We start from the raw sequence: 52,843 nt of genomic DNA, 5'->3' as shown, positions 1-52,843 counted from the left end.
GTGCCGCCGGGAGCGGTGCCGCCGGGAGCGGTGCCGCCGGGAGCGGTGCCGCCGGGAGCGGTGCCGCCGGGATCGCCGGCGCCTCGGCCGACGGCAGCGGGTCGCCCAGCGGGTCGCTCAACGGATCGGGCCGCTCACCGGGCCCGGAGGCGTCGCGGGCGTCCCGGCGCGCGGCGTACGCCGCGAGGTCCTCGGGCTTGTACAGCCGGTCGCTGGTGTTGTCGTCGTCGTGTCGCGAGCCGCCCGAGCTCCACGCTTCCTGCGACATCGATGCCCCCTTCGAGATGGCAGGACCGTCCTGCACGCACGTCCTTCCCCGAAATCGCTCGGGTCACACGCGTCAGTCGCGCAGGTGTCGGGCGCGGGCCAGCGTGAACAGCCCGAAGCAGGCCAGGCCGAGCCCGATCGCGGTCAGCAGCACCGGGCCGAAGGGCTGGGCGAGGACCTTGTAGAGCGCCTGGTCGAGACCACCTGACTTCTTCGCGTCGTGGGTGATCGCGGCGTAGACGAACAGCCCGCCGACGATCGCGAAGGCCACGCCGCGGGCCGCGCAGCCGATCTTCCCGAACCAGAGGTACGCCGTGCCGCTCGCCCCGCGGCGACCCTCCTGGGTGAGCATCTCCGCGTACTTGTCCGTCCAGGCCCGGTAGAGCTCGTAGATCCCGAACGCGATGATCGCCAGGCCGACCAGCCCGACCAGGACCTGGCCGGCGGGCACGTTCATCAGCTTCGCGGTCCAGGTGTCCTCGCCCTTGCCGGACGAGCCGGCTCCGACCGCGACCTTCACCCCGCTGAACCCGATCGCGACGTAGACGACCGCCTTGCCGGCGGCCGCCAGCCGCTTGCCGGCGCCGTCGTCGCCCAGCACGGCCTCCGCGGCCATCCAGAGCGCGAGCAGGAACATGCCCAGCGAGACCGCCCAGACCAGCACCTCGCCGAGCGGCTGCTGGGCGAGCTCGCGCAGCGCGCCGGTGCTCGACGGGTTGCCCGCCCGGTCGCCGAACGCCAGCTGGACCGCCAGCCAGGCGATCATCAGGTAGACGACGGCGTAGGCGACCAGCCCCGCGCGCCCGAGGTACTTCAGGCGGTCGTCACGAGAGGTCGGCGAGTGCCGACTCGATCGCTCGGTGGAAAGTGGGGTACGCATAGATCATCGACCTCAGGGTGGCGACGGGGACCTCCGCGTGGACGGCGAGGGCCAGGAGACCGAGGATCTCGCCGCCCGCGGGCCCCATGGCTGTCGCTCCGACCAGCACGCCGCGGTCGGCGTCCTCGACGACCTTGACCAGTCCGTGCCCGCCCGGGCCGTGCGTGAAACCGCGCGAGGACCTCGCCAGGTCCGTGGACCCGGTGCGCACCGACAGACCGGCGTCGCGCGCCTGCTGCTCGGTCATCCCGACCCCGCCGACCTCCGGGTCGGTGAACGTGACGTGCGGGACCGCGTGGTAGCGCGCCGGCTCCCCGCCCTGCCCCAGGATGTCGCGCAGGGCCACCGCCTGCTGGTACATCGACACGTGGGTGAACGCGCCGTGGCCGGTGACGTCGCCGATCGCCCAGAGCCTCTCGCCGGCGCGCAGCCACTCGTCGACCTCGAGGGTGCGCGCGTGCGGGTCGAGCCCCACCGTCTCCAGGCCGAGGTCGTCGAGGTTCGGGACCCGCCCGGCCGCGACCAGCACCTTGTCGGCGGTCAGCCGCTCGCCCGAGGCGAGCTCGAGGGTGAACGCGCCGTCGGCGTACGCCGCGTGCCGGAGCTCGGCATCGGTCAGGACCCGGATGCCCTCCTCGACGAACACCCGCTCCAGCAGCTCGCCGGCCTCGGGCTCGTTGACCGTCAGCAGCCGCGGGCCGTTCTGCACGACCGTGACCCGGACGCCGAACCGCGCGAAGACCTGCGCCAGCTCGACCCCGATCGGCCCGCCGCCGATGACCACCAGCGAGCCCGGCAGCTCGGTGAGGCGCACCGCGTCGCGGTTGGTCCAGTACGGCGTGTCCGCGAGCCCCTCGACCGGCGGCACGGCCGGACGGGTGCCGGGGTTGAGCACGACGCCGCGACGGGCGGCGTACTCGAGCGTCTCCCCCGCGGCGGTCTCGACGACCACCCGGCCGACCCCCGCCAGGCGGGCGACGCCGTGGTGGACGGTCGCCCCGGCCTTCTGGAGCCGCTCGACCGCGATGGTGTCGTCCCAGTGGGTCGTGGCGTCCTCGTCGATGCGGCGGGCGACCACCGACCACGCCGGGGTGATCGTGGCCTCGCCGGCGACCTGCGGCGCCCGGCGTACCTCCGCGACGGCGTCGCTGCCGCGCACCATCATCTTGGTCGGGATGCAGCCGTAGTACGGGCACTCGCCGCCGACGAGGTGCTTCTCGACGACCACGACCTCCAGCCCGGCGGAGGCGGCGCCGCTCGCGAGGGCCTCACCGCCGGGGCCGGTGCCGATGACGACGAGATCGACCTCGTGAGCGCTCATGCACCCACGATAGGGGTCAGACCAGCGAGGCCTTGTTGCGCACGATCGCGCCGAGGACGCCGTTCACGAAGTGCGGCGACTCGTCCGTGGAGAGCTCCTGGACCAGCGCCATCGCCTCGGAGACCGCCACCGCGTCCGGCACGTCGCCGGACCAGAGCAGCTCCCAGACGCCCAGCCGCAGCACGTTGCGGTCGACGGCGGGCATCCGCTCGAGGGTCCAGCCCTCGGAGTACGACGCGAGGACCTCGTCGATCCGCGCCCGGTGCTCCTCGACGCCGCGCACGAGCACGGTGGTGTACTCGTTGGTCGGGCCCTCGCCCTCGGCGACCGCGCGCTCGAGGGCGTCGACCGGCGACTCCCCGCGCAGCTCGGACGCGTAGAGGACGTCCAGCGCCCGCTTGCGGGCCTTGGAGCGGGCCGCCACTAGGACTTGACCCGGCCCAGGTAGGACGAGTCGCGGGTGTCGACCTTGACCTTCTCGCCCTGGTTGATGAACAGCGGGACCTGGATCTCGTGGCCGGTCTCCAGCGTGGCCGGCTTGGTGCGGCCGGTCGCGGAGTCGCCGGCCAGGCCCGGCTCGGTGAAGGTGATCACGAGCTCGACCGACGCCGGGAGCTCGATGAAGAGCACGCGCCCCTCGTTGGTCGCGATGATGACGTCCTGGTTCTCCAGGAGGAAGTTCTTCGCGTTGCCGACGATCTCCGGCGGGACCTCGAGCTGCTCGTAGCTCTGCACGTCCATGAAGACGTACGACGTGCCGTCGTTGTAGAGGTACTGCATCGTGCGGCGGTCGACGGTCGCGGTCTCGACCTTGGTGCCGGCGTTGAAGGTCTTGTCGACGGTCTTGTTGGACTCGACGTTCTTCAGCTTGGTCCGCACGAAGGCGGGGCCCTTGCCCGGCTTGACGTGCTGGAACTCGACGACGGACCAGAGCTGGCCGTCGAGGTTGAGAACCATGCCGTTCTTGAGGTCGTTCGTGGATGCCATGCGCGCGTGTCAGCCTTCGTACGTCGGGGTGGGGACCAGCGCACGAGTCTATCGGCCGGGGCCGCGCTGGACCGAATCAGGCGAGCTCCCACACCATCCGCACGGTCACCGCGGTGCGCTCCTTCCCGGCGCGGATCGGCACCCCCTTGAGTGCGGCGTCGTACATCATCCCGCGGGCCAGGTGCACCGCGGGCGTGGTCGGCAGTGGCTTGACGTGCACCTCGCGCAGCGTCAGCACGTCCCCGAGGGCCTGACCGGACGCGTCGGCGTACTGCTCCGCCTTCGCCCGCGCCTCGGCGACCGCGGCGTCGCGCGCCCTCGCGGTGGCGGCGTCCGGGTCGCCGACGAGCAGGCGGAGGTTCGAGACCCGGACGTCGTTGCCGCCCGCGGCGACCGCGGCGGCCACTGCCCGGCCGCCGGCCTTCAGGTCCTTGACCAGCACGCTCGCCCGCTGCGTGACGCGGTAGCCGCGGATCGTCGGCGGATCGTACGGGTGGTAGTCGTAGACCGGCGTCATGGACAGGCCCGTGGTCTGCACGTCGGACTTCGCCACGCCGTACTTCGCCACGGCCACCAGGACCCGGCCCATGGTCGCGCTCGCGGCGTCGAGGGCGTCCCCGAGGTCGGTGCGGGTCACGGTCACGCCGAGGCCGAACGACAGCTCGTCGGGCACGGCGGACGCGTCGCCGGTGCCGGTCATGGTCAGCACCCGCCGGGCTGTGGTGTCGCCCTGGTCGTCGGCGGCCCGCGCCGGCGTCCCGGGTCCCCCGCCGCTCCCGAGCAGGTAGGCGACCACCAGGGCCAGGGCGACCAGCGTCGCCAGCAGGATGCTCCGCACGCTCACCGTCACGTTCGCGTTCATGCCGGTCCGACGGCGGCATGGTCCGATCGGTTCCCCCTGCACCCCCTCTCCGGGTCATGTCGGTGGTCGTCCCGGCTCCGTACCGTCGGCAGATGGACACCCTCAAGCGCCAGTGGATCGGCATCACCCTCGGCCTGCTCGCCCTCTTCGTCGCGCTCGACGGGCCGGCCGTGGCCGCCGACTCCGCCCGGCAGGCCGCGAAGCTGATCACGAGCAAGCAGATCAAGGACGGCACGATCCAGACCAGGGACATCTCCCAGACCGCGCGCGACGCGCTGCGCGGCCAGCAGGGCCCCCAGGGCCCCCAGGGGCCGCAGGGCCCGCAGGGCCCGGCCGGCGCCCAGGGCGACACCGGCCCCGCCGGCCCCCCGGGGCCCCAGGGCGACCCCGGACCCGCCGGCTCGATCGCCGGCGCCCCCGCCGGTGGCGACCTGACCGGGAGCTACCCGGACCCGGACATCGGGCCGCGCGCGGTCGGCATCCCCGAGATCGCGATCGTCCCGGCGGTCCGGATCACCGGGTCGGCCACGTCGGTCTCGAACGACACCATCACCACGGTCAACTGGGGCTCCGGCCAGCAGTACGAGACCGTCGCGTCGATGTTCGACCCGGCCGAGGGCACCAGGCTGGTCGCCCCGGTGAGCGGGCTCTACCTCGCCGCCGCCTCCCTGGGCTTCAACCCCAACGCGACGGGCGTACGGACCGTCGCGATCGCGACCAACGGCAGCAACTCGAACCCGGCCTGCTTCGACCGCCGCGCCGCGGCGAGCGCCACGCTGGCGACGTTCGTGAACGCCACCTGCGTCGTAAAGCTCAACGCCGGCGAGTTCATCACCGCGACGGTCACCCAGACCTCCGGCGGCCCGCTCGGCTTCAGCGGGTTCGAGTCGGCGTCCCTGACCTGGCTCGGCAGCCTGTCCTGAGTCGAGTCAACCTCGCGCGAGGAGCTCCAGGGCGAGGCGGTAGCCGTCGACGCCGTGGCCGGCGACGACCTCGACGGCGAACGGGGTGACGACCGAGGTGTGGCGGAACTCCTCGGGGCGCTGCCGGGGGTCGGAGATGTGCACCTCCACCAGCGGCGCGGTGAGCTGGGCACAGGCGTCGTGGATCGCATACGAGTAGTGCGTCCACGCCGCGGCGTTGAGCACCACCGGGTTGCCGTCGTCGGCGGCGGCGTTCAGCCAGTCGAGCATCTCGCCCTCGTGGTTGGTCTGCCGCACCTCGACGTCCAGACCGAGTGCCTGCCCCCACTCGACGCACTGGTGCGCGAGCTCGGCATGGGTGGTGTGCCCGTAGATCTCCGGCTGGCGCCGCCCGAGCCGGCCCAGGTTCGGGCCGTTGAGGACCAGGACGCGGGTCACCGGCGACCGCCGATCGCGGCGTACGCGTCACGCAGGTCGGCGACCGACGGACCGGCCAGCACCGTGGGCACCGCGAGGTCGGCGAGCACCACGAAGCGCAGCTGCGAACCCCGCGACTTCTTGTCGACCTTCATCGCCCGGAGCAGGTCGTCGAACGCCGCCTTCGAGTACGTCGTCGGGAGCCCCACGCTCGCGAACGCCGACCGGTGCCGGTCGACGAGGTCGGGTGCGAGCGTGCCGGCGCGGGCGGCGAGCTCGGCGACGTACACGCACCCGATCGCGACCGCCTCGCCGTGCCGGATCCGGTAGTTCTCGGTGCGCTCGATGGCGTGCCCCATCGTGTGGCCGTAGTTCAGGACCTCCCGCCCCGGGTGGCTGCCGGTGCCGCCGGTCTCGCGGAGGTCGGCGGTCACGACGTCGACCTTCACGCCGACCGCGCGCTCCACCAGCTCGCGCAGCACCGGCGAGTCCGCGGTGAGGGTGTCCACGTCGTGGTCCTCCACCAGGTCGAGGATGACCGGGTCGGCGATGAACCCGCACTTGACGACCTCGCCGAGGCCGGCGACCAGCTCGGGGCGCGGCAGGGAGCGCAGCAGCGACAGGTCGCAGAGCACGCCGGCCGGCTCGTGGAAGGCGCCGACCAGGTTCTTGCCGCTGCGCGTGTTGATGCCGGTCTTGCCGCCCACCGCCGCGTCGACCATGGCGAGCAGGGTGGTCGGCACGTGCACGACCCGCACGCCGCGCAGCCAGGTGGCGGCCACGAACCCGCCCAGGTCGGTGGTCGCACCGCCGCCGAACGTGACGATCGCGTCGGAGCGGGTGAAGCCGGCGTCGCCGAGGGCCTCCCAGCACGACGCCGCGACGGCGGCCTTCTTCGCGCGCTCGCCGTCCGGGATCGGCAGCACCATGACGTCGTACGCCGCAGCGAGGGAGTCCAGCACCGGCCGGACCAGCTCGGCGAGCGCGTCCGAGAACACCACCGCGACCCGCTGCACGCTGACCCCGAGCATCTGCGGGAGCCGCTCGGAGAGGTCGTGGCCGACCACGACGTCGTACGGCGACTCGCCCTCGACCCGCAGCACGGTGTCCCGCACCCTTCTCGGCGTCACGAGGGCTCCCTCCTGGTCAGCGCTGCGACGATCTCCCCGGCGACATCCTCCGGGGTGCGCCCGTCGGTGTCCACGACCAGCGTCGCGACCGACTCGTAGACCGGCGTGCGCTCGTCGAGCAGGGTCTTGATCCGGCCGCGGACGTTACCGAGCAGCAGCGGCCGGCCGGTACCCAGCCCCACCCGCTTCACCGCGTCCGCCAGGCCGACGCGGAGGAACACCACGTCGTGGCCGGCGAGCAGCTCGCGCGTCCCGGGGTCGAGGACCGCCCCGCCGCCGAGCGTCAGGACGCCGTCGTGGCTCGCCAGCGCGTCCGCCACCGCGGCGCGCTCCAGGGCGCGGAACGCCTCCTCGCCGTCCTCGACGAAGATGTCCGAGATCGGTCGGCCGGCGGTCGCCTCGACGTCGTGGTCGGTGTCGCGCACGGCCGATCCCAGCCGTGCCGCCACCAGGCGGCCGACCGTCGTCTTGCCCGCGCCCATCGGGCCGATGAGCACGATCATCGGTAGCGCAGCGAGTCCAGGTAGGCCTGCGCGTTGCGGTGGGTCTCGGCCACCGAGTCGCCCCCGAACTTCTCCAGGACGGCGTCCGCGAGCACCAGCGCGACCATCGCCTCCGCGACGATGCCGGCGGCCGGTACGGCGCACACGTCGGACCGCTGGTGGTGCGCGACCGCCTCCTCGCCGGTGGTGACGTCCACGGTGCGCAGCGCACGGGGCACGGTGGCGATCGGCTTCATCGCGGCGCGCACGCGCAGGATCTCGCCGGTCGTCATGCCGCCCTCGGTGCCGCCGGACCGGCCGCTGACCCGGCGGATGCCGTCGGCGGTGGGGACGATCTCGTCGTGGGCCTGCGAGCCGGGGGTCGCGGCGAGCTCGAAGCCGTCGCCGACCTCGACCCCCTTGATGGCCTGGATGCCCATCAGAGCGCCGGCGAGCCGGGCGTCGAGCCGGCGGTCCCAGTGCACGTGCGAGCCGAGGCCCGGGGGCAGGCCGTGCACGACCACCTCGACGACGCCGCCGAGCGTGTCGCCGTCCTTGTGGGCCTGGTCGATGCGCGCGACCATCTGCGCGCTGGTGTCGGGGTCGAGGCAGCGGACCTCGTCCGCGTCGAGGCGGGCGACGTCGTCGGGATCGGGCCACAGGCCGCCGGGGGCGCGCACGCCACCGAGCTCGATCACGTGCGAGACGATCCGCGCGCCGACCGCCTGCTCGAGGAAGTTCGAGGCCACCCGTCCGAGCGCGACGCGCGCCGCGGTCTCGCGGGCGGACGCGCGCTCGAGGATCGGCCGGGCCTCCTCGAAGTCGTACTTCTGCATACCGACCAGGTCGGCGTGGCCGGGCCGGGGCCGGGTGAGCGGCGCGTTGCGGGCCAGGGCGTCCAGCTCGGCCCGGTCGACCGGGTCGGCGGACATCACCTTCTCCCACTTGGGCCACTCGGTGTTGCCGACCTCGATGGCGACCGGCCCGCCGATCGTCTCGCCGTGCCGGACGCCGCCGACCAGGGTGACCGCGTCCTGCTCGAACTTCATCCGGGCGCCGCGGCCGTAGCCGAGCCGCCGGCGCGCCAGCGCGTCCGCGATGTCGGCGGAGGTCACCCGGACGTGGGCGGGCAGCCCCTCGAGGATCGCGACCAGGGAGGGGCCGTGGGACTCGCCCGCGGTCAGCCAGCGCAGCATGGGCCCAGTCTTTCACGACCGGTCCGGTGCGGATTCACCCCGACCCCGGCACGAGACCGGACCAGAGGGGCTCGCCGAGCACCACCCCGGCGAGCGCGCCGGCGAGCAGGAACGGTCCGAACGGGTACGCCGCCTTGAGCACTCCCCGGTCGCGGCGGAACACCGCGAGCAGCAGGCCGGGGACCGCGAAGGCCAGGAACGCGCCGTACACCCCGACCAGCACCTCCGGCCAGCCCAGGTACGCCAGCGAGAACCCCAGCACCGCCGAGAGCCGGACGTCGCCGAACCCCATGCCGGGCGGGTGGATCCACCACAGCGCGTAGAAGAACGCGAAGACGGCGGCGGCGCCGATCCACGCGCGCACGAGCGCGTCCGGGTCCCGCTCGAGCCAGGCGCTCAGGCAGCCGAGCGCGGCGACCACGCCGAACGTCGGCCACACGACGGCGGTGGGCAGCAGGCGGGTGCGGAGGTCCACGACCGCGAGCGCCACCCCGACGGGCACCAGCGGCAGCAGGAAGAGCAGCGGCCACGCCAGGCCGACGCCGAGGCCGACCAGCCCGCCGGCGACCAGGCAGGTCCCCGCCGCGACGGTCGGCAGGGTGCGCCCCGCGGCGATCGCGGCGTACGTCGTCTTGCCGGGATCGGGCTCCGCGGGCTCGGGGATCCGGCGGACCAGCGCCGGCACCAGCAGCCCCGCCGCACTGCAGCCGACCGCGCCGAGCGCGACCGCCGCCGGCTCGACGCTCACCCCGCGGCCCGCCGGGCGGCGAGCTCCCGCTCCCCGGCCGCGCGCATCGCCGCGAGCGGTCCGGGCCGGCCGGTGAACAGCTCGAACTGCAGCACCGCCTGGTGCACGAGCAGGTCGAGGCCACGCACGAGAACGCGGTCGCCGGTGACCGACGCGGCCAGCGGGGTCGGCCACGGGTCGTAGACCACCTCGAACACCACCGGCGCCGCCGCGCAGCGGGCGACCAGGCCGGCGTCCTGCGCCGACGCGGGCACCGTCGAGACGACGACCTCGCCGACCACCTCGCCCCCGGCCAGCGGCCGCACCTCGACGTGCGGGCCCGAGGGGTGCGCGGCGATGGCCGCGGCGGTCTCGGCCGCGCGCTCCGGCGACCGGGCGAGCAGCCGCACCGACGTGGCGCCGAGCTCGCACAGCGCGAGCCCGGTCGACGCCGCCGTCGCGCCCCCGCCGAGCACGGTGCCGGTGGCGACCGGGCCGTCGTACCGCTCGCGCACCGCTGCGACCGCCCCCGGCAGGTCGGTGTTGTCGGCGAGCGCGACCGTGCCGCCGTCGAGGACGAGCGTGTTGACGGCGCCCGACAGCCGGGCCCGGTCGGTGACCTGCGGGGCGACCTCGAGCGCGCGCCGCTTGAGCGGCATCGTCAGGGACAGGCCGCGCCACTGCGCGTCGAGCCCGGCGAGGAACGGCGCGAGGTCGTCCTCGCCCACCCGGACCGCGTCATAGGTCCAGTCGAGCCCGACGGCGGCGTACCCGGCGCGGTGCAGCACCGGCGACAGCGAGTGGGCGATCGGGTCCCCCAGGACCGCACACCTCAACAGGCGCCGCCCGACTCGTTCGCGCAGTAGTCGGCCAGCTCCTGCTTGTACCGGAGGAACTCGTCGTACGTCTCCGCGAACTTCGTCTCACCGGTCTTCAGGTTGACGGTCACGTAGTAGTACCAGCCGCCGTCCGCCGGGTGCGTGGCCGCCGCGATCGCGTCGTCGCCGGGCGCCTCGATCGGGGTCGGCGGCAGCCCGGTGTTCTTGTAGGTGTTGTACGGCGAGTCCAGCTCGAGGTCCGCGGTCGTCGGGACCGCGCCGAGCTTGTTGCCGGCGGCGTAGTTCACGGTGGAGTCGATCTGGAGGAGCCCGTTGGTCTCGGTGCCCTCGAGCCGGTTGTAGATGACCCGGGCGATCTTCGGCATGTCGTCGCCGCGGCCCTCGGACTGCACGAGGCTGGCGATCGTCATCAGCTCCGCGGGCGAGTAGCCGAGCTCGGCGGCCCGGCCCTCGAGGTCGGCGTCGTCCGCCGCCTGCTGCCAGCGGGTCACCATCGCGGCGAGCATCGACTTCGGCGTCGCGTCGGGCCCGAAGTCGTAGGTCGCCGGGAAGAGGTACCCCTCCGGGTTGCCGCCCGCGTAGTCGGGCAGGCCGAGCTGGTCCGGCTTCTGGAGGACCTTCTCGAAGTCCGACTTCTTGTAGTCGGTCTCCTTGGCGAGGATCGCGACGATGTCGACGACCCGGAGGCCCTCCGGGACCGTGACGGTGCTCTTCACCATGTTCGCGGGGTCGACGAGCACCGCGACGGCGTCCTCGGCCGCCATCTCCTTCTTCAGCGGGAAGTAGCCCGCCTGGAGGTTCGACCAGTCCGGGCTGCCGTTCGCGGCCTCGATGAAGGCGTCGACGGAGGCGACCACGCCCTGCTCCTTCAGGCGGCGCCCGATCGACGCGGCGGAGTCGCCGCTGACGACCTGGAAGGTGACCTTGCCGTGCCCGGGGCCGTCGTAGTCGGCGGCCGACGAGAACTGCTCACCGACCTTGTCGATGCCCCAGGTGACCACGAAGTAGAAGCCGCCGACGATCACGGCCAGCGCCACCAGGACGGCCAGGCAGCCCGGCACGCTGCGCCGCTTCCTCGCCCCGCGGCGGGCGCCGCCCGGAGCGTGCGACTCCTCGGTCTCGGTCGCGGCCGGGCCGAGCACGCCGTCGTACTCGGTGTCGTGCTCGTCGGTCATCAGGTCTCCTCGACCATCTCGCCGGGCGGGTTTCCGGTGCCGCGTTCGGTGTCGAGCGCATGCTGGAGGATGAGCACGGCCGCGGCCTGGTCGACCACGGCGCGCCGCTTCCCCCCTGTGCGGCCCTGGTCGCGCAGCATAGCCTCCGCGGACACGGTGGTCATCCGCTCGTCGACCAGCCGCACCGGGATCGGCGCGACCCGGCGGGCCAGCGCGGAGGCGAACTCGCGCACCTTCGCGGCCGCCGGACCCTCCCGTCCCGAGAGCGAGCGCGGCAGCCCGACGACGACCTCGACGGCCTCCTCCTCGGCGGCGATGGCCGCGATCCGGGCCAGGTCGCCCTTGCCGCGCCGCACGGTCTCGACCGGCGTGGCGAGGAACCCGGACGGGTCGCTCCGCGCGACCCCGATCCGGGCGTCCCCGGGGTCGATGCCGAGCCGTACGCCGTGGCGCATCACCCGGCGGCGACCCGCCCGACCTCGGCGGCGACGAGCGCCAGCGCCTCGTCGATGCGGGACGTGTCCGTGCCGCCGCCCTGGGCGACGTCGTCCTTGCCGCCGCCCTTGCCGCCCACGAACGGGCCGATCGCGCGGACCAGCGCGTTCGCGCTCAGGCCGCGGGCGCGCGCCTCGTCGTTCAGCGCGGCGACCACCGACACCTTGCCGTCGGCGGCACCGATGACCACCACCACGCCCGGCTCGCCCTGGGGCAGCCGCCCGCGGACGTCGAGCGCGAGCGTGCGGACGTCCCCGCCGCCCGCGCCGTCGACGCGGTGCGCGACCAGGTTGACCGGGCCGACCTTCGCGGCGCCGGCCGCGAGCTCGCCGCCGGCCGCGAGCAGCTGCTGGAGCCGGACCTTCTCGATCTCCTTCTCGGCCGCCCGGAGCTTCTCGACGATGTCGTTGACGCGCTCGGGGAGCTGCTCGGGGCGCACCTTGAGCGTGTCGGACAGCTGGTTGACGAGCACGTGCTCGCGGGCGAGGAACCGGTAGGCGTCGCTGCCGACGAGCGCCTCGACGCGGCGCACCCCGGAGCCGATCGACGACTCGCCCAGCAGCTTGATCACGCCCAGCTTGCCCGAGCTGCCCGCGTGCGTGCCGCCGCACAGCTCGCGGGCCCACTCGCCGACCGACACGACCCGGACCCGGTCGCCGTACTTCTCGCCGAACAGCGCCATCGCGCCGGAGGCCACGGCCTCCTTCTGGGTCATGATCTCGGCGTGCACGGCGAGGTCGTCGAGCACCACGTCGTTCACCCGCGCCTCGACGTCGGCCATCACCGACGCGGGTACGGACCCGGTCGCCGAGAAGTCGAACCGGAACCGGCCGGGCGAGTTCTCCGAGCCGGCCTGGGTCGCGGTCTCGCCGAGCGCCTCGCGGAACGCCTTGTGCACCATGTGCGTCGCGGTGTGCGAGCGGGAGATCGAACGGCGCCGCTCGACGTCGACCAGGGCGTGCGCGGACAGGCCGGGCGTCACCTCGCCCTCCAGCACGCGGACGTGGTGGGCGATCACGCCGGTGACCGGGGACTGCACGTCGAGCACCTCGAGGCGCGCACCGTTCTCGAGCTCGATGACGCCCTGGTCGGCGAGCTGACCGCCGCCCTCGGCGTAGAACGGCGTCCGGTCCAGGACGACCTCCACCAGCTCGCCGGGCCCGGCCGCCCGGACCACGCCGCCCGCGGCGACGATGCCGCGCACGGCGCCCTCGTCGGTCACGGTGTCGTAGCCGGTGAACTCCACCGGACGGCCCATCGCGTCCGCGACCTCGCGGTACGCCGAGGCGTCGCGGTGCTGGCCCTTCTTCGCCTTCGCGTCGTCCTTGGCCCGCTGCCGCTGCTCGTTCATCAGCCGGCGGAACCCGGCCTCGTCGACGCTGAGACCCTGCTCGTTCGCCATCTCGAGCGTGAGATCGATCGGGAAGCCGTAGGTGTCGTGCAGCGCGAACGCCTGGTCGCCGGCCAGCTGGGTGCCGCCGGTCTTCTTCACCGCCGCGGTCGCCTGGTCGAAGATCGTGGTGCCGGCGCGCAGGGTCTGGCGGAAGGCGTGCTCCTCAGCGAACGCGACGGTCGAGATCCGCTCCCAGTCCTGGTGCAGCTGGGTGTAGGTCTCCCCCATCTTGTCGCGGCTGACCGGGAGCAGCTCGGGCAGCGCCGGGTCGTCGTACCCGAGCAGCCGCATCGAGCGGACCGCGCGGCGCAGCAGGCGGCGCAGGACGTAGCCGCGGCCCTCGTTGCCGGGCGTGACACCGTCCGCGATCAGCATCATCGAGCTGCGGACGTGGTCGGCGATGACGCGGAACCGGACGTCGTCGTCGTGGGTGGCGCCGTACCGGCGGCCGGTCAGGTCCTGGGCCTTCTCGATGACCGGGAACATCACGTCGATCTCGTACATGTTGGGCTTGTCCTGGAGCAGGAACGCGACCCGCTCGAGGCCCATGCCGGTGTCGATGTTCTTCTTCGGCAGCGGGCCGGCGATGTCGAAGTCCTCCTTGGACCGCACCGCGGACAGCTCGTCCTGCATGAAGACGAGGTTCCAGATCTCGAGGAGCCGGTCCTCGAGCTGGACCGGCATGTCCGGACCGAGCCTGCTCGGGTCGAAGTCCGGGCCGTAGGCGGGACCACGGTCGACGAGGATCTCCGAGCACGGTCCCCCGGGTCCGGGCACGCCCATCGACCAGTAGTTCTCCTTCCGGCCGAGCCGGAGGATGCGCTCGTCGGGCAGGCCGGTGACCTTCCGCCACAGGGCGAGCGCCTCGTCGTCACCGTCGAGGATCGAGGGGTAGAGAAGGCTCTCGTCCAGGCCGAAGCCGCCGTCGGCGATCGGCTTGGTGACCAGCTCCCAGGCGTACTCGATCGCGCCTTCCTTGAAGTAGTCGCCGAACGAGAAGTTGCCGCACATCTCGAAGAACGTGCCGTGCCGGGTGGTCTTGCCGACGTCCTCGATGTCGGGCGTGCGCACGCACTTCTGCACGCTGGTCGCGCGACGGTACGGCGGGGTCTCCTGGCCGAGGAAGTAGGGCTTGAACGGCACCATGCCGGCGTTGACGAACAGCAGGTTCGGGTCGTCGAGCAGCAGCGAGGCGGACGGCACCGGCGTGTGGCCGTGCGACTCGAAGTGAGCCACGAACCTCCGGCGAATCTCCGCGGTGTCCATCAGTTGCTGCCTTCCTGCGTTGTCGGGGGCGGGACCGCCTTGTGGCGGCCACCCGTGAGCTCGGGGGTTCCATGAGGCACGAGCCCCAGCCGCTCGCGCAACTCCGATTCCTTCTCGGCCCGGCCCTGCGCGACCTCGTCGCGGACCATCCGCGCGCCCAGCCCGAGCGCGCCGACGCGGTCCTTGAGCCCGTCGACCGTGAGCGCCTCGGCCGCGCGCCGGCCCCGGGCCATCACGTAGACGGCGGTACCGGCCCCGGCGACGAACCAGAGCCCGCGCCTCATGCGGCCGAGCCTTCTCCGTCGAGCGTGGCGCGGCGGCGCGCCTCCCACTCCCGGCGCGCCTCCCGGGTGTCCGCCCTGCGCTGCTTGCGCGCCCGCTTGACCTCGCGCCGCATCTCGAAGCGAATCCGGTTGCGCGTCTCCGGGTCGAGCGCCCGGCGTACGCCGTGGGCCAGCGAGGCCGCCTTGACCACGGTCTCGCGCAGCACCAGGTCGGCGAACAGGGCACCGCCGACCCGCGGCGCGGGCTCGGGCGCGGCGGGCTCGGGGTCGCCCAGGTTGGTGATGACGAACTCGGTGGCGGCCGCCGTCCGCGGCGGCGGGAGCACCACCCGGCGCTCCAGCTCCTCGAGCTGGGCCCTGAGCGAGGCGGTCTCGGCCCGGGACGCCGCGAGCTCGTGGTCGGTGCGGGCCCGGGCGCGCAGCAGCGCGCTCCCGAGTCCCAGCGCGACCAGCGCCAGCACCCCGGTCGCCGCGGGCACGATCCAGTCCTGCATGGTCACCGACCCTATCGCGGGGGCGTTGGTCGGGCCTGTCGAGACCCCGGAGGCGTGCGCTCGACCGACTCCGGGTCGGCGCTCACGTCACTGGGTCTCGACACGCCGGTCGCGGCGTCGTTCCTCAGCCGCGCGGCTCGCTCGACCACCATCGGCGGGTCCGCTCACGTCACCGGGTCTCGACACGCCGGTCGCGGCTTCGTTCCTCAGCCGCGCGGCTCGCTCGACCACCATCGGCGGGTCCGCTCACGCGTCCCCGCCACGGATCAGCCGGCGGACCCGCTCCCAGCGCTCCTTGATCGCGGCCTCGGCGCCGAGCGAGGTGGGCTGGTAGTACTCCCGGTCGAGGACGACGTCGGGGGCGTACTGCTGCTCGGCGATGCCGAACGGCTCGTCGTGGCTGTACTTGTACGTCGCGCCGTGGCCGATCTTCTTCGCACCCGCGTAGTGGGCGTCGCGCAGGTGCGGTGGCACCTGGCCGATCTTCCCGGCCCGGACGTCGGCGAGCGCGGCGCCGATCGCGGTGGTGACGGCGTTGGACTTCGGCGCGACCGCGAGCGCGATCGTGGCGTGGGCGAGCGTCAGCTGGGCCTCGGGCATGCCGATCAGCTGCACGGTCTGCGCCGCGGCGACCGCGGTCGGGAGCGCGGTCGGGTCGGCCAGCCCGACGTCCTCGGACGCCAGGATCATCAACCGCCGGGCGATGAACCGCGGGTCCTCCCCCGCCTCGATCATCCGGGCCAGGTAGTGCAGCGCCGCGTCGGCGTCGGAGCCCCGCACCGACTTGATGAACGCGCTGACCACGTCGTAGTGCTGGTCGCCCTGCCGGTCGTAGCGCACCGCGGCGCGGTCCACGGCCGTCTCCGCCGTCGCCAGGTCGACGGTGTCGAGCCCCTGCGCGGTCGCCGCTCCCGCGGCCGCCTCCAGGTAGGTCAGCGAACGGCGGGCGTCGCCGCCGGCCAGCCGGACCAGGTGCTCGAGCGCGTCCTCGTCGACCGCGACCGCGCCGGCCAGGCCACGCTCGTCCACGATCGCCTGGTCGAGGACCGCGCGCACGTCCGCGTCGGTCAGCGACTCCAGCCGGAGCAGCAGGCTGCGGGAGAGCAGCGGGGAGATCACGCTGAAGAAGGGGTTCTCCGTCGTGGCGGCGATCAGCGTGACCCAGCGGTTCTCGACGCCGGGCAGCAGCGCGTCCTGCTGGGCCTTGCTGAAGCGGTGCACCTCGTCGACGAACAGCACCGTCTCCCGGCCGGTCGCGACCAGCTCGGCCCGCGCGCCGTCGATCGCGGCGCGCACCTCCTTGACGCCGGCCGACACCGCCGACACCTCGACGAACCGCCGGTCGGTCTGCTGGCTGACGATCGCCGCGATGGTGGTCTTGCCGGTGCCGGGCGGACCCCAGAGCAGCAGCGACATCGGCTGGTCGCCCTCGACCAGCCGCCGCAGCGGCGATCCCGGCGCGCGCAGCTGCTCCTGGCCGACCAGCTCGTCGAGGGTCCGCGGTCGCATGCGGACGGCGAGCGGCGCCGACGCGTGCGTGTTCGCGTTCAGCGAGCCGCCCCCGGTCCGCCCACCTGTCGGTGCCGCGGAGCCGGGGGCGTCGAAGAGTCCGTCGTCCACGCTCAGAGCGTAGGGCTCATGCAGAAGCCATCGTCCGGCGCTCCAGGTCGAACCACGTGTCCGCGTAGCCTGGCTCGTTGCCGACCTCGGCGCTCGGCGTCGCACCCGGGTTCGGGGTACCGGTGTCGTCGACGCCGAGCAGCGACGCCGTCACCGGCCGGTCCGGGTGGTGGCCCAGCTCGCCGGCGAAGTGGCAGGCGACCTTGTGGCGCTTGCCGACCTGGAGCAGCGGCGGCTCGACCCGGGCGCAGATCTCCTGGGCCAGCGGGCAGCGGGTGCGGAACCGGCAGCCGGACGGCGGGTTGATCGGGCTCGGGACGTCGCCCTGGAGCCGGATCCGCTCGCGCCGGCCGCCGACCGCGGCCTGCTTGACGTCGGGAACGGCGGAGAGGAGCGCCTGGGTGTACGGGTGGTTCGGCCGGTTGTAGAGCGTCTCCCGGTCCGCGACCTCGACGATCTTGCCGAGGTACATGACCGCGACCTCCGGGCAGAAGTGCCGGACCACGGCCAGGTCGTGCGCGACGAACAGGAACGCGATGCCGAACTCCTTCTGGACGTCCTGGAGCAGGTTGATCACCTGCGCCTGGATCGACACGTCCAGCGCCGAGACCGGCTCGTCGGCCACGAGCACCTTGGGCTGCAGCGTGAGCGCGCGGGCGATGCCGATGCGCTGGCGCTGGCCGCCCGAGAACTCGTGCGGGTACCGGTTGTAGTGCTCCGGGTTCAGGCCGACGATCTCCAGCAGCTCCTGCACGCGCGGGATGATCTTGTTTCGCGGCACCACGTTGTGGATCGCGAGCGGCGCGCCGACGATCGACCCGACCGTGTGCCGCGGGTTCAGCGACGTGTACGGATCCTGGAAGATCATCTGGATCTCGCGCCGCAGCGGCTTCAGGCCGTGCGCGGAGGTCTTCGTGATGTCCTTGCCGTCGAACACGATCGAGCCGCCGGTGGGCTCGTACAGGCGGGTGATCAGCCGACCGGTGGTCGACTTGCCGCAGCCGGACTCACCGACCAGGCCGAGCGAGCCGCCCGCGGGCAGCTGGAACGACACGCCGTCGACGGCCTGCACGTGACCGATGGTCCGGCGGATGATCCCCGCCGACTTCACCGGGAAGTACATCCGCAGGTCGCGGACCTCCAGGATCGCCTCCGCGTCGGCCTGCGCGACCGACGGCGTGTGGGCCGTCTCGACCCCGACGTACGACGCGGCGTCGTCGGTCCGGTCCGCGCCGTCGAGGAAGGGGTCGTCGTTCGGCATCGCCGCCGTGACGTGCAGCTGCTCGTCGTCGGCCGGTTCCCCGAAGCCCATCGGGCGCTTCTCGCTCATCGCTCCTCCACCAGGTCCGGCGCGATCTCCGGCAGGACCTCTCTCTCGAACACGACATCGGGGTTGGTGATGTGGCACCGCTTGAGGTGGCCCTCGGTGCGGGTGCCCGGCACCAGCTCCGGCAGCACCGTGCTGCACAGGTCCCCTTCGACCTTGTCCTTGTGCTGGCACCGCGGGTGGAAGGGGCACCCGCTCGGCGGGCTGAGGAGGCTCGGCGGGTTGCCCGGGATCGGCACCAGCGCGGCGTTGGTGTCGCCGGACACGTCCGGCACGCTCGAGAGCAGACCCCAGGTGTAGGGCATCTCCGGGTGCGTGAGGATCTCCTTGGTGGTGCCGTACTCGACGGCCCGCCCGGCGTACATCACCAGCACGTCGTCGGCCATCTCGGCGACGACCCCCAGGTCGTGGGTGATGATGATGACGCCCGACTCGAACTCGCGCTGCAGGTCCTGGAGCAGGTCCAGGATCTGCGCCTGGACGGTCACGTCGAGCGCCGTGGTCGGCTCGTCGGCGATCAGCAGGCCGGGGTTGTTGATCAGCCCCATCGCGATCATCGCGCGCTGGCGCATGCCGCCCGAGAACTGGTGCGGGTAGTCGTCGACGCGACGGTCCGGCTGCGGGATGCCGACCCGGTCGAGCATCTCGACGGCGCGGGCCTTGGCGACCTTCCTGCTGACGTCGTGGTGGACCCGGTAGGCCTCGCCGATCTGGTTGCCGACCGTGTAGTACGGGTGCATCGCCGAGAGCGGGTCCTGGAAGATCATCGCGACGTCCTTGCCCCGGCGGCGACGCATCTCCTCGTCGCTGACCTTGAGCAGGTCGACACCGTCCAGGAGGATCTCGCCGCTGACCTGCGCGGTCGTGTTGCGGTGCAGGCCGAGGATCGCGGAGCTCGACACGGACTTGCCGGAGCCGGACTCACCCACGATGCCGAGGGTCTTGCCCTTGGCGAGGTCGAAGGAGAGCCCGTCCGTCGCCTTGACGACGCCGTCGACCGTCGGGAAGTGGACCTTCAGGTCACGGACCGAAAGAAAGCTGGACAAGTTCCCCCCTCAGCCGACGCGGACGCGCGGGTCGATGACGGCGTACAGCACGTCGACGATGATGTTGGCGACGATCACGAAGCTGCCCAGCAGGAGCACCAGTCCGATGATCGTCGGCAGGTCGTAGGTCAGGTTCGCCTCGACCGCCAGCTTGCCGAGCCCATTGTAGTTGAACACCGTCTCGGTGATGATCGCGCCACCCATGAGGCCGGCGAAGTCCAGGCCGATGAGCGTGACCAGCGGGGTCAGCGCGGCGCGCATGCTGTGCTTGATCAGGACGCGGCGGTTCTTGAGGCCCTTGGCCCGCGCGGTCCGGATGTAGTCCTCGGTCATCGACTCGAGCACGAACGCACGGGTCATCCGGACGTAGCCGGCCATGTACAGCAGCGCCAGGGTCAGGCCGGGGAGCAGCAGGCCCTGCAGCCACAGGCCGGGTCCGCCCTCCGCGATCGGCGTGTACGCCGGTGGCGGCACCAGCTGCCACTTGATGGCCACGAACTTGAGCAGGAAGATGCCGATGAAGAACGCGGGGAACGCGTAGAAGACGAGCGAGGCGGCGACGATGCCGCGGTCCACGATCGATCCCTTGCGCACCGCCGCGATGGTGCCGAATATGACGCCACCCGTGACCCACATGACCAGGGCCGCCAGGGCCAGCGACAGCGAGACCGGGAAGGCCTCCTTGATCTCCTCGTTGACGGTGGTGGAGTTCACGACCGAGTAGCCGAGGCACGGGGCGGGACAGTCGGTCACCAGCTGGGGAGCCGCTGCGCGCAGCTCGGCGTCGTCGGGGTACTGACGCCCGGCGACGACTCCCTTGAGGAAGTCCGTCCACTGCTCGACGACCGGCTTGCTGTAGCCGAGCGCCTTGTTGGTCTGCTTGATCTGGGCGGGCGAGCAGTTCTTGCCGCACGCGTACCGACCGGGGTCGACGGGCGAGGCGAAGAACAGCACGAACGTCACCAGGCTCATCACCAGGAGCAGGATCACGCCGATGAACAAGCGACGGATGACGTAGGCGAACATGGGTGGGACCACCTCGGGGACGATTCACTTCGGGTACGCAGGCCGGGCCGGCAGGTCGTGCTGGCACCAGCATGCACCCTGGACGGAGGTGAGGGTGAGGACCCCTCGACGAGGTCCTCACCCCCGGGCGTCGGGCGGCCGCCTGAGAGGCGACCGCCCGACGCGGTGTGCTACCGGTGTTGCGGGTGCTGAGTGGTCAGCTCTCCACGCCGATGGCGCCGAGGTCGGGGTAACCGTTCGACGCCGGAGTCGTCGTGTAGTTGGTGACCTTCGAGCCGTGCAGCATGTAGAACTTCGTGATGCTCAGCGGGATGTAGGCGACGTCCTGACCGAGCAGCTCGTCCGCCTGCTGGAGGGCGGCCGTCTGCGCGTCCAGGTCGGACGCGTTGGCGGCCTCGTCGACCAGCTTGTTGAACTCGTCGCTGTCGTAGGCGCCGTAGTCCTGCCCGTCGGAGGCGGCGGTCAGGTTCGGACGGCTGTCGAACAGCGGCGGCGTCACGGTGATGGCGGACGGCCAGTCGGCACCCCAGCCGCCCCACATGACGTCGGAGTCCTTGTCCGGCTTCTGGATGACGGTGTAGTAGGTGTCACCGAGCCCGTCGAGGGTCACGTCGAAGCCGGCCTGGTCCCAGGTCTCCTTCAGCGCGGCCGCCCACTTGTCGGCGGTCTCCGAGGTCGGGTAGGTGAACTTGATCTTCACCGGCATCGAGACGCCGGCGTCCTGGAGGATCTTCTTGGCCGCCTCCGGGTCACCGGAGTTGGAGCCCGAGAACGCCGGGTTCTCCTGGTAGCCGACCACGGCCGGGCTGACGATCGACTCGGCCGGGGAGCCGGCCTTGTCGCCACCGAGGGCGACGTTGTAGGCGTCGGAGTTCGTCGAGACGGCCAGCGCCTGGCGGACCGCCGGGTCCTTCATGACCGGGCTACGGAAGTTCGGAACCAGGTAGTAGACGTAGGGCGAGTCCACCAGGACGGAGCGGTCCGCGATCGGGCCCTCGATCTGGCTGTAGTACGCCGGCGGCACCGAGGTACCGGTGATCGCGTTCGGGTCGGTGTCGGCGATCAGGCGGTCGTACTGGTTCTCCGGGGTGAGACCGATCTGGAACTCGATGGTCTCCGGCAGGGCCTTGCGGAGCTCCGGCGAGTCGGTGGACTCGTCGTAGTTCTCGTTGCGGACCAGCGTGCCGCCCTTGTTCTTGTTCCAGGCGCCGTCCAGGCGGTACGGGCCGTTGGAGAAGATCTGGTAGTTGGACTTGTCGCCCTGGTCCTTGTCCTGGCGGTACGGGTCCATCATGTGCAGACCCGCGATCGCCAGCGGGAAGTCCGGCCACGGCTTGTTGAAGTGGTACGTGATCGTGTTGCCGTCACACGTGACCGCCTTGTCGAACAGGTCCTGGCCCTTGCCCGTGTACGGACCGGTGTAGGCCGGCAGACCGGTCTTCGGGTCGGTCGGGATGTCCAGGTAGCTGAGGATGTAGTTCGGGCCGCCGGTGATCACGTCGGTCGCGAACGCACGCGAGGCGCCGTACTTGAAGTCGTCGCAGGTGACGGGCTGGCCGTCCTCCCACTTCACGCCGTCCTTGACGGTGAAGGACCAGGTCTTGCCGCCCTCGGTCGAGGTGCCCGTGTCGGTCGCGAGGTCCGCCACCGGCGTGTTCGCCACCTCGGGGTCGTTGGAGATCGGGAAGGCCACCAGGGTGCGGTAGACGGTCCGGCTCAGGTTGGTGATGTCGCGACCGACGTACACGCGCTGCGGGTCGAGGTGCTCGATCGGCGTGTAGAGGTAGTAGAGGAGGTCGCCGCCCTTGGCCTCGGACGTGGGCTCGCTGGTGCCGTTCCCCGAGCCGTTGCCCGAGCTGCCGCCGCCACAGGCGGCGAGACCGGCAGCAAGCGCGACAGCAGCCGTGGCCGCGAACACCCGCTTTCGATACTTGAACATTACTTCTCCTTGAGTGTGTGACGCGCCTGGAGCGGCGGCACATTCGACGACTCGGTGTCGCCGAAGACTGGTGGATTCACTGGGGGGACGAGGAGGCGGTCAACGCGCGGCCCTGGGGTCGAGCGCGTCGCGGATCCCGTCGCCCAGCAGGTTGAAGCTGACCACGATGATCATGATCAGGAAGGCCGGGGCGAAGAAGAACAGGAAGTCGGCGCTCGAGTAGTTGATCGAGCTCCGCAGCACGTTGCCCAGCGTCGGCGTCGGCGGGTGGATGCCGACACCGAGGTAGCTCAGCGCCGCCTCGGCCGAGACGTAGACCGGCATGGTCAACGTGAAGGTGACCAGCAGGGGCGCCCACAGGTTCGGCAGGATCTCCTTGAAGTAGATCCGCCGGCGCGGCGCGCCGAGCAGCACCGCGGCGTCGACGAACTCGCGCTCGCGGACCGACAGCACCTGGCCCCGCATGATGCGGGCGATACCGGGCCAGCCGAACATGCCGAGGACGAGGACGACGTAGACGCCGTTCGGGATGTCACTGGAGGCGTCGCCGGGGAGGTACTGGGCCAGCAACGCCACGCCCATGCTGGACAGCGCCAGCAGCATCAGGGTCTGGGGGAACGACAGGGTCAGGTCGATCGAGCGGCCGATGATCGCGTCGAGCCAGCCGCCGGTGAAGCCGGCGATGATGCCGAGCACCGTGCCGACGCCGATCGCGATGATCGTCGCCGAGATCGCGATCGCGAGCGAGAAGGTGATGCCGTACCAGACCCGCGAGAGGACGTCCCGGCCGGTGCCCGGCTCGACGCCGAGCGGGTGGTCCCAGCTGACGCCGCCGAACTTGCCGATCGGCAGGCCGCCGCTGTTCCCGTCGATCAGGTCGCTGTTGAAGCTCGTCGGGTCGAGCACCCCGAACTTCACCAGGAACGGAGCGGCGAGCGCGGCCATGAAGTAGAGGGCGACGACGACGAAGGCGATCATCGACAGCTTGTCGCGACGGAACCGGCCGATCGCGAGCTTGGTCGGCGACTGGCCGGCGATCTTGCTGAGATCTCCCCCGGGGCCCGCGGTGGGGTCGGGAAGCTGCTCACTCTCCAGGTTCGAAGCCTGAACGGACATGGCACCTCTGTCGTGTCGGATGTGCGTGGTCGTCGGTTCCGTAGTGCCGGATCACGGACAGCCGGAGGGCCGGCGACCGGTGCGACTCTATGTGACGCCCACGCATCATCGGGTCATCTGCTTGTAACGATCTGGTCTCGACGCTGACTTGTTACATCTTCGCCGGATCACCCCTCGGACGGCACGTCCTTCGCCGGCACGGCGTCCACCCCGGCCTCCTTGCGCTGCTCGGGCGTGATCGGCGCAGGAGCTCCGGTGAGCGGGTCGAAACCGCCACCGGACTTCGGGAACGCGATCACGTCGCGGATCGAGTCGCTACCGGCGAGCAGCGCGACGATCCGGTCCCAGCCGAACGCGATGCCGCCGTGCGGCGGCGCGCCGTACTTGAACGCCTCGAGGAGGAACCCGAACTTCTCCTCCGCCTCCGCCTCGTCGATCCCCATCACGGCGAACACCCGCTTCTGGACGTCCTCGCGGTGGATACGGATGGAGCCGCCGCCGATCTCGTTGCCGTTGCACACGATGTCGTAGGCCCACGCGAGCGCGCTGCCGGGGTCCCGGTCGAACCCCTCCACGTCCTGCGGCGCGGTGAACGCGTGGTGGACGGCGGTCCAGGCGCTGTAGCCGAGGGCCACGTCGCCGGACGCGGTCGCGTCGGCGGTCGGCTCGAACAGCGGCGCGTCCACGATCCACACGAACGCCCACGCGTCCTCGTCGATGAGACCGCAGCGCCGGCCGATCTCGAGGCGCGCGGCGCCGAGCAGCCCGCGGCTGGCCTTGACCGGTCCGGCGGCGAAGAAGATGGCGTCGCCGGGCTGCGCGCCGACGTGGGCGGCCAGGCCGGCGCGCTCCTCGTCGGAGATGTTCTTGGCGACCGGGCCGGTCAGCTCGCCGTCCTCCTGCACCAGCGCGTACGCGAGGCCCTTGGCGCCCCGCTGCTTGGCCCAGTCCTGCCAGGCGTCCAGCTGCTTGCGGGGCTGGCCGGCGCCCCCGGGCATCACCACGGCGCCGACGTACGGCGCCTGGAAGACCCGGAACGGGGTGTCGGCGAAGAACGCCGTGCAGTCGACCAGCTCCTGGCCCATCCGCAGCTCCGGCTTGTCGGAGCCGAAGCGGGCCATGGCGTCGGCGTAGGTCATCCGCGGGATCGGGGTGGAGATCTCGTGGCCGACCAGCCGCCACAGGGCGACCAGGATCTCCTCGGAGACCGCGATGACGTCGTCCTGGTCGACGAAGCTCATCTCGATGTCGAGCTGGGTGAACTCCGGCTGGCGGTCGGCACGGAAGTCCTCGTCGCGGTAGCAGCGCGCGATCTGGAAGTAGCGCTCCATCCCGGCGACCATCAGCAGCTGCTTGAACAGCTGCGGGCTCTGCGGCAGGGCGTACCAGCTGCCCGGCTGGAGCCGGGCCGGCACCAGGAAGTCGCGAGCGCCCTCGGGGGTGGAGCGGGTCAGCGTCGGCGTCTCCACCTCGACGAACCGGTGACCGTCGAGGACGTCGCGCGCGGCCTTGTTCACCTGGCTGCGCAGGCGGAGCGCGGCGTTCGGTCCGGGGCGGCGCAGGTCGAGGTAGCGGTGCCGGAGCCGCGCCTCCTCGCCCACCTCCACGTGCTCGTCGATCGGGAACGGCAGCGGTGCCGCGGCGCTGAGCACCTCCAGGTCGGAGACGATGACCTCGACCTCGCCGGTCGGCAGGTTCGGGTTGGCGTTGCCCTCCGGGCGCTTGCTCACCTCGCCCGTGACCTTGATGCAGTACTCGCTGCGCAGCGCGTGCGCGACCTCCTCGTCGCGGACCACCACCTGGACGACCCCGCTGGCCTCGCGCAGGTCGAGGAAGGCCACGCCGCCGTGGTCGCGCCGACGGGCCACCCACCCCGCGAGGGTGACGGTCTGGCCGACGTGCTCGGCGCGGAGGGCGCCGGCGTCCTGGGTGCGGATCACTGCTCTGTCTCCTTCATCGTGACCTGCGGTCGCAGGTCCTCGGCGGGCGGGGTCCAGGTGGCGGGGTCCGCCGCCACCTGCTCCCCCGACCGGATGTCCTTGACCTCGCTCTGGTCGGGGAACCACACGTACGGGATCCCCCGGCGCTCGGCGTACCGGATCTGCTTGCCGAACTTCTGCGGGCTCGCCGCGACCTCGCACGGGATGCCGCGGGCCCGGAGCGCGGTCGCCACGGCGTCGCTGCCCGGACGGCTCTCCTCGTCGGCCAGCGCGACCAGCACCACGCTCGGCACCTTGCGGTCGGAGCTCAGCAGGCCCCGGCTCATCAGCGGCACCAGCGATCGGCTGATGCCGAACGAGATGCCCACGCCCGGGTAGGTGCTGCGGCCGTCGGAGGCGAGCGCGTCGTACCGTCCTCCCCCGCCGACGGACTTCAGGAACTCGAAGCCGACCATGTAGATCTCGAAGACCGTGCCGGTGTAGTAGTCCAGGCCCCGAGCCAGGCTCAGGCTGGCCTCGACCTCGAACCGGTCGCTGCGCACGCTCGCGCAGCCGTCGATGACCGCGGCGAGCTCCGCGAGCCCCGTGTCGAGCAGGTCGTGCTCCACCCGCAGCTCCCGGACCCGCTCCACGAACGACGTGTCGGTGGTGCTGATCCGCGCGAGCGCGAGGCACTGCTGGACCTGCTCGTCGCCGAGGCCGGCGTCGGTGCCCAGCAGCGTCGCGACGGCGTCCTCGGGCAGCTTGTCGAGCTTGTCGATGATCGTGATCACCGCCTGCGGGTCCTCGGCCCCGATGCCGCGGTAGAACCCCTCGATCAGCTTGCGGTTGTTGACCCGCAGCCGCAGCGGCGGCAGCGGCAGCCCGGACAGCGCCTCGGCCATCACGCGCGCGACCTCGACGTCGAAGTGGAAGGGCAGCTCGTCCTTCATCACCACGTCGATGTCGGCCTGGGTGAACTCCCGGTAGCGGCCCTCCTGGGGACGCTCGCCGCGCCAGGCCTTCTGGATCTGGAACCGGCGGAACGGGAACTCCAGCTTGCCGGCGTTCTCCAGCACGTAGCGGGCGAACGGGACGGTCAGGTCGAAGTGCAGGCCCATGCCGGAGTCGGCTGCGGCCTCGGTCTCCTGCAGCCGCCGGAGGACGTAGACCTCCTTGGAGGTCTCGCCCTTGCGCAGCAGCTGGTCCATCGGCTCCACGGCGCGGGTCTCGATGCCCGCGAAGCCGTGCAGCTCGAAGGTACGCCGGAGCGTGTCGATCACCTGCTGCTCGACGAAGCGCTGCTCGGGCAGCAGCTCGGGGAACCCGCTGAGCGGGGTCGGCTTGTTGCTCATCTGACTCAGAGACCTCGGGTGACGCGGGGGGTGTCGTCGCTGGACTGCAGCTCGAGGAGGAACGGGTTCGTAGCGCGCTCGCGGCCGATCGACGTCTGCTCGCCGTGACCGGGCAGCACCACGACGTCGTCGGGCAGGGTCAGCACCTTGTCGCGCAGGCTGCGCAGCATCGTGGGGTGGTCGCCGCCGGGCAGGTCGGTGCGCCCGATCGAGCCGGCGAACAGCAGGTCGCCGGAGAACATGACCTCCGAGACGTCGTCCCGCTCGTACGGCGACCGGAAGGTCACCGATCCCTCGGTGTGGCCGGGTGCGTGGTCGACGACGAACCGCAGCCCCGCCAGCTCGAGCTCCTGGCGGTCGGCCAGTTCACGGACGTCGTCGGGCTCGGCGAACTCGTACTTCCCGCCGAGCAGCATCTGCGTGGTCTCGGGGGACAGCCCCGCCATCGGGTTCGCCAGCAGGTGCCGGTCCGCCGGGTGGATCCACGCGGTCGCGTCGTAGGTGCCGGCGACCGGCGCCACGCACCACATGTGGTCGACGTGGCCGTGCGTGACCAGCACGGCGACCGGCTTGAGCCGGTGCTCGCGGACCACCTGGGCGACGCCCTCGGCGGCGTCCTTGCCGGGGTCGACGACCACGCACTCGCTACCGGGACCGGTGGCGGCCACGTAGCAGTTCGTGCCCCACGGGCCCGCTGGGAATCCGGCGATCAGCACCCCGGCAGCCTACCCAGCGCGCCGAGGCGGCGTCGCACCGGTGGCCGCGACGCCGCCGAGGGAGGCAGCGCGTTCAGTCGACGTGGTAGCCGCAGTTCGTGCAGAACTGCGCGTCGTGCTCGATCGGCTCGCCGCAGTGGCCGCAGAAGTGGTGCTCGTGCGGGCCGGCGGCGGGCGGCGGGACCGGTGGCGCCGGTGCGGGGCCGGCGCTCCCCACCGGGACCGGCGCCGGCGTCGGCGGCGGGGCGACCGGCACGGGACCGGGCTGCTGCACGGTCGGCGGGTACGGCGGAGCCGGCGGGGCCTTCCGGCCGCGGCGCACCAGGACCAGCGCGAGGACACCACCGGCGACCACCACGAGGGCGACGGCGCCGAGGCCGATCAGGAGCACGGGCGCACCGTTCGAGCCCGACTCCTCGGCGGGCGGCTCGGGCAGCCCCTCCGCCTTGTCGAGGTACTCGGCCGCGAGCGCGTTGCTCGGCTGCTCGTCGACCACGGCCGAGAGCTTCTCCACCGCCACGGCCTTGTCGCCGTCCCAGTAGGCCTGGAGGCCGTCCCGGTACGCCGTCGTCGTCTCGCTCACCACGTTGTCCACCCCGGCGCCGGCGAGCAGCTCGGCCAGCTGCGAGGCCGGACGCACGAAGTTGAACGGCTGGGTCTCGCCGGCGATGCCGAAGCTGTTCACGCCGACGACCTGACCGTCGAGGTCCACGGTGGGTCCACCGCTCATGCCCGCCGAGACCGCCGCGGAGATCTCGTAGACGGTGAGCAGCCCGCCCTGCACGGTCTTCACGGAGCTGATCGCCCCGTCCTTGAAGCTCGGCGTCAGGTCGGGGTCGGTCACCGTGTCGACCGAGGCCGGGTAGCCGACCGACACGATGTCGGTGCCGACGTCGACCTCCTGGTCCGACAGCGGCAGCGCGTTGAGGCCGGTGGCCTCGACCTTCAGCAGCGCGACGTCCCCGGCGTCCGGCCCGAGCTTGTCCACGACGCGCGCGCGCCGTACCTCCGCGGTCCTGATGCCCGAGGCCGCGGCACCCCACCCGACCTGGATGACCAGGTCCGCGCGGTTGACCTTGTCGTAGGTCTCCACGCGGTAGTCCTGGAACCCGACGACCTGGTCGACGGTGAGCGAGGGCTCCACGTAGTAGCCGGTGTCGATGGCCCACTGGGCTGCGGCCTGGAAGAACGCCGGCTTGACCTCGTCCAGGTCGACGCAGTGACCGGCCGTGGCGATGTAGCCGTCCGGGTTGACCACGAAGCCGGTGCACTGGAACGACAGCTGGAACTGCTGGCCGCCGTTGAGGTACTGCTTGTTGGCCTTGTCGTAGACGTAGGCGGCCCAGTCCTGCTCGAGGTAGACGATGCTCGGCTGGACCAGGGCGTTGACCCGCTCGAGGGGCGTCTCCGCCCCCGCGGGGTCGTCGGCTCGGACGGCGCCGGCCCCGAGGACGGACAGTCCGGTGAGCGCAAGTGCAGCCACGCACGCGGCTGCGCTGCGACGACGATGGCTCATGACACCCTCCTGCCGCAGAGTCTCTCCGTACTACGAACGTAGAGAGCGGCCCGGGGCCGAGGGCAGGGTCGGTGGTCCCGCGGTGGCAGGGCCCGGAGACCCGGACCCTGCCCCGTGTCAGGCGAGCGGGTTGCCGCAGTTGCTGCAGAACTTCGTGCCGGCGTCGACGGCCGCACCGCAGCTGCCGCAGAAGTGCGGCTCGTGGCGCGGCGCGGTGGCCGTGGCCGTCGGCCCGGTCGTGGGGGTCGGGGCCGTCGTGCTGGTGAACCCGACCGCGGCGGTCGAAGCCACCGGCTCCGGACCGGCGGCCGCGGCCGGCGGGGCCGGGGGCACGACGGGCGCAACGGGCGCGGCGGGAGCCGGTGCGGGCGGCACGGCGGCCGCCGGCGTACGACGCCGCAGCAGCAGGACGGCCACGAGACCGCCGCCGACCAGCACCAGCGCGCCGGCACCGATCGCGATCGGCAGCACGGGCAGGCCCGAGTCGTCGGCGGGCGGCGGCGGGTCCGGGAGGTCCTTGGCCTTGCCCAGGAAGTCGGCGGCGAGCTTGTTCGTGGGCTGCTCGTCGGTCACCGTCCCCAGCTTCTCGACCGCGGTGGCCTTGTCCCCGGACCAGTAGGCCTCGAGCCCGTCGCGGTACGCCTGCGTCGTGTCGGACAGCTCGTTGTCGACCCCGGCACCGGCCATCAGCTCGCTCAGCTGCGAGGAGGGGCGCAGGAAGTTGAAGGCCTGCGGCTCGCCGAGGATGCCGAAGCTGTTGACGCCGATCACCTCGCCGTCCAGGTTCACCGACGGACCGCCGCTCATGCCGCCCGAGACCGCGGCGGAGATCTCGTAGACCGGGAGGACGCCGCCCTGCACCGTCTTCACCGAGCTGATCGAGCCGTCCTTGAACGACGGGGTCAGGTTGGGGTCGGTGACCGAGTCGACCGAGGCGGGGTAGCCGATCGACACCACGTCCGTGCCGACCTCGACCTCGTCGGTGGCGATCGGCAGCGCGTTCAGGCCGGTGTCCTCGACCTTCAGGAGCGCCACGTCGCCCTTGTCCTGGCCGTTGAAGTCGATGACGCGGGCGCGCTTGACCTCCGAGGTGTCGATTCCGGAGACCGAGGCGCCCCAGCCGACCTGGATGTCGAGGTCCGCGGCGTTCTTGCGCTCGCTGGAGTCGATCCGGTAGTCACCGAACCCGATGATGTCGTCGAGCGTGAGCGAGGTGCTGCTGTAGTAGCCGTTGTCGAGCGCCCACTGGGCGGCGGTCTCGACGAAGCTGCTGCGCACCTCCTTGAAGTCGACGCAGTGCCCGGCGGTCGCGATGTAGCCGTCCGGGTTGACCACGAAGCCCGTGCACTGGAACTGCAGCTCGAACGGGTCGCCGTTGTTGAGGTACTGCTTGTTGAAGGTGTCGTAGACCCTCCCGTCCCAGGTCTGCAGGAGGAACACGACGCTCGGCTGCACGAGTGCGTTGACCCTCTCCAGGGGCGTGACCTCCGGCGCCGGGCTCGGCGACTCCCCCGCCGCCCAGGCCGCCGTACCGCTGACGGGCAGCAGCACCGCCAGCGCGCCCGCTGCGAGGGCCGCCGCCGCCCTCCTTGCTCTGTTCGTCATGCTCATGTCCGCCGTCCTCAGACTCCGAGGAGCGCCACGGTGGTCGCTCGCGGTCGATGGTGCGTGCGTGAGGCGGACCCCGAGAATGACCCGCCGGGGTGGTCGGGAGGGCAGTTGGCCGCTCGGTGCCGCGGTCGACCCGGCGGCGCACCCCGCGCCGTGACTAGCATGGGCCTGCCACGACCTGAGCGAGCGGAGCGAAGCAGTGACCAGCCACGATTGGGGCCGCGTCGACGACGACGGCACCGTCTACGTGAAGACCGCCGACGGGGAGCGCCCCGTCGGGCAGTACCCCGAGGGAACCCCCGAGGAGGCACTGAAGTTCTTCACCGAGCGGTACGACGCGCTCGCGTTCGAGGTCGAGCTGCTGGAGCGGCGGATCCGGTCCGGCGTGATGTCGCCGGACGAGGCGACGTCGTCCGTGCGCACCGTTCGCGAGCAGGTCGTGGGGGCGAACGCCGTGGGCGACCTCGCCGCGCTCGCCGCCCGGCTCGACGCCCTCGGCCCCGTCCTCGAGCAGCAGCGGGAGGCTCGCAAGGCCGAGCGCGCCCAGCGCTCCGCCGAGGCGCGCTCCGGCAAGGAGCGGATCGTCACCGAGGCCGAGGCGCTCGCGGAGGGATCGGACTGGCGCAACGGCGCCAACCGGATGCGCGAGCTGCTCGACGAGTGGAAGGCGCTCCCCCGCATCGACCGCGGGTCCGACGACGCCCTGTGGCGGCGCTTCTCGACCGCGCGGACGGCGTACACGCGGCGCCGCAAGGCGCACTTCGCCGAGCAGCACGAGAAGCGTGACCAGGCCCGGGCGGTCAAGGAGCGGCTCGCGTCCGAGGCCGAGGAGCTCGCGACCTCGACGGACTGGGGCCCGACCGCGGGCCGCTACCGCGAGCTGATGCGGCAGTGGAAGGCCGCGGGCCCCGCCCCCCGCGACGTGGACGACGCGCTGTGGAAGCGCTTCCGCGGCGCCCAGGACGCGTTCTTCGGCGCCCGCGACGCGGCGGTCGCGGAGCAGGACCAGGAGTTCGCGGCCAACGCCGTCGTCAAGGAGCAGCTGCTGGCCGAGGCCGAGGCGCTGCTGCCCGTGACGGACCTGGAGGCGGCCAAGAGGGCGTTCCGCGACATCGCCGAGCGGTGGGACGCCGCCGGCAAGGTGCCGCGCGACCGGATGCGCGAGCTCGAGGGCCGGATCCGCCGGGTCGAGCAGGAGATCCGCGGCGTCGAGGACGAGCAGTGGCGCCGGTCGGACCCCGAGAAGTCCGCCCGCGCCGACGACATGGTCTCCAAGCTCGAGGCCGCGATCGCGCAGGTGGAGGCCGACCTCGAGAAGGCCCGGGCCGCCGGCAACGACAAGCGGGTCAGGGAGCTCGAGGACAACCTCGCCTCCCGCCAGTCGTTCCTGGAGATGGCGAAGCGGGCCAGCGCGGACTTCTCCGGCTGAGCGGCCGTCGTCAGCTCAAGGCGTGCGCGCGCATCCGGCGGAGCCGGTCGCGCATCTCGCGCAGTTCTGGCGCCGTGAGCCGGGCGGCACGTAGACGCGGCAGGACCCGTGGCGTGTCGTCCATCTCGAAGACGGTGATCACGGTGCGATCCGGGATCGAGTAGCACCCACAGCTTCCGCCGGGGTCGCCGAGCGCGAACACGGGCAGCGGCACGATCGCGGGGGCTCCTGCCGGCACGACGTACGGAATCGCCGCTTGGCACATCGGCTCGAAGGGGTCGCTGGCCGTGCAGGCGTTCGGATAGAAGTCGAGCGCCACGTCGGGGTCCAGGAGGTCGAGACCGGCCGGGTCCGGGGCCTCGAAGAAGACCGACCCCGGTCCGGTGAGGAAGGCGCCCTGCACGGTGAGCAGGTAGGTCCCGGGGCCGGGCAGGTCGATCCCGCTGTCCGGCACCCGGGAGTAGGCGTCCGTGCTCCCCGATCCGGCATCGACGAGCCCGAAGTCGCTCGTGTCGTACGCGGCGGATCCGACGAGCCCACCGCCGGCGGGGCCGATCGGACCACGGCTGCCGCGTTCGCCCGGCGGGCCGTCCGGCCCCGCCGGCCCTGCCGGCCCCGCCGGGCCTGCTGGTCCGGGTAGTCCCTGAGGCCCCGCTGGGCCCGGCGCGCCCTGCGGGCCCGACTGCGCGAGCCGGGCGATCCGCCGCTTGGTGGGTTCGCTGAGCGACTTCCACCAGTTCACCTGGCCGTGGCCGATGGTGCGGTTCTTGACGCTGTTGTCGGCGAGGTCGCGCGTATGGATCGTCCCGTCCGCGATGTCCTGCGACGTGATCAGCCTGCCGGCGATCGCGCCGGAGGTCGCGCCGACCACGAGGGTCAGTGCCAGGGCACCCGCGACGACGGCGGCGCTGCCGGAGGGGCGGAGAGAGAGGCGCATGCCTGGCAACCTAGGCCGCCATCGGCACCGACGGCCGGATCGCGACCGACGGTCCAGACCTACTGGCTAGACCGGCGGCTACTGCGTCACGCGGTAGGCGTCGAAGACGCCGGGCACCGAGCGGACCGCCTTGAGGACCGTGTCGAGGTGCTTGGCCTCGGCCATCTCGAAGGTGAACCGGCTCTTCGCCACCCGGTCGCGGGTGGTGGACAGGTTCGCGCTGAGGATGTCGACGTGCGCGTCGGAGAGCGCCATCGTGATGTCGGAGAGCAGCCGGGCCCGGTCCAGGGCCTCGACCTGGATGTTGACCAGGAAGCTGGACTGCCCGGTGGGCGCCCACTCGACGTCGAGCAGCCGCTCCGGCTGCGCTTGCAGGCTCTTGGCGTTCGTGCAGTCCTGCCGGTGCACCGACACTCCCCCGCCTTTGGTGACGAACCCGAGGATCGGGTCCGGCGGGACCGGGGTGCAGCACTTGGCCAGCTTCACCCACACGTCCGGGGCGCCCTTGACGATGACGCCCGCGTCGCCGCCCGGCTGGACCCGGGGCCGGCTGCGCCGGCCGGTGATGGTCACGCCCTCGGCGAGGTCCTCGGCCGCACCCTCGTCGCCGCCGTGCAGGTCGATGACCCGGCGGACGACGGCCTGCGCGGAGAGGTTGCCCTCCCCCACGGCGGCGTACAGCGCCGAGACGTCCGCGAGCTTGAAGTGGACCGCTGCCAGGGTCAGCGCCTCGTGGGACATCAGCCGCTTGAGCGGGAGCCCCTCCTTGCGCATCAGCTTCGCGATCTGCTCCTTGCCGCGGTCGATCGCCTCCTCGCGCCGCTCCTTGGTGAACCACTGCCGGATCTTGGAGCGCGCCCGCGGCGACTTCACGAAGCCGAGCCAGTCGCGGGACGGCCCGGCCGTCGGCGACTTGGACGTGAAGACCTCGATCACGTCGCCGTTCTCGAGTGCGGACTCCAGCGGTACCAGCCGCCCGTTCACGCGGGCGCCGATCGTGCGGTGGCCGACCTCGGTGTGGACGGCGTACGCGAAGTCGACGGGCGTCGCGCCGGTGGGCAGCGCGATCACGTCGCCGCGCGGGGTGAAGACGTAGACCTCCGCGCGGTTGATCTCGAACCGCAGCGACTCCAGGAACTCGCCCGGGTCCTCGACCTCGTTCTGCCAGTCGAGGAGCTGGCGGACCCAGGTCATGTCGTCGAGGTCGCCGGCGCGGTCGGTGTCGACGCCGGCGCGGCCGTCCTCCTTGTACTTCCAGTGCGCGGCGACGCCGTACTCCGCGCGGCGGTGCATGGCGAACGTGCGGATCTGCAGCTCGACCGGCTTGCCCTGCGGGCCGATCACCGTCGTGTGCAGCGACTGGTACATGTTGAACTTCGGCATCGCGACGTAGTCCTTGAACCGGCCGAGCACCGGGTTCCAGCGCGCGTGCAGGATGCCCAGGACCGTGTAGCAGTCACGGTCGTTCTCGACGAGCACGCGGATGCCGACCAGGTCGTAGATGTCGGAGAAGTCGCGGCCCCCGACGATCATCTTCTGGTAGATCGAGTAGTAGTGCTTCGGCCGGCCGGTGACCGTCGCCTTCACCTTCGCCTCGCGCAGGTCCGCCTCCACCTGGGCGATCACCTCGGCGAGGAACTGGTCGCGCGACGGCGCCCGCTCCGCCACCATCCGCACGATCTCGTCGTAGATCTTCGGGTGCAGGGTCGCGAACGCCAGGTCCTCGAGCTCCCACTTGATGGTGTTCATGCCGAGCCGGTGGGCCAGCGGCGCGTAGATGTCGAGGGTCTCGCGGGCGACCCGCTCCTGGGTCTCCTGCTTGACGTAGCGCAGCGTGCGCATGTTGTGCAGCCGGTCGGCGAGCTTGATGACCAGCACCCGGATGTCGCGCGACATCGCGACGATCATCTTGCGGATCGTCTCGGCCTGCGCGGAGTCGCCGTACTTGACCTTGTCGAGCTTCGTCACGCCGTCGACGAGCTGGGCGATCTCCTCGCCGAAGTCCTGCCGGACCTGCTCCAGCGTGTACGGCGTGTCCTCGACCGTGTCGTGCAGGAGCGCGGCCGCCAGGGTCGGCTCGGTCATGCCGATGTCGGCGAGGATCGTGGTCACCGCGAGCGGGTGCGTGATGTACGGGTCGCCGCTCTTGCGGGTCTGGGTCCCGTGCATCTTCTCGGCGGTCGTGTACGCGCGCTCGAGCAGCGCCAGGTCGGCCTTGGGGTGGTTGGCCCGCACCGAGCGGAACAGCGGCTCGAGGACCGGGTTGGCGGTCTGGTTGCGGGTGCCCATCCGGGCGAGGCGGGCCCGCATGCTGCGCGTCGAGGACGCCGTCTCCGGCGCGCGCCGCTCCCGCTCGACGGCGGGCGTGGCGGTTTCCTCGGTCACGGAGTCAGTCTACGAGGCACTCACACAGTGAGCAGCGTGGTGAGGGGGACGTCCCCGAGCGTCTCGCGACCGGGCAGGAAGCCGAGCTCCATGAGCATGGCGACGGCGTGCACCGAGGCGCCGCACTTCTCGACCAGGTCCAGGGTGGCCCGGGCGGTGCCGCCGGTGGCCAGCACGTCGTCGACGAGCAGCACGCTCTCCCCCGGCCGCACCGCGTCGCGATGCACCTCGAGGGTCGCCTCGCCGTACTCGAGCGCGTACGACACCGCGTAGGTCTCCCGCGGCAGCTTGCCGACCTTGCGGACCGGCACGAAGCCGACCTCGAGGGCGAGCGCGACCGGTGCCCCGAGGATGAAGCCACGTGACTCCATCCCCAGCACCTTGTCGACCGCCGGCCTTCCGGACCCGTCGCGCCCGGCGTCCGCGAGCGCCTGGACCACCGCGGTGAACGCCGTGTGGTCGGCCAGCAGCGGCGTGATGTCCTTGAAGAGGATCCCGGGCTCGGGGAAGTCGGGGACGTCTGCGATCAGCGCGAGCGCGTCGGCCAGCCCGGTCCCCGGCCCGGGAGCGGTCACTTCTTGCCCCGCTTGGACTTCGGCTGGCGGCTGGGCTGCTGCCGGCCGGACGACGGGCTCTGCTGCACCGGGCGGGTGGGCTGCGGCGCCACCCGGCCGCGCCCCATCGCCTCCGGCGACCGCGGCTCCCGCGCGACGGCGGCACCGCCGGAGACCGGCGCGTCCTCCCGCTGCTCGTCGTCGAGGCCCGGCTCGTCGTGCACCGGCATGTCGTCGCTGAACGTCGGGACCGCGGCGTACCGGTCGGCCTCGAGCGCCCTCTGGCGCTGGCGGGCGCGCTTCTCGGCCTGCACGACGTAGGTCTCGTTCGCCTTGAGCTGCACCAGGAGCGGCGTCGCGATGAAGATCGACGAGTACGCGCCGGCCGCCATGCCGACGAACAGCGCGAGCGCCAGGTCCTTCAGCGTGCTCGCGCCGAGCTGGACCGCGCCGACGTACAGGATCGCGGCGACCGGGATCAGCGCCACGATCGACGTGTTGATCGACCGCACCAGGGTCTGGTTGACCGCCAGGTTCGCGGCCTGGGCGTACGACATCCGGCTCTCGCGCAGGTTCTTGGTGTTCTCGCGCACCTTGTCGAACACCACGACGGTGTCGTACAGCGAGAAGCCCAGGATGGTGAGGATGCCGGTGACGGTGGCGGGCGTGACCTCGAAGCCCGACAGCGCGTACACCCCGACCGTGATCACGATGTCGTGGAGCAGGGCGACGATCGCCGCGAGCGACATCTTCCACTCGCGGAAGTACGCCCAGATGAACAGGACGACGAGCACCAGGAAGACCGCCAGTCCGATCGCGGACCGCTTGGCGATCTCCTTGCCCCAGCTCGGTCCGATCTCCGTCGTCTGGATGTCGGCCTGGGTGGCCCCGGTGACCTCGGTGATCACCCGCACGATCTGCTGGCTCTCGTCGTTCGTCACCGGCTTGACCTGCACGATGATCGAGTTCGTGCCGCCGCTGCCGCTGGTCGTGACCACCGGCTGCTGGGCGGCGTCGATACCGGTGGCCGCGATGTCCTCCCGGAGCCGGTCGGCCAGGTCCTGGGTGGCCTGGCCCGCGGGCAGCTGCACCTTGTACTCGGCGCCGCCGACGAACTCGATGCCCATGTCGAGGCCCTTGACGGACAACCCGAGCACCGCCGCCAGGACGATGACACCCGAGAGGGCGTACCAGAGCCACTTGCGGCCGACGAAGTCGATCGAGCGCCGGCCCGAGTAGAGGTCGTTGCCGAGACGCGAGAACTTGCCCATCAGACCGTCCTTCCAGCCGTGCTGATGCGGTCGACCCCGAGCGTCTCGGCACTCAGGCCCGAGAGGCGGTGGCCGTGGTTGAAGAAGCGGTACTTCCCGAGCAGGGTCACCATCGGGTGGGTGAACCAGAAGAAGATCGCCACGTCGATCAGCGTGGAGAGGCCGAGCGCGAACGCGAAGCCCTTCACGACGCCGGCCGCGAAGATGTACAGCACGACGGCGGCGAGGAACGAGACCGTGTCCGCCGCGAGGCAGGTGTTCCGCGCGCGCTTCCAGCCGGCCTGCACCGCGACCCGCATCGACTTGCCGTCCCGCATCTCGTCGCGGATCCGCTCGAAGTAGACGATGAAGGAGTCGGCCGTGATGCCGACCGCGACGATCAGGCCCGCGATGCCGGGCAGGGTGAGCGTGAAGCCCGCCGTCTTGGCGAGCAGCAGGACCATCGCGTAGGTCACGGCGCCCGCCACGATCAGTGAGGCGATCACCACGAGGCCGAGGCCGCGGTAGTAGAACAGGCAGTAGATCATCACCAGCAGCAGGCCGATCAGGCCGGCGGTGATGCCGGCGGTGAGCTGGTCACCGGCCAGGGAGGCACCGATCTGCTCGACCTGGATGCCGTCCTTCCCGAACGAGATCGGCAGCGAGCCGTACTTGAGGCTGGTGGCGAGGCTCTTCGCCGTGGCCTCGGTGAAGTTGCCGCTGATCTGCGCGTCGCCGTTGGTGATCGCCGAGTCGAACCGTGGGTCCGAGATGACCTTGCCGTCGAGCACGATCGCGAACTGCTGGTTGCTGCCCGCCATGGCCGACGACAGCTCGGAGAACACCTTCTTGCCCTCGCCGCCGATGCTCAGCTGGACGATCCACTGGACCTGGCTCTGCGGGACGACCGCGTCGGCGCCGGTGAGGTCGGTGCCCTCGATCAGCGCGGGCGACAGCAGGTACTTGGTGCCGGCGTTCTCGTCGGTGCCGCAGGTGACCAGGAACGTCTTCGGGTCGTCGGCGACCGGCTTGGTCGCGGGACAGGAGTACTTGTTGTACGCCGCGATCGCGTCCTGGCCGGGGTTGTTCATGAACGCCAGGCCCAGCTTGGCCGGGTCCTGGCCGGTCGCGCCCGGCGAGCCCGACGGGGACTGCGACGGGGACTGCGACGGGGACTGGGACGGGGACTGGGACGGGGACTGCGACGGCGACTGGGACGGGCCGGTGCTCGGCTTCGGGGTCTTGCTGGGCGCCGCGACGGCCGGCCTGTTCTTCGGGCTCGCGCCCTTCGATGCCGCACCCGACGGGTTGCCCGACGGGTTGGCGGAGGCGCTCGGCTGGCTCGTCGGCAGCTGGGTCGGAGCCGCCCCGTTGCCGCACGGACCGGGTGCCTGGCTGCTGCAGGCCACGGTGCGGAACCGCAGCTGGGCGACCCGGGTCGCGGTGTCGACCAGGGAGCTCGAGGTGTCGCCGGGAACCTCGACGACGATGATCTGGCTGCCCTGCGTGGTGACCTCGGCCTCCGCGACACCCGTGGCGTTCACCCGGCTGTCGACGATGCTGGCGGCCTCGTTCAGCTGCTCCTTGGTGGGGCTGCCGTTCGCGATCATCGTGATCCGCGTGCCGCCCTTGAGGTCCAGGCCGAGCGCCGGCTTCCAGGTCCCCGCGAGGGCCACCAGCCCGTAGGAGATCGCGATCGCCAGGAAGAACACCACCAGGGTGCGACCGGGACGCGCGGTCGTGCGTGCCATCTCAGTTCTCCTCGGGTCCGGCCACCGAGCCGGTCTCGTCGTTCTCGGCCGGCTCGCCGTCCGGCCGGTCCGCCTGGGAGACGACCGTGCCGATGGCGCCGCGGGCGACCTTGATGACGACGCCGTCCGCGATCTCGACCAGCACGTGGTCGTCCTCGAGCCGGCGCACGGTGCCGTAGACACCCGACGTCAGCATGACCTCGTCACCCTGCTCCAACGAAGACTGCATCCGGCCGAGTTCCTTCTGCCGCCGACTGGCCGGGCGGATGATGAACAGCCAGAAGAGCAGGGCGATGCCGACAAGCGGCAGCAACTCCAGCACGAAACAACCTCTCGAGCACGGGTCAGGGGGCGGCACGACCCGGACCGGGCCGACCGACGGGCAAGTCTAACCGCGAGGGTGGTGAGCGCCACGAATCCCGGGTGCGCCCGGCCTCGCTAGTCCTCGAAGAGGGTGGCGTCGCCCTCGGCCGGCACCGGCGGTGGCGGCGGGGTCAGCCCGAGGTGCTCCCAGGCTGCGGGGGTGGCCACGCGGCCCCGCGGGGTGCGGGCCAGGAAGCCGTTGCGGACCAGGAACGGCTCCGCGACCTCCTCGACCGTCTCCCGCTCCTCACCGACCGCGACCGCGAGCGTGGAGATGCCGACCGGTCCCCCGCCGAACCGGCGGCAGAGCACGTCGATGACGGCCCGGTCGAGCCGGTCCAGCCCGAGCTGGTCGACCTCGTACAGGTCGAGCGCGGCCTGCGCGACCGGCAGCGTGACGACGCCGTCGGCCCGGACCTGGGCGTAGTCGCGGACCCGCCGGAGCAGCCGGTTCGCGATCCGCGGCGTACCGCGGGAGCGGGATGCGATCTCGGCGGTGCCGTCGTCGACCACGTGCACGTCCAGGAGCCGGGCGGAGCGCTGCACGATCTCGTCGAGCTCGTCGGGCTCGTAGAACTCCAGGTGGGCGGTGAAGCCGAACCGGTCGCGCAGCGGGCCCGGCAGCAGGCCGGCGCGGGTGGTCGCACCGACCAGGGTGAACGGCGGGATCTCCAGCGGGATCGCGGTGGCGCCCGGCCCCTTGCCGATGACGACGTCGACCCGGAAGTCCTCCATCGCCATGTAGAGCATCTCCTCGGCGGGCCGGGACATGCGGTGGATCTCGTCGACGAACAGGACGTCGCCCTCGTTCATGCCCGACAGGATCGCCGCGAGGTCGCCGGCGTGGGTGATTGCCGGGCCGCTGGTCAGGCGCAGCGGCGCGCCCATCTCGGCGGCGATGATCATCGCCAGCGTCGTCTTGCCGAGGCCCGGAGGGCCGGAGAGCAGCACGTGGTCGGGCGCCCGGCCGCGGCGCCGGGCCGCCTCGAGCACCAGGCCGAGCTGGTCACGGACCCGCACCTGGCCGACGACCTCGTCCAGGGTGCGCGGCCGCAGCGCGGCCTCGACCGCCCGCTCGTCGCCCTCGGCCTCCGCCGCGGTCAGCGAGCGCAGGTGGCTGCTCTCGGCCCGGGTCAGGTCGTCCTCGGTGAGCTCGTCCTCGTGCATGCCGGGTCTCCTAGGCCTTGCTGAGCGTGCGGAGCGCGGCACGGAGCAGGGCCGCCACGTCCGGGACGTCGCCGGCCTCCGGGGCGACCGCGTCGACGGCCTTCTCGGCGTCCTTCGCCGACCAGCCCAGGCCGACCAGTCCCTGGTGGACCTGCCCGCGCCACGGTGCACCGGCCGCGGGCGCGGCCGCGGCGCGGCCGCCGGTGGGTGCACCGATCCGGTCCTTGAGCTCGAGGATGATCCGCTGGGCGCCCTTCTGGCCGATGCCGGGCACCTTGGTCAAGGTCTTGGCGTCGTCGCCGGCGATCGCGAGCCGCAGGTCGTCCGGGGAGAGCACCGCGAGCATCGCCTGGGCGAGCTTCGGTCCCACGCCGGACGCCGTCTGCAGCAGCTCGAAGGTCTGCTTCTCGTCGTCGTCGGCGAACCCGAACAACGTCAGCGAGTCCTCGCGCACGACCATGCTCGTCGGCAGCGTGGCCTCGCGCCCGGTGCGCAGCGTGGCGAGCGTCCCCGGCGTACACATCACCTCGAGCCCGACTCCCCCCACCTCGAGCACCGCGCTCGACAGCGTGACGGCGGCGACCCTGCCGGAGACGAACGCGATCACGGCTTCCTCCCTGCTGCCGCGAGCGCGGCGTCGATCCGGGCCTGGGCGCCTCCGCGCCAGATGTGGGTGATGGCCAGCGCGAGCGCGTCGGCGGCGTCCGCCGGCTTCGGCATCGCGTCGAGGCGCAGGATCCGGGTCACCATCGCCCCGACCTGCGCCTTGTCGGCGCGGCCGTTGCCGGACACCGCGGCCTTGACCTCGCTCGGCGTGTGCAGCGCGATCGGCAGGCCCCGCCGCGCGGCGCAGACCATCGCGATGCCGCTGGCCTGGGCGGTGCCCATCACCGTGCTGACGTCCGAGCGCGCGAACACGCGCTCGACGGCGACGGCGTCCGGGGCGTACTCGTCGAGCCAGGCGTCGACGCCCTTCTCGATCGTCACCAGCCGCTGCGGCACCGGCAGGTCGGACGAGGTGCGTAGCACGTTCACGTCGACCAGCGTCAGGGGTCGCCCCACCGAGCCCTCGACCACGCCCATGCCGCAGCGGGTCAGTCCGGGGTCGATCCCCAGCACGCGCATTCCGATGACCTTCCGTCCGAACAGGTGTTCGGAGGTCACGCTAACGGTCAACTCCCCCGGTCGTTCGCAGGACACGCCCTGATGCCGGGGTCGAGGCTGCTTTTCGAGTTAGCGGGTTTCGAGGCGCTCGCGCGACTTCGTTCCTCAGTCGCGTCGCTTCCTCAACCTGGCGAGCGACGCGAGCCGCTCCTTCGTCGCGTCTCGCTGCTCGCTCAGATGGACTCGAGCACCTCGTCGGGGATGTCGGCGTTGCTGAACACGTTCTGCACGTCGTCGAGGTCGTCGACGGCGTCGACCAGGCGGAAGACCTTGCCGGCCACGTCGACCTCGGCCACCGGGATGTCCATGGTGGCGACGAACTGGACCTCGGCGGAGTCGTAGTCGATGCCGGCGGCCTGGAGCGCGGTCCGCACGGCGACCACGTCGGAGGCCTCGGACTGGATCTCGAAGGTGTCGCCGAGATCGGTGACCTCCTCGGCGCCCGCGTCCAGCGTGGCCTCGAGGATGTCGTCCTCGCTGATCTCCCAGGGCTTGCCGCCCCGCTCCTGGGCCTTCTCGACCACCACGACGCCCTTGCGGGTGAACAGGCGGGAGACCGACCCGGGGTCGGCCATGGTGCCGCCGTTGCGGGTCACCGCCGTCCGGACCTCCATGGCCGCGCGGTTGCGGTTGTCGGTGAGGCACTCGACCAGCAGCGCCACGCCCTGGGGCCCGTAGACCTCGTACATGATCGTCTCGTAGTCGACGCCGCCGCTCTCGAGACCGCCGCCGCGCTTGACCGCGGAGTCGATGTTCTTGTTCGGGACCGACTGCTTCTTGGCCTTCTGGATGGCGTCGTAGAGGGTCGGGTTGCCGGACGGGTCGGGGCCGCCCATCTTCGCCGCGATCTCGATGTTCTTGATCAGCTTGGCGAACAGCTTGCCGCGCTTGGCGTCGATCGCGGCCTTCTTGTGCTTGGTGGTCGCCCACTTGGAGTGGCCAGACATGCGTCCCTCTTCTACTCAGCTCGGACCAGGTCCACGAACAACCGGTGGACCCGGGAGTCACCACCCACCTCGGGATGGAACGACGTCGCCATCAGCGAACCCTGACGGACCGCGACGATCCTACCCGCGGCCTGACCCTGCCCCACACGAGCGAGGACCTCCACGTCGCCGCCCACCGCCTCGACCCACGGTGCGCGGATGAAGATCGCGTGCACCGGCGTGTCGAGGCCGGCGACGTCGAGGTCGCCCTCGAACGAGTCGACCTGCCGCCCGAACGCGTTGCGCCGCACGGTGATGTCGAGGCCCCCCAGCGTCTCCTGCCCCGGTGCGCCGTCCTCGATCCGGTCGGCGAGCATGATCATCCCGGCGCACGTCCCGAAGGCGGGCATGCCGTCCTTGATCCGCTGGCGGACCGGCTCGAACAGGTCGAAGGTGCGGACCAGCTTCGCCATCGTGGTCGACTCGCCACCCGGGATCACCAGGCCGTCGACCGCCTCGAGCTCCGACGTCCGTCGCACCGGCACGGCCGTCACGCCGAGCTCGGCGAGGGTCCGCAGGTGCTCGCGGACGTCGCCCTGGACCGCGAGCACGCCGATGGTGGGTGCGCTCACCACCCGCGCTCGGCCAGCCGGTGCGGCTGCGGGATCTCCTCGACGTTGATGCCGACCATCGCCTCGCCGAGCCCGCGCGACACCTTGGCGACCATGTCCGGGTCGTCGAAGAACGTCGTCGCCTTGACGATCGCCTCGGCACGCTGCGCCGGGTTGCCCGACTTGAAGATGCCCGAACCGACGAACACGCCCTCGGCGCCCAGCTGCATCATCATCGCCGCGTCGGCCGGCGTCGCGATGCCGCCCGCGGTGAACAGCACGACGGGGAGCTTGCCGTTCGCCGCGACCTCCTTGACCAGCTCGTACGGCGCCTGCAGCTCCTTGGCCGCCACGAACAGCTCGTCCTCGGTGAGCGCGCCCAGCCGGCGGATCTCGCGACGGATCGTGCGCATGTGCGTCACGGCGTTCGACACGTCACCGGTACCGGCCTCGCCCTTCGAGCGGATCATCGCCGCCCCTTCGGTGATGCGGCGCAGCGCCTCGCCCAGGTTCGTCGCACCGCACACGAACGGGACCGTGAACGCCCACTTGTCGATGTGGTTGGCGTAGTCGGCCGGGGTCAGCACCTCGGACTCGTCGATGTAGTCCACACCCAGCGACTGCAGCACCTGCGCCTCGGCGAAGTGGCCGATCCGCGCCTTGGCCATCACCGGGATCGAGACCGCCTCGATGATCCCGTCGATCATGTCGGGGTCGCTCATCCGCGACACCCCGCCCTGCGCCCGGATGTCGGCGGGCACGCGCTCCAGCGCCATCACCGCGACGGCCCCGGCGTCCTCGGCGATCTTCGCCTGCTCGGGCGTGACCACGTCCATGATCACACCGCCCTTGAGCATCTCGGCCATGCCGCGCTTCACGCGGGTGGTGCCGGTGGTGGGGACGTCTGCGGTGTTGTTCTCAGCCATACTCAGATCGTAGTGCGAGGCTCCGCCAGTGCTTGCTTCCGTACCACCCACACGCGCTGCACGACCGTGACGGTGGAGGCGATCGCGAGCGCCCACAGGGCGATGTAGAGCAGCACCGGCAGGTCGAAGATCGCGCTGAGGCCGGTCATCACGAGGATCGCGACCAGCCGGTCGGCGCGCTCCGCGATGCCGACCTTGACCGAGAAGCCGAGCGTCTCGCCGCGGGAGCGTGCGTACGACGTGACGCCGCCCATCAGCAGGCAGACCAGGCTGAGCACCAGGTAGAGCCGGCTGGGCTCCTCCCACGCGAAGTACAGCGCCAGCCCGATGAAGATCGCGCCGTCGCCGACCCGATCGAGCGTGGAGTCCCAGAACGCGCCGAACTTGCTGACCCGGCCCGTCGTGCGGGCCATGTGGCCGTCGATGAGGTCGCTGAACACGAACGCGGTGATCACCAGCACACCGGTCAGCAGCATCCCCTGCGGGAAGAAGACCAGCGCACCGGCGCACACGCCGAGGGTGCCGACGAGCGTCACCGCGTCGGGGCTCACCCCGAGCCTGATCAGCAGGTTGGCGATGGGTGAGAGAACCCTGGTCCAGAAGGCGCGGAATCGTTCGAGCATGGCGGCAGCAGGCTACCGGGCCCGGCCCTCACCCGGCCTGCGGCACGGCCTGCGGATGGTCGAGCACCGGCCCGAAGGCCAGCTCGGCCGCTCCGATCAACGGCGCGTCGTCCTCCAGCGCGGCGGCGCGGATCACGACGTCCTCCCGCGGCGACATCATCGTGCTGCGGCTGAGGGCCTCGTCGACCAGGTCCTCCGCCGCGCGCCACACCTGCGCCAGGCAGCCGCCCAGGACCACGATCTCCGGGTTGAAGACGTTGACGACCGCCCGGATGCCGACGCCGCACCAGTCCGCGACCTCGGCCACCGCGCGGGCCGCGCGGTCGTCGCCCGCGCACGCCGCGGCGATCACCTCGGCCACGGCCGGCGGCCCACCGCCGGGCAGCCGGCCGGCGCTGCGCAGCAGCACGTTCTCGCCGACCTTGGTCTCCCAGCAGCCGACCGCGCCGCACCGGCACTCCGGCCCCGTGCTGTCCACCTGCAGGTGGCCGACCTCGCCGGCGTACCCGCTGGCGCCCGTGAGCGGCCGGCCACCGGTGAGGAAGCCGCCACCGATGCCGACGCTCGCGCTCAGGTAGGCGACGTCGGAGAACCCGACCGCCGAACCCCGGACGTGCTCGGCGAGCACGCCGAGGTTCGCGTCGTTGCCGGTGGACACCGGCCGGCCGAGACGCTTCGCGAGCAGGTCCGTGAACGGCGCGTCCACCCAGCCCAGGTTGGGGGCGAACCGCACCAGCCCGTCGCCGGCCCGGACGGCACCGGGTACGGCGGCGCCGACACCCAGGAAGCGCCGTCCGGACGCGTCGCCGAGCACCTCGTCGATCATCTGCGCCACGGCGTCGACGACGTGGTCGACGTCGTGCTCCCCGCGGTGGTGGGTGCGGTCGCGCCGGTCGAGGACCCCGCCGCCGAGGCCCACCAGGGCCACGGCGATCCGGTCCACACCGACGTCCACCGCCACCACGACGTTGTCCTCCCGGGGGACGACGAGATGGGACGGGCGCCCGGATCGCCCGCCCACCGCCGCCGTCTCCTCCGACACCAGGCCGAGGCTCTGCAGCTCACCGGTCAGGGCACCGATGGTGCTCCGGTTGAGGCCGAGCTGCTTGGTGAGCGCCGCGCGGGTGGTCGGTCCGTGCGTGTGCACCGTCTGGAGGATGGCGCGCAGGTTCGCGCGCCGGAGCTCCTCGGTGCCGACGCCGGTCGGGGTGGCCACAGTCCTTCCTCTCTGGCCGACCTCGTCAGGCGCGACCGGACGCGGTGGCGCGCCGGCGACTGATCGCGTCGACGCTCGCTGCCACGAGCAGCACCAGACCGGTGACGATGTACTTCCGGCTGTCTGGCTGGTTCATCAGGCCCATGCCGTTCTGGATGACCGCTACGACCGTGCCACCGATGAGCGCGTCGACGACGCGGCCCTTGCCACCGAAGAGGCTGGTGCCGCCGATGACCGCCGCGCCCACGGCGTACAGCAGCGTCTGGTTGCCACCGGTGACGTTGTTGACGCCGCCGCTGTAGCTCGCGAGCATCAGTCCGCCCACCGCCGCGACGGTGGAGCACATCAGGAAGCAGCTGAGCTGGACGGCCTTGACGTTGATGCCCGCACGGCGCGCCGCCTCCATGTTGCCGCCGACGGCGTAGACGTGGCTGCCCCACCTGGTCCGGCTCAGCAGCACGCTCAGCACGAGCGCGAGACCGATGATGATGACCAGCGAGATCGGCACGCCCTTGATCGACTTGATGTGGGCGTTCGGGCTGCGCTCGATCGACAGGTAGAAGACGACGAGGAAGATCACGACGGCGAGGCCGCCCGTCTTCAGCGCCCAGAGGAGGTTCGGCTCGCTCGTCAGCCCCTTGGCGCGACGCCGCCTGTTGTTCACGAACGTCACCACGGCGTAGGCCGCCACGAGCGCGACCCCGATGACCCACCCGAGCCAGACCGGGAGGGTGTCGCTGTTGAGCTTCGCGATGAAGTCACCCGAGTTGATCGAGCCCTTCTCACCGATGAGCGTCAGCAGGACGCCCTGGAACGCGAGGAAGGTGGAGAGGGTCACGACGAACGACGGGATGCCGAGCCGGGAGACGATCAGACCGTGGAACGCACCGATCGCCGTGCCGGTGAGAAGTCCCGCCAGGATCGCCAGGGCGGTCTGCCAGCCGTGGTTGGTGAGCAGGACCGACGTCACGGCCGCGGCCACGCCGGCGGTGTAACCGGCCGCGAGGTCGATCTCGCCGAGCAGCAGCACGAAGACGAGCCCCATCGCGACGATGGTGACGCCGGCCGACTGCTGGATCAGGTTGCCGAAGTTGAACGCCTTCGTGAAGGTCTCGGGGCGCAGGATCGAGAAGGCGACCACGAGCACGAGCAGCCCGAGGATCGCCGGAAGGGATCCGACGTCGCCGCCGCGGATCTTGGCGAGGTAGTCCTTCCACAGGGTGCCGACGTTGTCGTCGGGGCGCACGTCGTGGATCTCCTCGGTCGCGACGCTCATGCCGCATCCCCCCTGGTCAGCTCGCCGGTCGTGATCGCCGTGACGATCCGGTCCCGGGTGGTGGAGGCGGCCTCGACCTGGGCGACCATCTGGCCGAGGTAGAGGACCGCGATGTCGTCGGCGACCTCGAAGACGTCGTTGAGGTTGTGGCTGATCAGCACCACCCCGAGGCCCCGGTCGGCGAGCCGGCGGACCAGCTTGAGGACCTGCTCGGTCTGCGCGACGCCGAGTGCGGCGGTCGGCTCGTCGAGGATGACGAGCTTGGAGTTCCAGAGGACGGCGCGCGCGATGGCGACGGTCTGCCGCTGGCCACCGGAGAGGGAGGCGACGCGCGTGCGCACGGACTTCAGCGTGCGGACCGAGAGCCCGTCGAGCGTCTCGCGGGCGCGGGACTCCATGGCGTCCTCGTCCACGAAGCCGTTCTTGGTGAGCTCACGGCCGAGGTACATGTTGTGGACGACGTCGAGGTTGTCGCACAGCGCGAGGTCCTGGTAGACGACCTCGATGCCCAGCGCGTTCGCGTCCCGGGGGCTCTTCACGTGGACGGCGCGGCCCTCGAACGTGTACTCACCCTCGTCGAACGGGTAGATGCCGGCGATCCCCTTGATCAGCGTGCTCTTGCCCGCTCCGTTGTCGCCGACCAGCGCGGTGACGCGACCGGGCCGGACGGTCAGGTCGACGCCGCGCAGCACGTGCACGGCACCGAAGGTCTTTTGAACGCCGCGCAGCTCCAGCAGCGGCTCTCCACTCGACATTGCGTCCCCTCCTGGGGTCTCGATCGTGGAGCGGGGGCCCGCCCTGTCGGACGGGCCCCCGCGTCTTCACGCTTGCGTCAGGACGACCGCTGACGGGTCACGCGACGCCGAACTTCTTGCAGAGGTCCTCGATGCCCTTGCAGATGTCCGCGGCGTTGGCCTGGCCGGCGTCGACGACGTCCTGGACGTTGTCGGCGGTGATCCAGACCGGGGTGGCGAGCACCGACGGGACGTCCTTGCCGAGCTCCGAGTCGTTGACCGATCCGGTCGCGATCGTCGACGGGTCGTCGCCCTTGATGATCGCGATCGCCAGGTCGGCAGCAGCCTTGGCCTCGAGCGAGGTGTCCTTGAAGACGGTGCCGCACTGGTAGCCCTGCAGGACGTTGGCCAGACCCTCGGCCGTCGCGTCCTGGCCGGTCACCGGGATCTTGCCCTCGACGCCAGCGGCCTTCTCGCGGGCGATGACGCCGCCGGCCATGCCGTCGTTCGCGGTGATGAGGCCGACGAGGTCCGGGTGCGCGGCGTAGAACTGGTCGAAGACCTTGCCCGCGGTGTCCGGGTCCCAGTTACCGGTCTGGTCGCCGACGACGTTGTAGCTGCCGTCGTCCTTGATGACCTGCTCGTAGCCCTGCTTGAACAGGGTGGCGTTGTTGTCGGTCGCAGCGCCGTTGATGAACGCGATGTTGCCCGAGGTGACGCCCTTGCCCTGGAGGCAGTCGATGAGGCCCTGACCCTGCAGCGCGCCGACCTTGACGTTGTCGAAGGACACGTAGTAATCAGCGCCGCCGCCCAGCGTGAGCCGGTCGTAGTCGATGACCGCGACGCCCGCGTTCTTGGCCTTGTCGATGCACGCCTTGCCCGAGTCGGGGTCGAGGTCGGTCTCGATGAGCACGTCCACGCCCTCGGTGATCATCTGGTCGCACAGCTGACCGAACGTGTCGGGCGAGCCCTCGGCGTTCTGGATGGTCGACTCCAGGCCGGCAGCCTTGAAGGCGGCCTCGAGGTTCGGGCGGTCCTGGGTCTCCCAGCGGACCGACGTCTTCGAGTCGGGCAGGATCACGCCGACCTTCCCGGTGGCGGAGCCGCTGCTGCCGCCGTCACTTCCCGAGCTCCCACCGCTGTCGCTGCTGCCGCACGCGGCGAGGCCGCCGAAGGCCAGCACCCCCGCTGCCACCAAGGACGCGATCCGCGCACCCTTCTTCCTGACCATTTCCTCGACCTCCATGGTTCGGATCCGGCGACCCCTGTCGTGTGACGACGGTCACCGGGTATGTTGTGGCGGACAACATACTCAGGGCCGCAGCCCGCAGCAAGCGGTTCGCGACGCGTGTTTTGTTGCACGTTCAAACCAAGTGTCCGCACGCCTGAGCGTGACCAAATCGTGATGGAACGAGGAGCCGATGAACCAGACCAGTACGGGGCCGGCTGCTTTCACGCCGACCCGGGACGACCGCTTCTCGTTCGGCCTCTGGACCGTGGGCTGGCAGGGGGTCGACGTCTTCGGCGGCGCGGTCCGCCCGCCACTCGAGTCGGCCGAGGCGATCCACCGGCTGAGCGACCTCGGGGCGTACGGGATCACCTTCCACGACAACGACGTCTTCCCCTTCGGCGCCGACCAGGCCGAGAAGGAGAGGCACCTCGCCCCGCTGCGCAGGGCGCTCGAGGAGACCGGGCTGGTCGTGCCCATGGTCACGACGAACCTGTTCTCCCACCCGGTCTTCCGCGACGGCGGGTTCACCAACAACGACCGCGACGTACGCCGGTTCGCCCTCCGCAAGGCCGCCGACCAGATCGACCTGGCCGCGCAGCTGGGCGCGCAGGTCTTCGTCGCCTGGGGCGGCCGCGAGGGCGCGGAGTCGGGCGCCGCGAAGGACGTCGGGACCGCGCTGTCGCGGTACAAGGAGGCGTTCGACGTCCTCGGTGGCTACGTGCGGGAGCAGGGCTACGACCTGCGGTTCGCCATCGAGCCCAAGCCGAACGAGCCGCGCGGCGACATCCTGCTGCCGACCGTCGGCCACGCGCTGGCCTTCATCAACGAGCTCGAGCACCCCGAGATGGTCGGCCTCAACCCCGAGGTCGGCCACGAGGAGATGGCCTCGCTGAACTACGCGCACGGCCTGGCCCAGGCGCTGTGGCACGGCAAGCTGTTCCACATCGACCTCAACGGCCAGCACGGACCTCGCTACGACCAGGACCTGCGGTTCGGGGCCGGGAACGCGCGCGGCGCGTTCTGGACCGTCGACATCGTGGAGAACGGCGGGTACGACGGCCCGCGGCACTTCGACTACAAGCCGCCGCGGACCGAGGACCTGGACGGCGTGTGGGAGTCCGCACGGGCCTGCATGCGCAACTACCTCATCCTGCGCGAGAAGGTCCGCGCCTTCCGCGCCGACCCGGAGGTCCAGCAGGCGCTCGAGGACGCCCGGGTCGACCAGCTCGCCGTCCCCACCGTCGGGGTGGGCGAGTCCCTCGCCGACCTGCGCGCCGAGCCCTTCGACCCCGACGCCGCCGGTCGCCGGGGCATGGGCTTCGAGCGGCTCGACCAGCTGGCCCTCGAGCACCTGTACGGGGTGCGCTGAGGCGATAGTCCCTGACGAAAATGCTCTCGGCGAGGCGTGTCGACGACAGTTTCGTCAGGGACTACCCCACCAGGGCGCGGGCGACGTCGGCGACGGCGGTGGGAGCACCGGCGGCGGACCAGGTGACGCCGGCGGCGTCGATGCGCTGGACGGCTCCCCCGGCGCCCAGGACCAGCGCGGCGGCGGGCAGCTCGTCCCACGGAGGCAGCGAGTGCTGGCAGCGCACGTGCAGGGCTCCGGAGGCGACCGCGGTGCCGTCCATCGACGCGGATCCGAGCATCCGCAGCGTGGCGGCGCCGCCGACCATGCGGGAGAAGGCCGCGCCGACCTCGCCGTCGTACTCCGGCGGGTGGAGGTACGTCGTCAGGCACGACTCGGCGAGCGGGCGGTCGGCCAGCGGGCCGACGGGCACGCCGTCGACGGTGGTCGGCAGGCCGGGGCCGCCGACGTAGGTGCGGCCGGTCGCCGGATGGTGCACCGCTCCGAGCACGAGGTCGTCGCCGTCGGTCAGCGCGATCGCGGAGCACCACCAGTCGAGGCCGGCCACGAAGTTGTAGGTGCCGTCGACGGGGTCGATCACCCAGGTGCGGCCGGAGGTCCCGTCGTGCGCGGCTCCTTCCTCGCCGAGCACGCCGTCGCCGGGGCGGGCCGCCGCCAGCGCCCGGACGACGAGCTCCTCGGCGGCGTGGTCGGCCTCGGTCACGACGTCGGAGATCGACGTCTTGTTCCGCAGCGACAGCCCCTCGCCGCGCATCCGGTGCGCGAGCGAGCCCGCGTCGCGCACGACGCGGGCGGCGAGGGCGGCGTCCTCCGCCAGGCTCACGACCAGGCCTCCGCGAGCAGCCGCCGGGTCTCGGACAGCAGCTGCGGAAGGGTCTTGGTGCCCCCGAGGACGGTGATGAAGTTGGCGTCGCCGGACCACCGCGGCACGACGTGCTGGTGCAGGTGCTCCGACAGCGAGCCGCCGGCGACGCCACCGAGGTTGAGCCCGACGTTGAACGCGTGCGGACCGCTCACCCTGCGCAGCACCCGCACCGCCTGCTGGGTCGTCGTCATCAGCTCCGCCGCCTCGTCCTCGGTGAGGTCCTCGAGGTCGGCGACATGCCGGTGCGGCAGCACCATCAGGTGGCCGGGGTTGTAGGGATGCAGGTTGAGGACGACGAAGCAGGTCGGCCCGCGGTGCACGACCAGGCTCTCCTCGGGGGGCTGGTGCTCCATCGCGCAGAACGGGCACCCGTCGTCCGTGGGCGGCACGCTCGGGGCGACGTACGCCATCCGGTGCGGTGTCCAGAGCCGGTCGAAGCCCTCGAACCCGTCGCGCACGTGTCCGGCCGGATCGCTCATGGCCTCACCCTAGGGTGAGGCCATGCAGCTGCGTCCGGCCGTCCCCGAGGACATGGCGACCGTCGCCGACATCTGGCACCGCGCCTGGCACACCGCCCACCCCGGCCACGTCCCGGAGGGGCTGACCGCCGCCCGGACGCTGGCGGCGTTCCACGAGCGCACCCCGTCCCGGGTCGCCGACACGACGGTCGCCGTCGTCGACGGCCGGGTGGTCGGCTTCGCGATGGTCTCCGGCGACGAGCTCGAACAGATCTTCGTCGACCCCGACCTGCACGGCGGCGGGGTCGCCGCTCCCCTGCTCGCCGACGGGGAGCGCCGGCTCGCCGAGGCCGGGTACGACGTCGCCTGGCTGGCCGTCGTGGTCGGCAACGCGCGGGCACGGCGCTTCTACGAGAAGCACGGCTGGTACGACGCCGGCGACCTGCCCTACGAGGTCACCGCGCTGGGCGAGACCTTCATCTCGCCGTGCCGGCGCTACGAGAAGCGGGTCGGGAGCCTCACTGCGCGAACCACCGGGCCAGCTGCCGCGACGTCCCCGGACACGTGAGGTCCTGGTCGCGCTCGTCGGCCACCCACTGCGCGAGGACGGCGGGGCCGCCCTGGATCGACCAGTCGTCCCCGCAGCGGGCGCGGGCCTCGGCGCGCGACGTCTCGCCGGCGGCCCGCCACTCGGGCAGCCCGGGCGCGAAGTCGCCGACGACGCCCGCCCACAGCGCCGGGGTGGAGTAGATCCCGACCCGGTAGCCGGCGTCGCGGTAGCCGCGCAACGCGCCCTCCACCACCGCCGCGTTGCGGATGGGGTCGGCGCTCCACTCGAAGTCGGGCACCGGCTCGACGTCGACCCAGACCACCGGCGAGGCGAGACCGGCCCGCCGCATGGTGACGACGTTCGCCAGCGCCTGCTGGTAGCCGGCGTTGGCGTGCGCCCCGAGCGGGCTCGTGCCGTCGTACGGCCCGTCGCGCCCGTGCTCGGCGAGCGCCGCCGCGTCGGGCAGGCTGACGACGGCGTACGCCGCCGCGAGCAGGTGCCGCTCCCGGACCCAGCGCACCTGGTCGGCGAGGCAGGGGTTGGCGGTGAAGCCCGGCCCGTTGGTCAGCCCGAGGACGACGTACTGCGCGGTCGGCAGCGGCATCGGCCGGCCCAGCGTGCGCCGCTCGGGGATGCCCATGCCCCGCGGGCACTGGGGCCAGCTCACGTCCGCGCCGAGCACCTCGCCGGTCCGCGGCCGCGGCGGCCGCCGGGCGGGGAGCTCGGCGG

At 71.8% G+C, this 52,843-nt stretch carries 51 protein-coding genes and 1 pseudogene; 4 read left to right on the top strand and 48 right to left on the bottom strand.

Annotated elements, in window-relative coordinates; all coding sequences use genetic code 11:
• From ABD086_RS12030 to ABD086_RS12005, 6 genes and pseudogenes are all read right to left on the bottom strand, one after another.
• Positions 1-268: pseudogene (locus ABD086_RS12030) on the bottom strand (hypothetical protein); the annotation flags it as partial.
• Between the two features lie 72 nt (positions 269-340).
• Complete coding sequence (locus ABD086_RS12025; RefSeq protein ID WP_343907768.1) at positions 341-1,147, bottom strand: DUF1206 domain-containing protein; 807 nt, start codon at positions 1,145-1,147, stop codon at positions 341-343.
• Complete coding sequence (locus ABD086_RS12020; protein WP_343907767.1) at positions 1,092-2,468, bottom strand: dihydrolipoyl dehydrogenase family protein; 1,377 nt, start codon at positions 2,466-2,468, stop codon at positions 1,092-1,094. Before ABD086_RS12020 ends, ABD086_RS12025 begins: the two co-directional genes overlap by 56 nt.
• A 16-nt stretch (positions 2,469-2,484) precedes the next feature.
• Positions 2,485-2,892: a transcription antitermination factor NusB gene (nusB, locus tag ABD086_RS12015; protein ID WP_343907766.1), complete on the bottom strand. Its 408-nt coding sequence runs from the start codon at positions 2,890-2,892 to the stop codon at positions 2,485-2,487.
• Positions 2,892-3,455, bottom strand: a complete 564-nt coding sequence (gene efp / locus ABD086_RS12010) for an elongation factor P (RefSeq protein ID WP_343907765.1) — start codon at positions 3,453-3,455, stop codon at positions 2,892-2,894. The genes nusB and efp overlap by 1 nt, the downstream gene beginning before the upstream one ends.
• Positions 3,456-3,531: 76 nt before the next feature.
• Positions 3,532-4,317 carry an SIMPL domain-containing protein gene (locus tag ABD086_RS12005; RefSeq protein WP_343907764.1) on the bottom strand — a complete coding sequence of 262 codons (786 nt, stop codon included), beginning with the start codon at positions 4,315-4,317 and terminating at the stop codon, positions 3,532-3,534.
• Between the two features lie 92 nt (positions 4,318-4,409).
• Between ABD086_RS12005 and ABD086_RS12000 the strand changes: the two genes are divergently transcribed.
• Positions 4,410-5,240: a hypothetical protein gene (locus ABD086_RS12000; RefSeq protein ID WP_343907763.1), complete on the top strand. Its 831-nt coding sequence runs from the start codon at positions 4,410-4,412 to the stop codon at positions 5,238-5,240.
• Positions 5,241-5,246: 6 nt separating this feature from the next.
• Here ABD086_RS12000 and ABD086_RS11995 read toward each other — a convergent pair whose 3' ends face one another.
• From ABD086_RS11995 to ABD086_RS11890, 22 genes are all read right to left on the bottom strand, one after another.
• Complete coding sequence (locus tag ABD086_RS11995) at positions 5,247-5,678, bottom strand: type II 3-dehydroquinate dehydratase (RefSeq protein ID WP_343907762.1); 432 nt, start codon at positions 5,676-5,678, stop codon at positions 5,247-5,249.
• A complete protein-coding gene (gene aroB / locus ABD086_RS11990) occupies positions 5,675-6,772 on the bottom strand; it encodes a 3-dehydroquinate synthase (protein WP_343907827.1) in 1,098 nt (365 codons plus the stop codon). Before aroB ends, ABD086_RS11995 begins: the two co-directional genes overlap by 4 nt.
• A gap of 11 nt (positions 6,773-6,783) precedes the next feature.
• Positions 6,784-7,290 carry a shikimate kinase gene (locus ABD086_RS11985; protein WP_343907761.1) on the bottom strand — a complete coding sequence of 169 codons (507 nt, stop codon included), beginning with the start codon at positions 7,288-7,290 and terminating at the stop codon, positions 6,784-6,786.
• Positions 7,287-8,465, bottom strand: coding sequence for a chorismate synthase (aroC, locus tag ABD086_RS11980; protein ID WP_343907760.1), 1,179 nt, complete (start codon positions 8,463-8,465; stop codon positions 7,287-7,289). Before aroC ends, ABD086_RS11985 begins: the two co-directional genes overlap by 4 nt.
• A 34-nt stretch (positions 8,466-8,499) precedes the next feature.
• On the bottom strand, positions 8,500-9,213 hold the full coding sequence (locus tag ABD086_RS11975; protein WP_343907759.1) for a prepilin peptidase: 714 nt from the start codon (positions 9,211-9,213) through the stop codon (positions 8,500-8,502).
• Positions 9,210-10,028 (bottom strand): shikimate dehydrogenase, encoded by an 819-nt coding sequence (locus tag ABD086_RS11970; protein ID WP_343907758.1) that lies wholly within the window; start codon positions 10,026-10,028, stop codon positions 9,210-9,212. The genes ABD086_RS11975 and ABD086_RS11970 overlap by 4 nt, the downstream gene beginning before the upstream one ends.
• Positions 10,025-11,206, bottom strand: a complete 1,182-nt coding sequence (mltG, locus tag ABD086_RS11965; protein WP_343907757.1) for an endolytic transglycosylase MltG — start codon at positions 11,204-11,206, stop codon at positions 10,025-10,027. Before mltG ends, ABD086_RS11970 begins: the two co-directional genes overlap by 4 nt.
• Positions 11,206-11,661 carry a Holliday junction resolvase RuvX gene (gene ruvX, locus ABD086_RS11960; protein ID WP_343907756.1) on the bottom strand — a complete coding sequence of 152 codons (456 nt, stop codon included), beginning with the start codon at positions 11,659-11,661 and terminating at the stop codon, positions 11,206-11,208. Before ruvX ends, mltG begins: the two co-directional genes overlap by 1 nt.
• On the bottom strand, positions 11,661-14,360 hold the full coding sequence (gene alaS / locus ABD086_RS11955) for an alanine--tRNA ligase (protein WP_343907755.1): 2,700 nt from the start codon (positions 14,358-14,360) through the stop codon (positions 11,661-11,663). Before alaS ends, ruvX begins: the two co-directional genes overlap by 1 nt.
• The gene (locus ABD086_RS11950) at positions 14,360-14,644 is read right to left on the bottom strand and encodes a DUF6167 family protein (RefSeq protein WP_343907754.1); all 285 of its coding nucleotides are present in this window, start codon (positions 14,642-14,644) and stop codon (positions 14,360-14,362) included. The genes alaS and ABD086_RS11950 overlap by 1 nt, the downstream gene beginning before the upstream one ends.
• The gene (locus ABD086_RS11945) at positions 14,641-15,138 is read right to left on the bottom strand and encodes a hypothetical protein (protein ID WP_343907753.1); all 498 of its coding nucleotides are present in this window, start codon (positions 15,136-15,138) and stop codon (positions 14,641-14,643) included. Before ABD086_RS11945 ends, ABD086_RS11950 begins: the two co-directional genes overlap by 4 nt.
• A 246-nt stretch (positions 15,139-15,384) precedes the next feature.
• Positions 15,385-16,758: a replication-associated recombination protein A gene (locus ABD086_RS11940; protein ID WP_343907752.1), complete on the bottom strand. Its 1,374-nt coding sequence runs from the start codon at positions 16,756-16,758 to the stop codon at positions 15,385-15,387.
• 16 nt (positions 16,759-16,774) lie between these two features.
• Positions 16,775-18,088, bottom strand: a complete 1,314-nt coding sequence (locus tag ABD086_RS11935; protein WP_343907751.1) for an ABC transporter ATP-binding protein — start codon at positions 18,086-18,088, stop codon at positions 16,775-16,777.
• Entirely contained in the window at positions 18,085-19,131 is a 1,047-nt protein-coding gene (locus tag ABD086_RS11930) for an ABC transporter ATP-binding protein (RefSeq protein WP_343907750.1), read from the bottom strand. The genes ABD086_RS11935 and ABD086_RS11930 overlap by 4 nt, the downstream gene beginning before the upstream one ends.
• Before the next feature lie 9 nt (positions 19,132-19,140).
• The gene (locus ABD086_RS11925; protein ID WP_343907749.1) at positions 19,141-20,157 is read right to left on the bottom strand and encodes an ABC transporter permease; all 1,017 of its coding nucleotides are present in this window, start codon (positions 20,155-20,157) and stop codon (positions 19,141-19,143) included.
• Between the two features lie 196 nt (positions 20,158-20,353).
• Positions 20,354-22,096: an ABC transporter substrate-binding protein gene (locus tag ABD086_RS11920; RefSeq protein ID WP_343907748.1), complete on the bottom strand. Its 1,743-nt coding sequence runs from the start codon at positions 22,094-22,096 to the stop codon at positions 20,354-20,356.
• Between the two features lie 99 nt (positions 22,097-22,195).
• Positions 22,196-23,212 carry an ABC transporter permease gene (locus ABD086_RS11915; RefSeq protein ID WP_343907747.1) on the bottom strand — a complete coding sequence of 339 codons (1,017 nt, stop codon included), beginning with the start codon at positions 23,210-23,212 and terminating at the stop codon, positions 22,196-22,198.
• Positions 23,213-23,379: 167 nt separating this feature from the next.
• Positions 23,380-25,152, bottom strand: coding sequence for an aspartate--tRNA ligase (aspS, locus tag ABD086_RS11910; RefSeq protein WP_343907746.1), 1,773 nt, complete (start codon positions 25,150-25,152; stop codon positions 23,380-23,382).
• Entirely contained in the window at positions 25,149-26,486 is a 1,338-nt protein-coding gene (hisS, locus tag ABD086_RS11905) for a histidine--tRNA ligase (protein ID WP_343907745.1), read from the bottom strand. The genes aspS and hisS overlap by 4 nt, the downstream gene beginning before the upstream one ends.
• A gap of 5 nt (positions 26,487-26,491) precedes the next feature.
• Positions 26,492-27,202 carry an MBL fold metallo-hydrolase gene (locus tag ABD086_RS11900; RefSeq protein ID WP_343907744.1) on the bottom strand — a complete coding sequence of 237 codons (711 nt, stop codon included), beginning with the start codon at positions 27,200-27,202 and terminating at the stop codon, positions 26,492-26,494.
• 73 nt (positions 27,203-27,275) lie between these two features.
• A complete protein-coding gene (locus tag ABD086_RS11895) occupies positions 27,276-28,718 on the bottom strand; it encodes a trypsin-like peptidase domain-containing protein (protein ID WP_343907743.1) in 1,443 nt (480 codons plus the stop codon).
• Between the two features lie 117 nt (positions 28,719-28,835).
• A complete protein-coding gene (locus ABD086_RS11890; RefSeq protein ID WP_343907742.1) occupies positions 28,836-30,329 on the bottom strand; it encodes a trypsin-like peptidase domain-containing protein in 1,494 nt (497 codons plus the stop codon).
• A gap of 199 nt (positions 30,330-30,528) precedes the next feature.
• On the opposite strand from ABD086_RS11890, the gene ABD086_RS11885 reads away from it, so the two are divergent.
• Positions 30,529-31,758, top strand: coding sequence for a DUF349 domain-containing protein (locus tag ABD086_RS11885; RefSeq protein WP_343907741.1), 1,230 nt, complete (start codon positions 30,529-30,531; stop codon positions 31,756-31,758).
• A 10-nt stretch (positions 31,759-31,768) separates the two neighbouring features.
• On the opposite strand, the gene ABD086_RS11880 is transcribed toward ABD086_RS11885, so the two are convergent.
• The 17 genes from ABD086_RS11880 to ABD086_RS11800 form a co-directional block, all read right to left on the bottom strand.
• The gene (locus ABD086_RS11880; protein ID WP_343907740.1) at positions 31,769-32,695 is read right to left on the bottom strand and encodes a hypothetical protein; all 927 of its coding nucleotides are present in this window, start codon (positions 32,693-32,695) and stop codon (positions 31,769-31,771) included.
• 78 nt (positions 32,696-32,773) lie between these two features.
• Positions 32,774-35,005 carry a RelA/SpoT family protein gene (locus tag ABD086_RS11875; protein ID WP_343907826.1) on the bottom strand — a complete coding sequence of 744 codons (2,232 nt, stop codon included), beginning with the start codon at positions 35,003-35,005 and terminating at the stop codon, positions 32,774-32,776.
• Positions 35,006-35,100: 95 nt separating this feature from the next.
• Positions 35,101-35,655, bottom strand: coding sequence for an adenine phosphoribosyltransferase (locus ABD086_RS11870; protein WP_343907739.1), 555 nt, complete (start codon positions 35,653-35,655; stop codon positions 35,101-35,103).
• On the bottom strand, positions 35,652-36,905 hold the full coding sequence (secF, locus tag ABD086_RS11865; RefSeq protein ID WP_343907738.1) for a protein translocase subunit SecF: 1,254 nt from the start codon (positions 36,903-36,905) through the stop codon (positions 35,652-35,654). Before secF ends, ABD086_RS11870 begins: the two co-directional genes overlap by 4 nt.
• A complete protein-coding gene (gene secD, locus ABD086_RS11860; protein ID WP_343907737.1) occupies positions 36,905-38,635 on the bottom strand; it encodes a protein translocase subunit SecD in 1,731 nt (576 codons plus the stop codon). Before secD ends, secF begins: the two co-directional genes overlap by 1 nt.
• Position 38,636: 1 nt before the next feature.
• Positions 38,637-38,957: a preprotein translocase subunit YajC gene (gene yajC, locus ABD086_RS11855; protein WP_343907736.1), complete on the bottom strand. Its 321-nt coding sequence runs from the start codon at positions 38,955-38,957 to the stop codon at positions 38,637-38,639.
• A 116-nt stretch (positions 38,958-39,073) separates the two neighbouring features.
• Positions 39,074-40,165 carry a Holliday junction branch migration DNA helicase RuvB gene (gene ruvB, locus ABD086_RS11850; RefSeq protein WP_343907735.1) on the bottom strand — a complete coding sequence of 364 codons (1,092 nt, stop codon included), beginning with the start codon at positions 40,163-40,165 and terminating at the stop codon, positions 39,074-39,076.
• A 10-nt stretch (positions 40,166-40,175) separates the two neighbouring features.
• Positions 40,176-40,772: a Holliday junction branch migration protein RuvA gene (gene ruvA, locus ABD086_RS11845; RefSeq protein WP_343907734.1), complete on the bottom strand. Its 597-nt coding sequence runs from the start codon at positions 40,770-40,772 to the stop codon at positions 40,176-40,178.
• Positions 40,769-41,290, bottom strand: coding sequence for a crossover junction endodeoxyribonuclease RuvC (ruvC, locus tag ABD086_RS11840; RefSeq protein WP_343907733.1), 522 nt, complete (start codon positions 41,288-41,290; stop codon positions 40,769-40,771). Before ruvC ends, ruvA begins: the two co-directional genes overlap by 4 nt.
• Before the next feature lie 212 nt (positions 41,291-41,502).
• Complete coding sequence (locus ABD086_RS11835; protein WP_343907732.1) at positions 41,503-42,276, bottom strand: YebC/PmpR family DNA-binding transcriptional regulator; 774 nt, start codon at positions 42,274-42,276, stop codon at positions 41,503-41,505.
• Between the two features lie 11 nt (positions 42,277-42,287).
• A complete protein-coding gene (pdxT, locus tag ABD086_RS11830) occupies positions 42,288-42,890 on the bottom strand; it encodes a pyridoxal 5'-phosphate synthase glutaminase subunit PdxT (protein ID WP_343907731.1) in 603 nt (200 codons plus the stop codon).
• Entirely contained in the window at positions 42,884-43,792 is a 909-nt protein-coding gene (gene pdxS, locus ABD086_RS11825) for a pyridoxal 5'-phosphate synthase lyase subunit PdxS (protein WP_343907730.1), read from the bottom strand. Before pdxS ends, pdxT begins: the two co-directional genes overlap by 7 nt.
• A 2-nt stretch (positions 43,793-43,794) precedes the next feature.
• Entirely contained in the window at positions 43,795-44,415 is a 621-nt protein-coding gene (gene pgsA / locus ABD086_RS11820) for a phosphatidylinositol phosphate synthase (RefSeq protein ID WP_343907729.1), read from the bottom strand.
• 28 nt (positions 44,416-44,443) lie between these two features.
• Positions 44,444-45,631: an ROK family protein gene (locus tag ABD086_RS11815; RefSeq protein ID WP_343907728.1), complete on the bottom strand. Its 1,188-nt coding sequence runs from the start codon at positions 45,629-45,631 to the stop codon at positions 44,444-44,446.
• 25 nt (positions 45,632-45,656) lie between these two features.
• On the bottom strand, positions 45,657-46,907 hold the full coding sequence (locus ABD086_RS11810) for a sugar ABC transporter permease (RefSeq protein WP_343907727.1): 1,251 nt from the start codon (positions 46,905-46,907) through the stop codon (positions 45,657-45,659).
• Entirely contained in the window at positions 46,904-47,662 is a 759-nt protein-coding gene (locus ABD086_RS11805; protein WP_343907726.1) for an ATP-binding cassette domain-containing protein, read from the bottom strand. The genes ABD086_RS11810 and ABD086_RS11805 overlap by 4 nt, the downstream gene beginning before the upstream one ends.
• A gap of 97 nt (positions 47,663-47,759) precedes the next feature.
• Positions 47,760-48,887 (bottom strand): sugar ABC transporter substrate-binding protein, encoded by a 1,128-nt coding sequence (locus ABD086_RS11800; RefSeq protein ID WP_343907725.1) that lies wholly within the window; start codon positions 48,885-48,887, stop codon positions 47,760-47,762.
• A 175-nt stretch (positions 48,888-49,062) separates the two neighbouring features.
• On the opposite strand from ABD086_RS11800, the gene xylA reads away from it, so the two are divergent.
• Positions 49,063-50,241: a xylose isomerase gene (gene xylA / locus ABD086_RS11795; protein WP_343907724.1), complete on the top strand. Its 1,179-nt coding sequence runs from the start codon at positions 49,063-49,065 to the stop codon at positions 50,239-50,241.
• A gap of 61 nt (positions 50,242-50,302) precedes the next feature.
• Here xylA and ABD086_RS11790 read toward each other — a convergent pair whose 3' ends face one another.
• On the bottom strand, positions 50,303-51,064 hold the full coding sequence (locus ABD086_RS11790) for an inositol monophosphatase family protein (protein ID WP_343907723.1): 762 nt from the start codon (positions 51,062-51,064) through the stop codon (positions 50,303-50,305).
• The gene (locus ABD086_RS11785) at positions 51,061-51,585 is read right to left on the bottom strand and encodes an HIT family protein (RefSeq protein WP_343907722.1); all 525 of its coding nucleotides are present in this window, start codon (positions 51,583-51,585) and stop codon (positions 51,061-51,063) included. Before ABD086_RS11785 ends, ABD086_RS11790 begins: the two co-directional genes overlap by 4 nt.
• A gap of 22 nt (positions 51,586-51,607) precedes the next feature.
• Here ABD086_RS11785 and ABD086_RS11780 point away from each other — a divergent pair, with 22 nt between their 5' ends.
• Positions 51,608-52,132, top strand: a complete 525-nt coding sequence (locus ABD086_RS11780) for a GNAT family N-acetyltransferase (RefSeq protein WP_343907721.1) — start codon at positions 51,608-51,610, stop codon at positions 52,130-52,132.
• Here the strand turns inward: ABD086_RS11780 and ABD086_RS11775 are convergent.
• Positions 52,083-52,843 (bottom strand): glycoside hydrolase family 25 domain-containing protein (locus ABD086_RS11775; RefSeq protein ID WP_343907720.1); only part of this gene is annotated, 761 nt, incomplete at its 5' end. The two genes, ABD086_RS11780 and ABD086_RS11775, sit on opposite strands and share 50 nt — an antisense overlap.

Origin of the sequence: Nocardioides aquiterrae (genome assembly GCF_039526625.1) — a bacterium.
GTDB lineage: Bacteria > Actinomycetota > Actinomycetes > Propionibacteriales > Nocardioidaceae > Nocardioides > Nocardioides aquiterrae.
Note: the sequence above shows the minus strand (reverse complement) of the source record. Positions and strands in the feature narration are given on the sequence as shown.

Bases quoted from the DNA above. Each gene is read 5' to 3' on its own strand.
- ABD086_RS12025 (WP_343907768.1), bottom strand. From the start codon at position 1,147: ATGCGTACCCCACTTTCCACCGAGCGATCGAGTCGGCACTCGCCGACC.
- ABD086_RS12020 (WP_343907767.1), bottom strand. From the start codon at position 2,468: ATGAGCGCTCACGAGGTCGATCTCGTCGTCATCGGCACCGGCCCCGGC.
- efp (WP_343907765.1), bottom strand. From the start codon at position 3,455: ATGGCATCCACGAACGACCTCAAGAACGGCATGGTTCTCAACCTCGAC.
- ABD086_RS12005 (WP_343907764.1), bottom strand. From the start codon at position 4,317: ATGAACGCGAACGTGACGGTGAGCGTGCGGAGCATCCTGCTGGCGACG.
- ABD086_RS12000 (WP_343907763.1), top strand. From the start codon at position 4,410: ATGGACACCCTCAAGCGCCAGTGGATCGGCATCACCCTCGGCCTGCTC.
- ABD086_RS11985 (WP_343907761.1), bottom strand. From the start codon at position 7,290: ATGATCGTGCTCATCGGCCCGATGGGCGCGGGCAAGACGACGGTCGGC.
- aroC (WP_343907760.1), bottom strand. From the start codon at position 8,465: ATGCTGCGCTGGCTGACCGCGGGCGAGTCCCACGGCCCCTCCCTGGTC.
- mltG (WP_343907757.1), bottom strand. From the start codon at position 11,206: ATGACCGACGAGCACGACACCGAGTACGACGGCGTGCTCGGCCCGGCC.
- ruvX (WP_343907756.1), bottom strand. From the start codon at position 11,661: ATGCGCCACGGCGTACGGCTCGGCATCGACCCCGGGGACGCCCGGATC.
- alaS (WP_343907755.1), bottom strand. From the start codon at position 14,360: ATGGACACCGCGGAGATTCGCCGGAGGTTCGTGGCTCACTTCGAGTCG.
- ABD086_RS11950 (WP_343907754.1), bottom strand. From the start codon at position 14,644: ATGAGGCGCGGGCTCTGGTTCGTCGCCGGGGCCGGTACCGCCGTCTAC.
- ABD086_RS11945 (WP_343907753.1), bottom strand. From the start codon at position 15,138: ATGCAGGACTGGATCGTGCCCGCGGCGACCGGGGTGCTGGCGCTGGTC.
- ABD086_RS11935 (WP_343907751.1), bottom strand. From the start codon at position 18,088: ATGAGCGAGAAGCGCCCGATGGGCTTCGGGGAACCGGCCGACGACGAG.
- ABD086_RS11925 (WP_343907749.1), bottom strand. From the start codon at position 20,157: ATGTTCGCCTACGTCATCCGTCGCTTGTTCATCGGCGTGATCCTGCTC.
- ABD086_RS11920 (WP_343907748.1), bottom strand. From the start codon at position 22,096: ATGTTCAAGTATCGAAAGCGGGTGTTCGCGGCCACGGCTGCTGTCGCG.
- ABD086_RS11915 (WP_343907747.1), bottom strand. From the start codon at position 23,212: ATGTCCGTTCAGGCTTCGAACCTGGAGAGTGAGCAGCTTCCCGACCCC.
- hisS (WP_343907745.1), bottom strand. From the start codon at position 26,486: ATGAGCAACAAGCCGACCCCGCTCAGCGGGTTCCCCGAGCTGCTGCCC.
- ABD086_RS11895 (WP_343907743.1), bottom strand. From the start codon at position 28,718: ATGAGCCATCGTCGTCGCAGCGCAGCCGCGTGCGTGGCTGCACTTGCG.
- ABD086_RS11890 (WP_343907742.1), bottom strand. From the start codon at position 30,329: ATGAGCATGACGAACAGAGCAAGGAGGGCGGCGGCGGCCCTCGCAGCG.
- ABD086_RS11880 (WP_343907740.1), bottom strand. From the start codon at position 32,695: ATGCGCCTCTCTCTCCGCCCCTCCGGCAGCGCCGCCGTCGTCGCGGGT.
- ABD086_RS11875 (WP_343907826.1), bottom strand. From the start codon at position 35,005: ATGCGGGCCCGCCTCGCCCGGATGGGCACCCGCAACCAGACCGCCAAC.
- secF (WP_343907738.1), bottom strand. From the start codon at position 36,905: ATGGGCAAGTTCTCGCGTCTCGGCAACGACCTCTACTCGGGCCGGCGC.
- secD (WP_343907737.1), bottom strand. From the start codon at position 38,635: ATGGCACGCACGACCGCGCGTCCCGGTCGCACCCTGGTGGTGTTCTTC.
- ruvB (WP_343907735.1), bottom strand. From the start codon at position 40,165: ATGCACGAGGACGAGCTCACCGAGGACGACCTGACCCGGGCCGAGAGC.
- ruvC (WP_343907733.1), bottom strand. From the start codon at position 41,290: ATGCGCGTGCTGGGGATCGACCCCGGACTGACCCGCTGCGGCATGGGC.
- ABD086_RS11835 (WP_343907732.1), bottom strand. From the start codon at position 42,276: ATGTCTGGCCACTCCAAGTGGGCGACCACCAAGCACAAGAAGGCCGCG.
- pdxS (WP_343907730.1), bottom strand. From the start codon at position 43,792: ATGGCTGAGAACAACACCGCAGACGTCCCCACCACCGGCACCACCCGC.
- pgsA (WP_343907729.1), bottom strand. From the start codon at position 44,415: ATGCTCGAACGATTCCGCGCCTTCTGGACCAGGGTTCTCTCACCCATC.
- ABD086_RS11810 (WP_343907727.1), bottom strand. From the start codon at position 46,907: ATGAGCGTCGCGACCGAGGAGATCCACGACGTGCGCCCCGACGACAAC.
- ABD086_RS11805 (WP_343907726.1), bottom strand. From the start codon at position 47,662: ATGTCGAGTGGAGAGCCGCTGCTGGAGCTGCGCGGCGTTCAAAAGACC.
- ABD086_RS11800 (WP_343907725.1), bottom strand. From the start codon at position 48,887: ATGGAGGTCGAGGAAATGGTCAGGAAGAAGGGTGCGCGGATCGCGTCC.
- xylA (WP_343907724.1), top strand. From the start codon at position 49,063: ATGAACCAGACCAGTACGGGGCCGGCTGCTTTCACGCCGACCCGGGAC.
- ABD086_RS11785 (WP_343907722.1), bottom strand. From the start codon at position 51,585: ATGAGCGATCCGGCCGGACACGTGCGCGACGGGTTCGAGGGCTTCGAC.
- ABD086_RS11780 (WP_343907721.1), top strand. From the start codon at position 51,608: ATGCAGCTGCGTCCGGCCGTCCCCGAGGACATGGCGACCGTCGCCGAC.